The organism is Brevibacillus fluminis (assembly GCF_003710825.1).
Lineage (GTDB): Bacteria > Bacillota > Bacilli > Brevibacillales > Brevibacillaceae > Brevibacillus_D > Brevibacillus_D fluminis.
The window spans coordinates 1-57671 of record NZ_RHHQ01000029.1 but is presented as its reverse complement, the minus strand read 5'-3'; the positions used below and the strand labels follow the sequence as shown (position 1 = coordinate 57671).

Sequence of the window (57671 nt, the reverse complement as noted above, 5' to 3'; positions counted from 1 at the left end):
CCGGATGCTCTTCCAGCCACGCCTTGGCAATCGGAACATATTGTTTGTCCATACCCAACCGGCTTTGGCGGAAATATTCAAAGGCGTAGAACGGCTCGATACCTGTAGACGTGCCGACCATGGTTCCTGTCGAACCAGTTGGCGCCTGCGTCAGCAAGGTTACGTTACGGATCCCTTTTTCATAAATGGAATGGCGCACTTCGTCGTCAAACTGCTTCATGAAGCCGCTCATCAGGAATTTGTCGCGGTCAAATTGCGGGAAGCTACCTTTTTCAGCAGCGATCTCCGCCGATGCCAAATACGCTTCACGTGCAATGAAATGATACAATTTATCTAGAAATTCCAGTGATTCCGGGCTTCCGTAGCGAATTTTGAGATCGATCATCAGCTCGGCCAAGCCCATGGAGCCCAAGCCAACACGACGCTCACCTTGCTGGTTTTTCTCATTTTCTTCAAAGTGATATGGTGTAGCATCGATTACGTTGTCAAGGAAGCGTACGGAATGTCGCACGGCCGTCGCCAGCTCATCCCACGCCACATCGCCGTCCTTGGAAAACTTGGACAGGTTGAGCGCCGACAGATTGCAGACGCCCCACGCCGGCAGCCCTTGCTCGCCGCACGGATTCGTGCAAATGATCGGGTTGAAATACCAGCTGTTGGACATGTCGTTGTAATGCTCAAGGAATACGACACCCGGCTCCGCCGATTTCCACGCAGATTCAATAATGGTCTGCCAAACTTCACGTGCACGCACGGTTTTGTACGTAATGACCGGGAGTCCGAGCTCTTCGCGCCATTTTTTCATGTTGCCGTCCCACAGCTCGTCATAGTTTTCGACGCTTGAATCCGGGAAAACAAGCTCCCACTCCAAATCTTCTTTGACTGCTTTCATGAAGCTATTGGAAATGCAAACAGAAAGATTGGCATTCGTGACAAGACCCATCGTCTGCTTGACGGTGATGAATTCCATCAGGTCAGGGTGCCAGTCGTTAATCATGAGCATCAGGGCGCCACGCCGGGAACCGCCCTGCTCGATCAGCCCAGTCGTATAGCTGAACAGACCTCCCCACGATACCGAACCAGAAGACGAGCCGTTAACGCCGCGCACTAAGGAACGACGTGGGCGCAAGCTGGACAGGTTGATCCCTACCCCGCCGCCGCGCGACATGATTTCGGTCATTTGGGAGAGCGTATCCATGATTCCGCCGCGTGAATCCTTTGGCGATGGAATCACGTAGCAGTTGAAAAGTGTCAGTTCATCGCTCGCGCCTGCACCCGCAGCGATGCGACCTCCTGGTACCAGCTTCCAATCATCCAGAAGCGTACGGAATTTATCCGTCCATTCCGCTTGCTTTTCCGGTGTCTTTTCCACCGAGGCGATTGCTTGTGCGAGCCTGTCCCACATCGCTGAAGGAGTTGTCTCGATTGGGCGCGTCGTGCGTTCAATCGGTGCTTCCACGGTTTCGCCGCTTCGCAGCAAAATGCTTGCCTTGTTTCCTTCAAGCGCGATGACCTCACCGACTTCCTTTTGCGGAAAACGCGCGTCATCCTTGGTCAATGCGAGCACCGTATCCCCGACTTTTGTGTTTTTATAATCAAGATCCTTCATTGCATAGCGATCCAAGAAGATTTTCTCACTCAATCCTTCTAAACGTGCAGGCTCAACCGATACCGACATGCTTCTCCCTCCAACTATTGCAAGATTCTTATTTGCTTATAACTCTCTTATTTGCTATCGTTAATTCGATGATGCTAACGTTTACTACGATACCATATCTTGTTACCGTTATTCAATATCTAGTTTATATTTTGACTTTTTTGCGCATTCAATCACTACATATTGTGTTTTGTCGAAATTTATTGTTTACCCAAGGGATTGACAATCGAAAAACTCCATCACAAGTCCTCCACACCATTGATTTGTTGTGAGGACTTTTTTCGTTTTTTTCACTGACAGCTATTGTCAGCAGACTCGTGCTACTCTGGTAACAGAAGCGATTCTTACTCCGCAAATTCAAATCTGGGAGGTCATTCCTTTGAAACATGCTGCTATCGAAATGTACGACTTTCATATTTGGGCCAATCTCACAATGCTTAACTATTTACAGGAGCTGCCTGCGGGCATGTATGAGCAGGAGCTGACAAGCGTCTTTCCGACGATCTCGTCCGTGATGCCGCACATTTATGTCACCGATCGATGCTGGCTTGAGATTATGAATGGCACGAATATGAGTGAAGCGCTCGAACATTCGAACCAAATAAAAGAAGAAATCGCAAAGGCGGGCATCGCTGATTTGAAGGAGCTTTTCTCGCAATCTGCTGAAAAATACCGTGAATTTTTCGCAACACATGAAAATATGGATGCGGCAATCGTAGTTGACAATCCATATGCAGGGGTCCGCGAGAATAGTTACGCGCAAATCGTGCTGCAGGTCGTTAATCACGCGACATATCACCGCGGCAACATTACGGCGATGCTGCGCCAATTGGGCCATCCATCTACAATGACGGAGTATGCGTTGTATTGGTACACGAAATAATATGAGGCTTTTTCTCCCTCTTCCTGCCCGCAAAAAGGAGCTGGCTATCCCTTTTTCCGGAGTAACGCCATGTAAAAAAGACCTGAACTTCCACCTTGGGAAAGATTCAGGTCTTGTTAGAAAACCTGGCTACGCCATGCATTTTGGCGGAGCCGCGGTTGCACATGTACAAAAAAGAGCGTGCCATCCGGTTAATATCGGCCGTTGCTGCCCTTCTCTTCTATTTCTTAGCGACGCAAATTCCATTCGTCTGTACCGTACCGGGTGCGTGCCAGCTCGCGTGCCATTTCGGTTTCCTCACGGGTTAGTGGTTCCGTCACCAGCTGTACGCCAAGCCCTGTCGCAAAACCAATGTGGAATGCTTCAATCGCTTCTGCCAGCGAAATGTGTCGCCCGCTCACCTCGTTGATTGTCACTGCTTTTTGGCGGAAGCTTTCCATCATTCTTTCCCGTACGCGATCCGATGGGAAGTTAAGCAGCGAGAACAGCAGATCGACGTCCATATCGATCAAAATGGAGCCATGCTGCAAAATTACGCCCTTTTGCCTGGTTTGCGCGCTGCCTGCCACTTTTTTCCCTTCGACAACCAGCTCATACCAAGAAGGAGAGTCAAAACAGGCGGATGAACCCGGAGAGCTGTATTTTTCCTTTTCTTCTTCCGAGGCGAGCCACACCATTTCCGCTTTGAGTCCCAGCTGCTGAAAGCCGTGAAGAAGCCCCAGGCTGATGATTTTGTACGCTTCCGTGACACTTGACGGCATTTTGGGATGGTCCTCAGAAACGATGACGCTGTACGTCAGTTCGGCATCGTGCAAAACGGCTCGGCCACCTGTCGCTCTACGGACAAAACCGAGATTGTTGGCTTTCACCGCGTCAAAGTTGATCTCTTTCTCCGCTTTTTGAAAATAGCCGATCGACAAGGTTGCCGGGTCCCATGTATAAAACCGAACCGTTGGCGGCACTTTCCCTTCGCTGTGCGCGACCAGAATCGCCTCGTCCACTGCCATGTTCATCGCGGGCGACATCGGTTCTGTCAATACATATCGCCATTGTTCCATGCTATCGTTCCTCTCCTCTATCACACGTTTGCTTGTCCATTGTACGCCGCTTGGTGCCTCGATGCAATGATTCGGTATGTAAAAGAGAGCTGCCCTTAGCGGTGACAGCCCTCTATATTCTTATTCAGGTTGGTAACGCAGAACTGGCTTACGTGCAGCGGTCGCTTCATCCAGACGTTTGACCACAGTGGTGTGCGGTGCTTCTTGAACGACTTCCGGCGTTTCTTCGCATTCGCGCGCGATCTGCAGCATGACATCGATGAATTCATCGAGCGTCTCTTTGCTTTCGGTTTCCGTTGGCTCGATCATCAAGCACTCGTCGACGATCAATGGGAAGTAGATCGTTGGCGGATGGTAGCCGAAATCGAGCAGGCGCTTCGCGATGTCAAGCGTACGAACGCCGAGCTTCTTCTGACGGCTTCCTGACAGGACGAATTCGTGTTTGCACACGCGATCGTATGGCAGCTCATACGCTTCGGATAGGCGACGCATCATGTAGTTGGCATTCAGCACGGCATTTTGCGAAACCTGCAGCAGCCCTTCGCCGCCCATGCTACGGATGTAGCTGTATGCGCGCAGCAGGATGCCGAAGTTGCCGTTGTACCCTTTGACACGACCCATCGATTGCGGTCGGTCGGTTTCCATGTAGTACGTGCCGTCTTCGCGTTTCGCCGCGATTGGCGCTGGCAGGAACGGTTCCAAAATCTTTTTCACACCGACGGGACCTGCACCTGGTCCGCCACCGCCATGCGGGCCGGTAAATGTTTTGTGCAAATTCAAGTGAACGACGTCAAAGCCCATGTCGCCAGGGCGTGCGATCCCAAGAATCGCATTGGCGTTAGCACCATCGTAATAGAGCAGTCCGCCAGCTTCGTGCACGATGGTCGCCATTTCCACGATGTTTTCCTCGAACAGGCCCAGTGTGTTCGGGTTGGTCAGCATCAATGCCGCTGTGTCAGGACCAACAGCAGCGCGCAGCGCCTCGATGTCAACCAGACCGCGCTCATCTGACGGGATGGTTACGGTTTCCAGACCAGCGATGGTCGCGGATGCTGGGTTGGTTCCGTGTGCGGAGTTCGGCACGATTACTTTCGTGCGGTTTTCGCCTCGGCTTTCATGGTATGCGCGGATCATCATCAGACCGGTCCACTCACCTGCTGCACCTGCAGCTGGCTGCAGCGTGACAGCATCCATTCCGGTAATATCCGCGAGGTCATTTTGCAGATTGTAGAGCACTTCCAGCACACCTTGCACCGACTCGTCAGACTGGTACGGGTGGGTTTGGGCGAAGCCTGGAATGCGTGCGATATCTTCATTGATTTTCGGGTTGTATTTCATTGTGCAAGAGCCAAGCGGATAAAATCCGTTGTCGATCCCGTGATTGCGGCGGGACAGCTCAGTATAGTGGCGCACTACTTGCAGCTCCGATACTTCCGGCAGAGCCGCAGGCGTTTCGCGGATCAGGTGTGCAGGCAGCAAGCTAGCCACGTCCACCTCTGGCACATCCAGCGCAGGCAAGCTGTAACCGATGCGGCCCGGCTTGCTCATTTCGAAAATCAGTTCTTTTTGTTTGTCATTACGCACTGAGAATCGCCTCCAGTTCTTGCGCGAAAGCATCGATTTCTTGTTTGGTGCGCAGCTCTGTGACAGCGACCAGCATATGTCCAGCCAATTCCGGATAAGCCTTGCCGAGGTCATAGCCGCCGATAATTCCCGCATTGAGCAGCGCTTTGTTGACGTCTGCTACCGGCTTAGTCAGCTTGATGACGAATTCATTGAAGAATGGCGCGTTGAATACCGCTTCAACGCCCTTTGCGTTAACTAGCGTTTGTTTGGCATAATGCGATTTTTGCAGGTTCATCATCGCCATCTCTTGCACACCGACTTTACCGATTGCCGAAAGTGTGATCGATGCAGCCAACGCCAACAGCGCCTGGTTGGAGCAAATGTTGGAGGTCGCTTTTTCACGGCGAATATGTTGCTCGCGAGCTTGCAGTGTCAGCACGAAGCCGCGCTTGCCTTCTTCATCCTTGGTTTGACCAACGATACGGCCCGGCATTTTTCGCATCAGCTTGGAAGTTGTTGCGAAATATCCACAGTGTGGACCGCCGTAGGAAGACGGGATGCCAAATGGCTGCATATCCCCTACCACAATGTCTGCGCCCAATTTGCCTGGAGCTTCAAGTACGCCCAGTGCAACAGGATTGGAGGAGACGATCAAAAGTGCTCCTTTGCTGTGCACGATCTGTTCGATCGCTTTCAGATCCTCGACATTGCCGAAAAAGTTCGGATATTGCACGATAACAGCGCCTGTGCCTTCCGTGATCGCCGCTTCTAGTTGTACCAGATCAGTCAAGCCTTCAGCCGTATAGCCGGTTTCCTGCAGCTCTACGCTTTGGCCTTTCGCATAAGAAGCGAGCACCTCACGAGACTCCGGATGTACAGCTCCCGAAACCACTACGCGAGGTTTATTTGTGTGCCCTGCAGCCATCATCGCTGCTTCCGCGAGCGAGGTCGCGCCATCGTACATGGAGGAGTTAGCCACTTCCATGCCGGTCAATTCACATACCATCGTCTGGAATTCAAAAATTGCCTGCAGTTCGCCTTGGCTGATTTCCGGCTGGTACGGTGTATAAGCCGTAAAAAATTCGCCGCGCAAAAGCATGTGGTTCACGACGGTTGGAGCGTAGTGCTGGTAAACACCTGCACCGAGAAAGCTTGCATGCGTGGAGAAGTTTGCGTTTTTCTTTGCGAGTCCTTGGAAGTAGGCAACCAGTTCAGTTTCAGACAATGCTTCCGACACGTTCAGGCCGCGATTCAGGCGCACCTCTGCCGGGATATCGGAAAACAGCTCCTCATAGCTTTCGATGCCGAGTGTTTCCATCATATCGCGTTTATCTTGATCCGTTTGTGGTAGGTAACGGTGTTTCACTCAGGGCTTCCTCCTTATTTACTCCGTTTGTAGAAAGGTGAAGCGACAATTTGCGCTTTGAGGCGCTTGCCGCGGATTTCCACGTCAATTTCAGTGCCGATCGCCGCATGCTCTGCTTTGAGTAATGCAAGGCCAACGTTCTTTTTCAGTGTAGGTGATTGCGTACCGGTAGTGACTTCCCCGATTTGCGTATCACCAATGTACACAGGATAATGGGTGCGCGGGATGCCGCGGTCAATCATTTCGATCCCGACCAGCTTGCGCGGCGCGCCATTTGTTTTTTGTTCTTTCAGTACGTCATGACCGATGCTAGGAACTTCTTTGTCGACTTTGACGGCGAAACCGATTCCCGCTTCGATCGGTGTGATATCTTTCGACAGCTCTTGCCCATATAGAGGCAGCTTGGCTTCAAATCGCAAGGTGTCACGCGCGCCCAAACCGCACGGCAGCAGCCCGTCTTCTTTGCCAACCTCGAGCAGTTTATCCCACAGCTGCTCAGCATGCTCGCTCGGCAAGTAAATTTCAAAGCCATCTTCGCCGGTGTAGCCGGTGCGCGATACGAGAGCGGTGACGCCGTCTACTTCGACTTCACGGGCGAATTTGAACACGCCGATTTGCGACAGATCATAGGAAGTCAATTTTTGCAAAATTTGTTCAGCAAGAGGTCCTTGGATCGCAAGCTGCGCCACTTGTGGGGAAATGTTAACGATCTCCACGTTTTCAGTGAGGTTCTCCTGCATCCAGGCGAAGTCTTTGTCGATGTTGCCCGCATTGATCACCAGCAAGTAATGGTCATCCGCGTATTTATACACTAACAGGTCGTCGACCGTACCGCCGTCCGGATAGCACATGGCGCCGTATTGCGCCTGACCTACCGCAAGCTTGGAGACGTCGTTTGTCGTCAAGCGTTGCAAATAATAAAGCGCTCCGCTTCCTTTTACATCGACCTCGCCCATGTGTGATACATCGAACAAGCCTGCTTTCGTGCGCACCGCTTCATGCTCGGCGCCGATGCTAGAAAATTGCACAGGCAAATCCCACCCGCCAAAATCGATGGTTTTGGCTCCATACTTCGCGTACACCGGGTACAGCGGGGTGCGTTTCAAATCCGACATCCACATCTCCTCCTATGATCATCCATCTTGTTTCGAAAATAGTCAGCCTTCACAGCATCGTGCACCCGACTATTTTTCGCCTTCGCGCCGATTCGTACCACCATTTTTGCCAAAAGAAAAGACAGGGAAAGAAGACCAGGGAACAACAGAATAAACCTGCTGAATTCCCTACTCTTCCTTCTCTGTCCTTTTTACCTGAGAGTTACCTCACATGGCGGTGAGTTTCCCCTTTGGTGGCTGTAAAAGCTCTCTCCAGAGATGCGTCCGGTAGAGGTACTTTTGCCTGAGAGATTCACCGTTTCCGGCTTGCTCCTTCGGCGCCGCACTGAAGCGGTCTCTCCCTGCTACCATCATTCGCCTTTCCATATTGAATTGATACATAACTTTCCCGGCAAATCCCATACTAGAAGTACGAATCACGCTAACAAGATTATCCTACCATTTATCGCCTGACTTGAAAATAGATTTTTCAAAACAAGCGAACAAAACCTTAACATTCTTCTCGTTATTGATTATAACGTTTGTGTTTTGTTCATTTCAATAGAAATTTTCGAGTTAATCTCGGCTGGAGGTAATGACATGCCGAATATTCCCGTATCATTTGACCTATCCTGGACTGAGCCGTTTCACCAATTGCTTCGTGAGGATGGCCCTTGGAACAAATGGGAGCTGTTTCAGCTTGCGCTTGAAGCTGAGGAAGCGCTCGCCGTCGAGAGCTTTGATCAGCTGCAGTGTCTGAAGTATCTCCCGAGCCTTAAGCCGTTTCCCCATCAGCTGGCGGCAGCGGACCGAGTGCTCAACGAAATGCATGGCAGAGCGATCCTGGCCGATGAGGTGGGCCTCGGCAAAACGATCGAAGCTGGTCTGATCATGAAAGAATACATGGTTCGCGGACTGGCCAAAAAAATCTTGATCCTGGTCCCTGCCTCACTGGTCATTCAATGGACGAAAGAGCTGAACCAAAAGTTCGGAATACCGGCTGTCGCGCAAAAAAAGGAATACATGTGGCGGCAGTACGATGTCGTTGTCGCCTCCATCGATACGGCCAAGCGTGCGCCACACCGCCAGCACGTGCTCTCGATCGACTACGACATGCTGATCATCGACGAGGCTCACAAGCTTAAAAACAAACGGACACGCAACTATCAGTTCGTTAAGGAAATCAAGAAAAAATACAGCCTGCTCCTTACCGCTACTCCCGTGCAAAACGAGATGGATGAACTGTTCAACCTGGTCACGCTGCTCAAGCCAGGACACCTCGGCCATACCGGCTCGTTCGCGTCCAATTATGTCGAGGGCAAGCGGCAGGCTAAAAACAGTGAGAAGCTGCGCGGGGAAATGGAGAAAGTCATGATCCGCAACAAGCGCAGCGACGGCGGTATCCAGTTTACCCCACGTCGTGTGCAGTCGGTTCCCATCCAGCTGTCACAACAGGAAGCGGAGTTGTACCAAGGCGTAACCGATTTTGTACGCGAGCATTATCACCAAGGACTCGGCCGCTTCAACTCGCTCGCCTTGATCACCTTGCAACGCGAGGTCTGTTCCAGCCGTGAAGCGGCTTTCATGACGTTATACAATATGCACCAACGCTTGCCAGAAGAATCTCCCGAGCGGGCGCAAATTCTTGCGCTGGTCGAGATGATCAAACGGATCGAGACGCACTCCAAGGCAGCCAAAACGATCGAGCTGCTCAAGGAAATCAACGATAAAGTCATCATCTTCACGGAATACCGGGCGACGCAAAATTATTTACAAAAATATTTGAGTGAGCACGGTGTCACATCCGTCCCGTTCCGCGGCGGTTTCAAACGGTCGAAAAAAGACTGGATGACCGATCTGTTCCAAAACCGAGCACAAGTGCTGATCGCGACGGAAGCCGGCGGCGAGGGGATCAACCTGCAGTTTTGCAACCAGATCATCAACTACGACATGCCTTGGAACCCGATGCGTGTCGAACAGCGAATCGGCCGCGTGCATCGGTTGGGTCAGCAACGTGACGTCCACATCTACAATTTGTCGACGACAGGCACCATTGAGGAACATATCCTAAATCTGCTCTATGAAAAAATCGACTTGTTCGAAATGGTGATCGGCGAACTGGATGCGATCGTCACGCGAATGGCGCTGAATGACTCGCTGGAAAAAAATCTGATCGACATCATCATGGACTCTCGCTCTGAAAAAGAGATGGCACTAAAAATGGACAATATCGGACATGTGATCCGCACGTTGCGAGGCCAGGACGAGAACCAAGGCCAGCAAGCGGCAGATCTGGCTTTATCATAACCTTTGTAGGAGGCTGTGCGCTTCATGGAACAGACAACGGTTCGTCGCTATATCGAGCGTTACTTTCAGGCATTCGCCACACACGTGATGGAGTCGCATCCCGACTATCTCAGTGTGACGCTCCCCGTGGAGGTCGACAAAGATATCGGCAACAGGCCGTTTTATTGGACATGGGTGGAGAAAATGAATTTGCCTTATCAACCGCTCACGCTCACCTTCTTTTTCAATAACCAGGTTCCCCAAGGGTTACGCGGGGAACCACTTCATTTTGGTTCGGCCAGGTTGGCCCAAATCTTCCAGTCTGCGCAAAACCACGGCCGATTCGTTTGCATGTACGAGCAAACGCCGTTTTTGCAGAGCATGGCCTCCCCCCTTCGCGGCAAGCGTTCCGTCCCGCTCGTCCCATGGCTTGGGCTCAACGTGAAGATATCGTTCATCTGTGACAAAAAGAAGGATGTGCTCTGCTATTTCGGCGTTAATCTGCACCAACCGCGGCTCGTACAAGATTTTTACCCGTTCCTGAAGCGCCTTACCCTCTCCCCTAGCATTCCCGACTATCATTTTACGCTCGACCGACGTTTATCGCTGGATGATGCGGTAATACTGATGAAACAGGAGACAGAGCGGATCGTAGCCACGCACGATGCGAGCTGGGCGGAAAAAGCGCGCGAACGCTTGCAGGAAGAGATCGAGATTTTAGAGGCGTATTATGATTCGCTTTCTGAAAAAGAACGTGAGGACCAGTCGGAAGATGACGAGGAAACAAGCGCGGACGAGGCGCAGCTTGTAAGTGAGGAAGAGCAACTGCCTATGACAAGCGACGAGCGAGCAAATGACATTTTGACCAATCAAGATCGATCTCCATGCCCCCAAGACCCTGCCGTTCCGACCGGCCCTGTGCGTATCCTCGACTTTTTACGCATGAACGGCATTCAGGAGACGCCCAAAGAAGCTATCGTGCAGGAGGATTGGCAAGCAAGTTCACCAACGGAAGAAAAAGAACGGCGTATCGCCGAGCTGAAGTGGCAATATGAGCCACGAATCGAGCTGACTTTTATCAATGGCGGTATTTTTTATCTACAAAATCAGCCCCCGTTCCACCATTAGGCTGTAGAAAGATCACGAGAAAAAGTGGGAAAGCCACTGACAATTAGTAACAAATTGCGCTTACGCCAGAAGCTACAATAAGAATAAACGGTGAAGTCTTGCCAGGAGGTGCCTGATCGTTGATCAAGATTCGTCGAAACCGCATCTTTCCATGCATGCTGCTTGTCTGCATGCTCGTTTATGCCAACTTTCACTCGCCAATTCCTGCAAAAGCGGAACCATCCCATAACTGGAGCCAGCTGATGGACAAACAGGTTTCCGACTGGATTCATGAGCTTGGCGAAAAAGACCCTGCGTTCGCCGATTGGGGAAAGGCGCATACAACAATGGAGACGTTAGGAGCCGGAATGCGCCAATGGTTGGTCCACCTGAATAAAGGTAACCGTCCTGTCGGCTATCTTGTGGTCGGCGAAGTTCCTGAGAAGTCAGATGAGCCGCATTTTGCCTTGCTTGAATACGGGCTTGGCGAATATAGCCTTTTTGATCCGGCACAGGCGCCCGCTGACGAGGCGCTCGCGGTATACGACGGGTTGTCCTCCCATTGGGAATTCACAGGCGATGAAAAACAGCCACAGAGCGCCAACGCGATGACAGGGGAGCAATATCCTCCAGGCTTTGTCGATTCTGCAGCGATTTTTACCTCACTCCAAACGGACGATCTGATCAGTGATAAGCCGATCCTGTTGGAGAGCAAGTATTTTCAGCTGTCTTCCGATGAAATCGACCCTTTCTCCCGAATCGACTGGCTGACGCGTCAGGAGACGGAGCGCAATTATGATATGACAGCTTCACAGCTGCTTGAGAAAGATGAAAGCGAACGCATCGTGCTGACGACTTCACAATACGAAGGCAAGGTGCTCGCTCCTTATACAGTGGGTGCGGTTCATCTCTGGGGGAATAATGTCACGTATGTCGGGGTTTGGGACCAAGGGCTGCGCTTCCTCCCGGCTGCCTATGTCGAAAAAATCGGGCAATTCAACGAATCGGAATAAAAAAAAACAGCCGGGGATCTTCTCCCCGGCTATCTGTGTTGTGTCGGCCCTAACCGCTTGTTCACTTCATGAAACACTTCATTCGCGCTCAAACCTTCGGCACTGATCACCGGCGCGCCAGTGATCGTTTTGCTTTCATCTCCCAATACGTTTAAATCCTGGCCCGTAATCACAACAGCGTCAACCGTCTGCTGCCAGTTGCCCAACTGCACGACATCGTATCCGTTGTCTCGCAGCATTTTGCTAATATGGCTCAGCGATTGTTCCACAGCAACTTTCGGCATGCTCTACCTCCTGAATTACTGTCTTATCGGCCGCGCATAAAAATCATTTTGATCGCCATCGGGATTACGCCAAACCACCGGGAAGACCAGGTTTCACGCACAACTGCAGGTTTTCTGCGTTCTGCTTGCGGTGTTTCTACGTATTGGACAAACAGCTTGGTCAAATACTTGAGGTACTCTTGAAACGACATGGTACCGCCTCCTCGTCGAAGGACACTTATCTACACATGTCAGTCTCCCCAAGAAAGGCGATTCGTAACCATCTGGTCCGAAATCTCCGCGAGAATCGTTTCTACCGATTTGCCCGTGGTGTCGATTTGAATCGGTGCGAACTGATACAGACCCGCGCGCTCCTTCTTCAACGTGCGTACCCGTTCCGCGGGATCACCTGCCAGCAATGGACGATCCGGATCATTTTTCACGCGCTTGACGATCTCTTCCTCTGTCGCGTCCAAAGCGATGACCAGTCCGTTTTGGGCCATCAGCTCCCGGTTTGCCGGTCGCACAACGGCACCTCCGCCAGTTGTGATCACCAGCTTATCTTGCTGGAGCAACTCGGAGAGCACTTCGCTTTCTACATCACGAAAATACGCTTCTCCTTTATCGCGGAACAAGTCTGCGATCGTACATCCTTCCCGCTGTTCGATGGATGCATCCATATCGACCTGAGTCAACCCCAGCTTTTCCGCCAGCGCGCGTCCGACCGTCGTTTTTCCTGTTCCCATAAACCCGATTAAAATGATCGTCTGCATGGCGTTCCCCCTTATTCTTTACTTGAGCGGCACGGTTATTCGCACCGTTTTCGTCTTGGCATCAATGCTCACATCGTAGCCGAGCACATTGTCAAACAAGCTAACAGGCACCATCGTTTTGTTGGCGATTTCCTGTAGTGGCTTTTGCAGCGCGATGGCTCGTCCATTTATGACTACCTTCGGCGAGTTCTTCAGTAGTTCGACTTCCGTCCGGCCCGCGACAAGCGTAATTTTCCCTTTCGCTTCGTCGTAGCTGACGAGATAGCCGAATTTCTCTAAAATTTCCCGCATGGGCAAGTAGATCGTTCCGTTGCGCTCCCGAATTGGGCTTGTCGGGTAATAGCTGACCCCATTGAGCACGGTATGGTAGAAATACTCAATTCGCGGTGGTACAAATCCGGCACTGTTTACCTGCTGCACATTCGGAACGAAATAATGCACTTCACCGCCCAACACTTCCCCAAGCGCCCAATCGAGATGCTCTGGCCCGATGATAGATCCATGGTATGTTTGCTGTACTTTTTTCAAAAACGCAAGGAATGCATCGTCCCCGATCGTTTGCCGCAAATGGTGGTACAGCATGGCCCCTTTCGAATACCACGTCCAAAGGAATTCATCATTGGTTTCGAACTGATTGAGCCGTTTAGCGAGCTTGCCGTATGGATAACGCTGTTTTAGCTTGTCCATGTCGCTTGTATAGCCTCGCAAAACCTCATCGGCGGCAGCTTGTCCGTACCGTTTTTGTTTGTAGTAGTAGACGCTCGCCTCCACCATTCCTTCGTCCACCCAGCCGTAAGCAGCTTCCATCGTGGCGACGCTGTTATACCACCACATATGGGCGATTTCGTGCGGGAGCCAATGATCGACCATATTGTTCCAATACAAATCCTTTTTAAAAATGGCCATATTCGCGTATTCCATCGCGAACACCGTATGCTCTGCCGTCTCTGCGATAGCGACATGCGGATAAGGCAGCGGGCCGAACTTGTCGATGTAAACCGGATAGACGGATTGCGCAATCGCTTTGATTCGCTGGATGTCCGCCGGATCAACCGAGGCGATGTCGACGGTAAAGCCTGGCTCAAAGGAAATCGTCTCGATTTTGTAGTTTGGACTGCCGACCAGGCAGAAATTGATCAGCTGTTTGGCACTGTAATGAATCTCTTGGCGATTTTGCGGCAATTTTTTCGCAGTGCCTTGGCCCCATGAGGTTACCCAGCGGTATGTTTCTGGTGAATTAAAGTACACTTCGTAATCGGCGTAATGATAAATAAACGGATCGCCATAGCCGATGCGGGTCGGCGGCTCGTACCAACGGTTTTGCTGATCCATTGCGCCGAGCATCGGAAACCAGTTGGACAGCGTCCAGATCGAATCCTTTACGCCGAAACGAGACTCCCCCCGCGGCACAGGCGTCTGGAACGTGATGTTCAACACGGCGTGATCTTTTTTTGCAAATGGGTTGGCAAACGACACCGTTCCGCCTTTCCGCTCAAAAGACAGCGGCCGATTGTCTGCCGTGATCGACTTGATGACCATTGGATTCCAGGTGTAATCAAATAAGTAAAGCAAAACTTGCGACGTTTTCGGATTGTCAAACGCGAGCTGGATTTGCCCGTCGATCTTTGCCTGGTTTTCATCCAATGAAGCATGAATCGTGTAAACCGGATGAAGATTCTTGACATAAGAAGGGACAGGCGGCACAACCGAAAATGGGTCGGCGCCTGTCGGCATTGTTTGCGCTGCTTTGCTGCCGAGTGGTAACCATTGGCTGATCAAAGGCCATTTTACCACTACACCCACGGAAGAAAAAATAACCAGGATCGTCAGGCAAATCAGCAAGCTGGTTTTATGCATCGCTTTCATCTTCTATGTACGTCTCCTGACAATGGCAATAATCTTTCCATTGTAACAAATGCTTGGCATGGTGAATAGAGCGAATGATGTATTTCGGCACGTTACCGGATCGGCTCGATCACCACGTCATTTTCACGTGCCCATTGATGAAGGTCTCGCAAAAACGAAATCGTATTGACATTTTCGCGGTAGATACAGAGCGTATCGGCCGCCACTTCAATCGTTCCGCCATTGATGGTCTGTACCTTCTGCTCCAAGATCAGTTGGGTTGCCTGCTTGAAAATATCCTCTTGATTGAACAGGACGCTACCTTCCATCTCACGGGGCGCGAGTCGCCCATTCGGTAAATAGACCCGATCGGCAAACACCTCTTCAGCGACCTGCAAGCCGTGCTCCAATGCAACCTGCACGAGCGAGCTACCGGAAAATGCGTACAGGATCAAATCTTCATTGATGTCCATGATTGCCCGCACAACCGCTTCCGACAGATCCGGCCGCTCCGCAGCCTCCATATAAAACGCACCGTGCAGCTTCACATGGTTCAGTTCGCCCCCAAGCGCCCGGGCCATTCCTTCCACGGCTGCGACCTGGTACAAGACAAGCTCATATGCTTCCTTCATCGAGAGATTCATCGAGCGGCGGCCAAACGACTGCGGGTCCGGATAACCGGGATGCGCCCCCACGTTGATTTGATGATTCATGGCAATTTCTAGAATGCGACTGATGGTGTGCGGATTGCCTGCATGGAACCCACACGGAATATTGATGGAGGTCAAGTAATTCAAAATCTCCTCCTGCTCGGTCAAGCGATCAAAGCGCAATGCTTCTTCCATGTCGCAATTGATATCGATGCTTACCATACTCATCTCCTCTTTCTCATCTAAAATAAATTCGTAAGCGCCTTCACAATCCGTTTGGCTATTCGAAATCCTGGCTACGCCAAGCTTTTAGCGGAGCCGCGGTTATAAAAGAAACTACCCTTTCATGTGGGGTAGCCTGGATGGTTGTTAGGAAGGCTGCATGTGCACGCTTTCGCTCTTATCTCTGTTCTCATGAACCGGTTCGCCCAACATCATTTCCGTCAAAGCGATCAGCTGTGTTTTCTCCAGATGATAATCGAACTCCTTCGCTTTATCCGGCTTTGCGTTGTTATAGGTTGTTGGAATTTCATGCCGATGGGAACGCTCGATCCGTGTGACAAACGGCAATTTTTCCATCTGTCGGACCGTATTCTCAAAGACATCAGCCCCTACATACATCGAAACGTAATTCAGACGTTTGGAAACGTAATGGATCGAGCCGAATTTACGTAAATGTTTGGCTACCCTTGGATTCTTGATCCAGACGGCAAGGCCGAGACGCTTTTCGCGATTGCTTTCCATGCGTATCTTCTTCTCCAATCCGTTCATAATCGTTTTGCCACCATTGTATCAAAGGAGAGGGCAAATGTGACAGGTCCTTTGGCGCCATTTTCCAACTGATACGATCGTTATGTATCCCCCCATCCGCTTCCACCTGAACGGGCGGTGCGGATGGCGAGCTATTTGGCATGGCTTCACGTGGCTCTATGTCGTGCAAAGCGGCGTTGCCGCTACTTCTTTTTCTTGGTACCGCATCCGCAGCTGCCGCCTGTACCGCAACCGCTCGCTTTCGCTTCGAGAAACGGATTGTTGCTTGGCACCTTGATCGTGTCGGATACGGCATCTGCAATCGTCCGGCCGACATGGTAAAGCAGTTCATCAAGGTCGTTTTCCGCCCGCTTGAACGCTTGCACGGTATCAAGCATCTCGACGGTACGCTTCAGCTCGCGCATTTCGCTCGATACCCGGGAAAAATCCGGATGGTATTTGCCAAAGCGCTGTACTTCTTCGTATTCCGTTTTCTTTTTGGTGAAGGCAGGCAGCAGCCGACGGTATTCGGGATCTTGATCCAATGCGGATTTGGCCTGCAGATAGGTTTCCACTTCCAACGATTGGTTAATCATAGCCGACAAGTCGGACGCTCCAAAAATCAATTGAGCCATATCAACGGATTCCATCGCTTCAATCATCCGATGCCCACACCCCTTTCAAAGTTCATTATTCACCTTGTATTGTATCATGAACCGCCCAATCTTGGTGGCATTTCCAAGAAAATTCACAGGTCGCTTACACTTTCATAGTTGTGGGAGGAGAATCCGCGCCCGCGTAATCGCATCGATCGGGTAACGATGCAGTTTTTTGCCCACCAGCATCGTCACCCACCAGTAGCCGTTTTCCACCTGGACGTTTTGGACAATCCCCTCCAGCTCGCCATCACGCGTCTCCATAAGAATCGTCAGCTCCAGCTCGCGCGCTCGCTGCAGTAAATCGCGCAGCGTGTTTGCATGATACGACTGGTAATGCTGCGTCCACAGCTTAGGAATTTGCGCGAGCTGCGGGATCGCTTCCGTATAATTGGGAAAGACGTTTTCGATGTGATACTCGTGCCAGCTGGGTCGAATATCGAACAGACCGGATTGCAGCTGGCTTTTCGCAACTATTTGGTCGTTCGGCTCGGCAGGAGCCAGCACGCCACCACTTGTCGGCTGGTATCCGTATTCCTTCAGCAAACGCAAGAGCTCGCCCGCATGCTTGGGCTGGATCAAAAATGCCGTATCAGAGATCGGCTCGGTTATGAACGGCGCAAGCGAAGGCAGCTCCATCAGCTCGGCCAGAATGCGCCGGTCGGCTGTGCGGACGCACACGACCGTTTCCAGACGAATTTGCTTTGCCCCTCTCGCCCATTGATCGAGCTGATTCTGCACCGAGGGGGGAATCGGATGAAAGCAGTGCTTCTGCATAAACTGCAAGATTTCGCCCTCTTGTTCCCCGTGCGCTAGCGCACTTTGGATCTTGCCCATGGACAGCGTTCCTTTGACCAACCCGCCTTCAAAAGACAGGTCGGCATACCGCGACAGCTCCCACAGCAAGGACAATGGAACAAGCGATGGGATCAATAAGTCTCCTGTTGGCTCCATGTACCAGCCTGCAGCAGCTGAATGCGATTCGATCGGATTCCACTTGACATAGAGGTCCCCTTCTGGATCGCTGCCCAGCTGGATGTACCCCATCCCAAGCAGCGGATGCAGCCAGCGATCACAAAGCTGCTGCATCGCATCGTCAGGAAGTTCATACCCGCTATGGCGAAGCCGCTCCAGCAATTCACGTACCCGATTCCAACCTGCTTTTTCTTCCTGTGACAATTCAAAATGAACAGCAGCGAGCCATGGCTCTGGCGGCAAATAAGTATCGACGACGGCCTGCAAAAGTCCGTCTACCTGTTCGGCGTAGGACAGTGCAAGCCAAGAATCAGTACGCTCTCGAACGATCGATAAGCGTGAGCCGTCTGTTTCAAGAAAGCCAAGGCGCATCCCCAAATCCAGGAGAAATGCCAGCTGAGGCGCGTATGGAGGATGGTTTTTTGAATCAGGTAGCAACGACTGGAGCCATCGGTCTGTATGAATATCCTGCAGGGAAAGCAGGCTTGTCAGCTTGGGAAGCAAACGCGCATGTATCGTGCCCTTTTTTGTCAGTTGCAGCTCTTCATTGTAAATATGAGCAAGCAGGGCAAACATATCCAGATGAATTCCACGGCCAGCTGATATATAATAAGAAAGTGATTTCGTCAAGATGTCATTAAGACTATTTTCTTCATCGGCTTGTACCACACGATGCAGCGACTCACGCACTTCGTGGGGCATGATATAGCCGATCTCGCTCCAAAGCTTGCGCACGGTAACGATCATGCCTAACCTGCGCAGCCTGGTCAACGCAGTGAGCCAAGCGGCGCTTCCTGCCTTTGTCAGCTGGTCCCAATCTCGCTTTTTCAAAAAGCCTTGTGGCGCTTTCTGCAAAAAAAGCATGGCGGCCTCTTTCTCCTTGAGGGATAGCCGTTCCCACAGGCTCGATAAAAAATATGGGTCAGCCAGCTGTTCCGCAGGATCGTTTGAAGCTTTCGCTTGGATTACCATTTGGTTTTGCTCGGCCAAGATCGACTGCTTGGTCGCTTCTGACAGCAAGGAAAAGCCTGCTTGCAGTCGCATAGATTACTCACCTCTTTTTCGCTTACACTTGCAACCCATGAACTATCATACTACCATCAGGAGGTTTGCGAAATGAATACACTTTTTGGCCTACTGCTTTCCGCTTCATTATTTGCGTTTGGAGGTATGTCTGCCATGCCTGAACAACAACCACAACCAGCAGCATTCACTCAGCATGCGATCACATATGAACCGCTCAAAATGCCTTATCCTGACGCAGCTAAAACCGCTTGGGAATCGATTCGCAAGCAAGGCGGTTACAAAATCGGCAGCGATGCGCAAAAAACGTATGTAGCCATCGGTCTTGGCCAACGTTCCACAGGCGGCTATCGCGTAGAAGTTTCCGGTGTTTCACAAGGAGCCAATGGCGAAATCGTCATTAAAGCGAAAGAAATTGGTCCAAAACCAGGCGCGATGACGACTCAGGCGCTGACGTATCCGTCGATCGTAATCTCGATGCCGAAAACGGCGAAGCCGGTTAAAGTCATCTTCGACTAAAAGGCAAAAGCAGAGGGAATCATCCTCTGCTTTTTTTCTGTCTTTTTTCATGGCGTGCACGTTTGGCTGGCCGTAGCTAACGATATTATTCTTTCACATCGACCTTGAACTCCTGTTTCACCCCGTAGGAATCGTGATTATTGTGCGCCAGCTCAACCGTGACCAAATGCTGACCAGGTTGCATATCCTTCCATACATAGCTTGAACCAAACAGCTTCATCACTTTTTTTCCATCGATATACAGATGAACGTGCCCTTCCCCGTCTTTGTTTTCTTTCCCCATATTTTCCAAGGAGAAGGTAAAATTGGTTACTTTCATTTCAAGATGCAGATCGTGCTTTTCAAGTCGGTGGTTGACTTCGAGCTTCGGCGTTACCTGAAAAGGTGCATGTGTTTCGGCGTCTGCCGTCTCTACATTTGTAGATGCCATCGGCTCACTAGTTGACTTGTACGCGTACACAAGACCGACTGCAGCCACTACCGTCAGCAAGCTGTACAAAATTCGTCTGAATACCATCATGTTGGGACCACTCCTTTTTTTGTACAGACAGGGGTGCCTTCTCCCTGTCTGATGCGTACGTGCCACTGCGTTCGCGTGTTTGGCGTATTTCTCACAATACTTTCCAATCCGCAGTATGTCCCAACCGACCGCATTTGATTCATTGACTAGGCTGTTTGCGCATTTTTTCCATGTCGTCATCGGGCTTGGACTTACGGGTACGGAATCGACTGTGCCACTCCCCCAATCGCTTGACGAAATTTGGGCTCATCTCCCGTTGGCAATCGCCCTCATAAGCGCATAGGCTGTAGCGTGACGGAAAGGAGGATCCGGATGGGCTTTTTGGACGGTTTATTTGAGGACAACGAAGAACTGCTCTGGATCATAATCGTGGTTGTGGTGCTGCTGTTCTTTTTTTCAGACCGGGATTAGCGTACGGGCAGGCGGCTTATGATCAAACGACCTTATCGTCAGTTAGGTCGTTTTTTGCTGCTTGGGGATAAATAGCATCATTCAGAGAATTGAGGGTGCACGAAAAGAACGGCCTGCCTCTTTGGCAAGCCGTTCTTTTCCATTTTTACGACTAGTGGCGCGGAGCCGATTCGGAGATTTCGTACAAAGCCTCGCTCGCTTCATCGTGGTGCACTTGACGGACAGCCATATCCGCGATCGCCACGATGCCTTCGAGCTTGCCATGTTCCACGACCGGCAAACGGCGGATCTGGTACTTCGCCATCAGCTTAGCGGCGTCATCGACAGTCATGCCCGGTTGTCCAAACACGATATCGCGCGTCATCACCTGTTCTACCTTTGCAGAACCTTCATGCTTTTCAGCCAGTCCGCGGATCACGATGTCGCGATCGGTAATCACCCCGATGCAATCGTTCTTCTCGTCCACGACCGGGATCACCCCGACGTTCCAATCGCGCATTTTGACCGCCACTTCATATACGTTATCCTGCAGCGTCACCGTCGCTACATCTCTCGTCATAATTTCGCGCAACGTACGATTTTCCAAGGTTGTCATACCCGACATTCCTCCTTTCATCATTACAACGCTAGTCTTTCCTGCCGCGTTTTTTTTCATGCAATTACAAGCGAATCGAGAGCCTCCAAATGCCGCTCACCGCTTTCTTCTTTTACGCAATTGCACTTCTTACCAAAACCTACTATCATAGGAGTGTGAATACTAGTTAGGAGGAATACTTTTCATGGTCATTAAGGATACTGGGCTGAACGGAAAAGAAGCGCTGTTGGCCGACATGGATACCTATATGCACGATACAGGCTTTGTCCGTTGGGCCTGGGATTATCTGCATGCTACATACGATTACAAACTGGTAGAAAAAGGTGTTACATACTATCTGCGCATCCAAGCTCATGCGATCGAAGGTCGCCTGGAAGATTCTCACGCGCTGCTCCGCCTCGAAGAGCCGTTCATCGGCAAGCACCTGTTCCCGCATGGCGTTGATTATGATGCGGTCATTCCAGACAACGTATTGAAAAATGCCAAAGGTGCCCTGAAAACATTGGGCGATAAGCTGGCTAACCACTAAGTGTACCAATAAAGAAAGCACTGAGCTGACAGAGAGGGACTAAACCTCTCTGTTTCGCGTCAGGGAGGTGTTTTGCGGCAATGAAATCGCGCGGCGTTCCCGACTTCTTCCTGTTGTTTCTCGCAATCCTGCTCGTCGGCTTCGGCATCCTCATGGTGCTAAGCGCCAGCTCGATTTTTGCGCACACCGGGATTTACACGAGCAAAGGCTGCGACTACTGCAAGGGCGATGAGCTGTATTTTGTGAAAAGGCAAGTGATGTTCCTCGGAGTTGGCATCATCGGGATGCTCTTCGCTATGAATATGCCGTTTGCGTTTTACAAACGAAACTTTCTCCTGATTTGTTTCGTTTGTCTCTTTCTTCTGGTGATTGTGTTGATTCCGGGGATTGGAAAGCTTGCCAACGGAGCACGGTCCTGGATTCCTTTGGGCGGCTTCAATATGCAGCCATCCGAATTCGCCAAAATCGGCATAACCATTTATTTGGCCGCGATCATCTCGAAAAAAGGAGATCGGTTCCTCTCCTTCAAGAGCGGACTCTTCCCTGCTCTGGTCGTTATCGGCATCTTTTTCTTATTGATCGCCATCGAACCAGACATGGGGGGAGCTGCCATTCTGCTGGGGACGGCAGGGGTTGTGCTAATTTGCGGCGGTGCCAACCTCGCCCACCTGTTCATGCTCACCGTACCTCCGTTCACGTTGTTCTTCATCGGCTATATCATGACCAAGGGGCATGCGCTCGACCGGCTTTTAAGCTACCGCGACCCATGGTCCGACCCGCTGTACAAAGGCTATCAGCTGACACAGTCGTTCATGGCAATCGCCCGAGGCGGCATGAACGGGACAGGCTATGGCAAAGGCATCCAAAAATATTTGTATTTGCCTGAAGCGCATACCGATTTCATTTTTTCCGTGATCGCTGAAGAGTTCGGCTTCATCGGAACATCGTTGTTTCTGCTCGTTTTTCTCGCATTCATTTTGCGTGGCGTACACATTTGTTTGCGTTCCAAAGATATGTTCGCCAGCCTTGCCGGAATTGGGGTCATCACGATGATCACCATCCAGGCGGTGATCAATATCGGCGGTGCTACAGGCGCCTTGCCGATTTCGGGCGTACCGCTCCCGTTCATCAGTTATGGCGGATCTTCCCTATTAGTCTGTATGATCGGCACCGGTATCCTGCTCAATGTCTCGCGAGAAGTAAACCGGCAAAAAAATCTCGACAATCATGGGTAACGCAAAAAGACCGATTCCCAAGCCTTCTCCAGCTTGAGAATCGGTCTTTTTTCATTGATCATCGGTCAGGTGCCCATCTCGATGCTTTCCACCCGTACATTTACCTCGCGCACTTCCAAGCCTGTGAAATTCTCAACCAGTTCTTTCACCTTTTGCTGCAGCTTGCCGCATACCGCGTGAATGATCGTCCCATACTGTACAGCTACACGCAGCTCAATCCGGGTGCTCTCCTCATCGATCAGCACAATCACACCTTTGGCCGCGTTCTTGCCGCTGATACGTTTCGACATTTCGTCGTAGAGACCGCTCGCTTTTGTCACGATTCCGGGTATGTCCTGAGCTGCCAATCCGGCGATAACTGCTACAACGTGATCCGCAATCTTCACTTCTCCCCGTCTCCAACCCTCCATGTACAGCCCACCTTTCCTCACATGCGGACGTAAGTATTTCTACTTCTTATTATAGCTGGGCACTGCTTGGGTTTGGAAGAATATTTCAGGCATAATTTTTGAAAAAGTTGGTGCCTGGCAGCGCACGTCAATCAGGCTTGGTCCGTCGCCCGCTAGCGCCTCATCAAGCACCGGTCCCAATTGATGCAATGTCGTAGCTTGGTAGGCACGCAAACCGAACGCCTCCGCCAATTTGACAAAATTCGGGTTAGGCACGTCTGTGCCAAACGGACGGTAGCCGCTCGCAATCATTTTCCGTTCTTCCAAGCCGAGTGTGCGGTTGTTGATGACGATGACGGTGATTGCGAGCTTTTGTTCTGCAAGAGTCGCGAGCTCGCCTGACGACATCAAGAGGCAGCCGTCTCCGATGATAGCGATCACCTGCCGTGCCGGTTGTGTCAGCTTGGCTGCGATCGCGGCAGGCAGCCCGTAACCCATCGTACGCCATTTGCCGGAGAAAACCGGAAGCTGGGAGCTTGCTGGAAACACACGGTTAAACCAGATCGAGTGTTCCCCCGTATCCACCGTGACGATCGCATCCGACTTGACCCGCTTGGCTAGCTCGGAGATGAGAATCTCGCTGCGCAAGAGTCCATTCTCATCTGGTCGCGCCCATTCATCCATTTCCTGGAGATAATGGGCGTGCAGGGTTTGCATCTGTTGCTTCCACGCGGCGCGGTCCGGATGCAACTGTGGCTGCTCCAACCGCGGCTGCCAAAGAGCTAGCGTTTCCTCCACGCGACTTACAACAGGGCTCAAATTCGCATAAGCGTGAAACGAACCAAGACGCTCATCGACCTGAATGATCGGCAGCTGACTAGGCAAGTACTCGCGTGGATACCATGCAGCACCAAAGACGACTAACAAATCCGCTTGCGCCATCGCTTCCAGTGTCGCCGTGCTCCCCCCGTCGCCGAGACCGCCAAGCATTTGCGGATGCGCAGCATCGATCGCCCCTTTTGCCCCTAGCGTGAGAATGATCCCAGCATCCATCGTCTCTGCTAGCTGCTGCACCCCTTGTGATGCCTTGCGTGCTCCAGTCCCTAGCAAAAAAAGTGGCTTCTTCGCCTGTAGCAAACGTTCAGCCGCCGCCATCACACTCGCCCGGTCAGCCTGCACATCTGGAGCTACTGGTTGCTGGGGCAGGATTGCAGCGGTCGTTTCGAGCTCCCATAAATCTTGACAGACCGAAAGATGGGCCACATTTTGCTGCTCAGTCGCAGTCAAAAAGGCGCGGTGCATTGCCTCTCCGATTGCCTCAGGATGTGTAAGGAGCTCAGAACGAGCAGACACTACGGATAGAAGGTGTTGCTGGTCAATGAATTGCTTGTGAAAGCCGCCAAGCTTGTACGTTTCGACCTGTCCCGTCAGCGCAATCACCGGAACACAATCCATATGGGCATCTGCCATGCCGTTCAAAAGCTGCGCTGCACCCGGCCCGGAAGTTGCGATACATACTGTCGGTTGACCCGTCAGCTTGGCCTCTGTCGATGCCATCAATGCGGCTGCCGTTTCGTGCCTGCACGGAATGTAAAGAATTTCGGCTTGGCGGCCCAATTCATTCAGAAAGGGCAAGATGGCGTCACCCGCAACGCCGTAAATCCGTTTCACACCCCATTGAACCATCTGCTTGATGACGTATTGACTGACTGTTTGTTGCATGGCTCTCAACCTCCCGAACGTCTATCTTGAACATTCACTAGTCTTGACCAAGCATCCATCATTTTACACTTCGCCTGGCTATTGGATGTGAACGCTTTTTGGACAAACTACTCCCAAATGAGAGGCATCATTCAAGGAGGCACACCATGAAAGTGAAACGACCGCTATTGATCTTAGGCTCGCTAGTTTTAGCCTCAACCATCGTGGGCACAACGCCGATGACCATCAATGCTTTCAGTAAAACGACGATTGAGGTCGGTGCAAGCGGCACAGATGTCAGAGAAATGCAAGCGCGCTTGAAATTTCTCGGCTTTTACACCGGAGCGATCGACGGCCAATTCGGCTGGCGCTCTTATTGGGCACTCCGCAACTTCCAATATGAATTCGGGATGAAAATCGACGGAATCCTCGGCCCGAAAACGAAGCTGAAGCTGTACAATGCAACTAAAGACTGGCGCCCAACTAGACCGGAGGAGTCACTTGGCGCTCCTTCAGCATCAGCTCCTACGGCTCCATCGGCTCCTTCAGCCCCTTCCGCTTCGGCTCCGTCGCCCACCCCATCGACAAACAAAAAAGCGTCAACCATCTCGGACAACGATCTCAAGCTGATGGCGAATGCCGTGTTCGGTGAATCGCGCGGCGAACCGTACGTTGGACAGGTGGCAGTTGCTGCCGTCATCCTTAATCGGACGCGCAACCCCGCTTTTCCAAATACGCCAGCTGCGGTTATCTTCGAGCCGCGCGCTTTCACCGCAGTTGCCGATGGCCAAATTTACCTGACGCCGAATGAGACGGCCAAAAAAGCGGTGAAGGACGCATTAAACGGCTGGGACCCAACAGGCGGCGCCATTTATTACTTCAATCCGGAAACAGCGACCTCCGCTTGGATTTGGAGCCGCCCACAGATCAAAAAGATCGGCAAGCACATTTTTTGCCGCTGATTTGAAAACCTGGCAGCGCCAAACTTTGGCTAAAGCCACGGTCTGTACAAAAAAACAGGCGCGCCATCGCATGTGGCGCGCCTTTCTTTCCGAACGTTATTTGGTTTGCATATGCTGGGCCATCTTTACGAACCGCTCTTCACTCTCCGTCGTTCCGCAGACGCCGCACTGGACCAAAAACTGATCACCTCGGTATGGCTGGTGAAACGTGTCGAGCTCTTCTTGCGACAGCATGTTCACAACCTCGCCCGTCTGTGGATGCAGCCGCACATATTGGGGTTGCTGTTGAATGATCGTGAAGCGCATGCGATTTGACTTGCAGGTCGGACACATATAGGGTTGAGTCATTGTTTTCCTCCCCTTTTCGTATTTGCGACTCTTCCCTATTGTGCCTACCTGCGGATGACGTATTCCTTCGAGTCACTATCACGTTTTTACGTGACAATCTGGTAAGGATTGGGTAGACTAATTCATGTTATCGCTCTATTTTTTTTTCGTTTGGAGGCCATTATGAAGCAAAAGTTGTTCTTCACGCTAGTCGGCGCAAGCTTTGCGCTAGCGGCTTATGCGCACTATGGAACAGACCTGGATCTATTCAAATTCATCACTGCATCGCTTGCTGTTGTTTTTCTCGCCGCCTGGCTTGGAAAAGCGACCGAAAGCGTGGCGCATTACGCAGGCGACCGGATCGGCGGATTTTTGAATGCGACGTTTGGCAATGCCGCCGAGCTGATCATCGCTTTTTTCCTGGTCAAATCCGGCTACTTTGACATGGTAAAAGCATCGATCACCGGATCGATCATCGGCAACATGCTGCTCGTGCTTGGTTTGAGTGTATTTTTGGGCGGGCTCATTTATAAGGAGCAAAAGTTCAACAGCCTGCTGGCCGGCCATAATGCATCGCTGATGATCTTGGCAGTGATCGCCCTGTTCGTCCCTGCTGTCTTCATGCAGCAGCTTCCTGTGGCCAAAATCAATACATTGAGTATCGTCATTGCGGTGATATTGATCGTCGCATACGTACTCTGGCTCATCTTCTCGATGGTGACCCACAAAGATTTCTTGTCCGACATCGAGCCACATGACGGCGAGCCGTCCTGGTCAAAAGGCGTTTCGATCATCATGCTCTTGGTCGCAACTTTCTTTGTCGCCCTCGTTTCCGAATGGCTGGTGCACAGCGTGGAGGTGGTGACCAAAGCGTTCGGCTGGTCTGAAATCTTCGTCGGTGCATTTGTCATCGCCATTATCGGGAATGCCGCGGAGCATAGCGCGGCGATATTGCTAGCCATGAAAAACCGGATCGGCGCAGCCGTCGAGATCGCCATCGGTTCTAGCTTGCAAATCGCCTTGTTCGTCGCACCAACATTGGTATTGATCTCCTGGTTCCTTGGCCAACCGATGAACATTGTATTCTCGCCATTCGAATTGGCGGCGATTGGCGCGAGCGCATTCATCGCGATCAGCATTTCGCGGGACGGGGCTACCAACTGGTTTGAAGGTGTATTGCTGCTTGCCGTCTACATCATCTTGGGAACCGCGTTCTTTTTTGTCTAATCCAAGCGATTAGAAAACCTGGCTGCGCCAAGCTCTTGGCTTAAGCCGCGGTTGCACTGTTACTGGATAAGAATTTAATAAATTCTTATCTGTATAAAAAAAAGCGAGGGCTTCGTACCCTCGCTTATTTTTTCGAATTAAACATCTCGTGTAAATCAGCCAGACGCTTCTCCAGCTCATCCATAATGCTTCTGCCAAGTTCTTCTTCAATCAGACCGAGCCTGACTGCAAATTCCACTTCACGGGAAAGTCCAAACATCTGCGTGTCCAAAACTTCTTCATAAAGCGGACATTGTGGCATGGTCAGGTTTTCCATCTGTACGTCGATTAATTTATATATCTTATCAGCATCCGCACGCAGCAGAGCCATCGCCTTATCAGCCATATCTGGAATCCTAACCTCTTCCAAAACGTATCCCTCCGTTTGCCTCCAACCTTACCATACATAGTACGCCATTCCAAAGCATTTGAAAAGGGGAGAATGCAGTTTCTCCGTGACGGTTTGCGCAAATGGTAGATGTCCATGTACAATTGGAAGGCGAAAACAATCATAGTTGCTTCATTTTTTCCCAAGGAGGATATGCATCATGGCTGATATCATTACGGTGACAGGCGCTGTCTCCCATCGCATTACGATCGACCCCAGCGTCTGGATTTTTGATGACCGCAAAATTGATTTGGCGCATTTTACCGGAGACTTGGATGAAGTCCAAGACGATGTTCCGGCTTATTTGAAAGGGACAGGCGCCCAATGGGACAAGGAATTGAAAGAAGGTTCGCTCCCCCCTTCTGAATCGCGCAGCATGATTAAGGAACGGAAAGCATTGATCGGCGATTACGCAATGCGCCTAAGCTGGTTCCTCGACAATGCCCAGCCGGATCCTACCGCAGTCTCGCTCAAGCTGCATCGCGAGGAAGGCGAGCCGATCACCTTGCCACTTTCACAAGCGCGCCGCGCTATCCTGCAGTTTTCCAAAGATGGCAAGCCGATTCGCGAAAACGGACCTGTTCTTCTCTACTTGCCTGATATGTGGAAGCAGAAGGAATCGCCGATCGATCGGATCGTTTCGTTCGAATTGATCTAATACATAAGCACTTTTCGCTGCTGTAATTAGAAAACCTGGCTACGCCAAACTTTTTGGCGTAGCCGCGGTTGCACTTATACTGGATAAGAATTTTATAAATTCTTATCTGTAAAACAAAGGCCATCCAGTTGACTTGGATGGCTGTTTTGATAATTGATCATTAAGCGGTTACCAGAGCATCGACTAGGCTTCTTCGCACCAGTTCTTCATAGATCAAGTTGATAAAGTCTGATTCCAACTGGAGAGAGACAGCACGCCGATAGACTTCGAGTAACATTTGATCGCTTAAATATCTCACGTTTGTCACCTCCTCTTTCTATTTGGAATTCTATCATTATTTGGAAGAGGGAACAATTGCCGCTAAATCCACAGTCCCTGTGGAAATCATGTGAGTATCTTGTTGATTCTTTGTGTACAAGACAAAAATATCCATTTTTGCTTATGTGGATTTACCCGCTGCTTTTATCCACAGCTCGTCGAAATTTGTCGAGAAAAAAATGCCTGCAAGCATGTGCGCTTACAGGCATTTTTCACAAAATCTCTATTCGGTTCCTTATGTGTGAACGGAAATTCGTACAATCTCAGTAACAACCACGAGCGCAAAGACGAAAAACCCGATGGAGCTAGTAAAAAACAACATCCGTTTCAATTTTGCTTTGTCTTCCATTTTTTCTACCTCGCCTTCTTTTTTCACGCTCTTTTTCACGTAAAATCGTTTCTCTACTAAATTGTACGAAAGAACCCGCCCAAAGGTTTCATTTTTTACAGTTATTTTTTGGCAATTGTGTGACTAAAACTCTGCCTGCAGCTTTACCCCAACTTTTTGTTCGAGCTGATAGAGCAGCCAGGCGACGACGATGCCGACCAAGAGACAGATCGACCACGCGAGCCATGGCAGCTGCTGGTGAACGCCAAGGTCATAGACCCATCCGCCGATGAATGTCCCAAGCGACCCTCCGAATGCCAGTGAATACCCGTTGAAGCCGTAGTACGCGCCAATCTGTTCCTTCGGTGCGAACAGCGGAACCATCTCGATCAAGTATGGCATCGAAATCATCGTGCCAAATGCGAAAATCACCGAATCGAGCATGATCGCCCACAAGCTGTCGGCAAAGGTGAAGAAAAACATTCCGATGCCCATTAGAAGTGCCCCCAAGCCGATCAACGTAAACCGCTGCTGAAAATGGGCCAGCCACTGGATGATTTTCATCTGGAACAGAATTGTCGCGACCGAGACCGTTGACAGCACGATCCCGACAAACGTTTTGCTTCCCAGCGTATCCTCTACGAATTGCGGTATTGTCAAAAATATTTGCATGTACAAATAGTAATACCCGATTAAAATAAGCGTATAGAGCATGAATGGTTTGTCCTTAATCACATGGATGACGCTTTGCATTAGCGACTGCCTTGTGTTTCGCATCGTTGCCGCTGGCAGACATAGAAGCCCGACGATGGATAATAGATAGTAAAGCGCACCCGCAAAAATCGAGAGCCAAAAGAAATCGAAGGACGACAAGGCTGTGCCGACGATTTGTGAGCCAACCACGCCTACGTTACCGAGCACGTTACGGAAAGCAAATACGTCCTTGCGAATCGACTCCGGTGTCAAAATCGCATACGCTGCGGAACCTGCTGGCTCGAACAGCGAGCCGCCTAAACCAGACAGCACGGCTGCCAGGAAAAAATGCCATGTCTCGGTACAGTATGCAAACGCGCAAAACCCCGTGGCTCTAATAAAAAGCCCGAGGACCATCGTTCCTTTGTAGCCGAATTTGTCTGAAACCAAACCACCCAAAAACGAAAAGCCCTGCTGCGAAAACTGCCGCACCGACAGTACCAAGCCGGCCATTGCCAGCGTCCACCCGATGCTGCCCGTCATGTAAAGCGTCAAATACGGGATCAGTGCATAAAAACCAATATTCATGATAAATGACATCAAGAGCAGTAATTTTACCGAGCCCGGCGTTTCGCGCCATATCTCTTTCCTCAAGCCAAACGGCCTCCTTTTTATTGACCACTCAAGGGATATGAACAGCTTACAGAATGCGGTATGATTTGAGAAACGATCATTTTTGTTTAGAGTAATCAAAAATACACATAAGAGGGCGTTGTCTATGGATTTTGAACAATTGCGCGCTTTCCATACGGTTGCGCAGACGAAAAACTTTACCAAAGCGGCAGAGATTCTTCATTTGGTGCAATCGACCGTAACCATGCGCATCAAGCAGCTGGAAGAGAGAATCGGAAAGCCACTGTTCATTCGTGATAAACGAAATGTGGAGATTACCCAAGCGGGGCTCTCTCTGCTTCCCTATGCCGAACGAATCTTGAAGCTGGCGCAGGAAGGGATCAGCGAAGTCGCTTCCTTGCAGCCATATGAAGATAGGCTGACCATCGGCAGCTTGATGTCCGTCTGGAGCTATACGCTCGAACCCGTTTTGAAAGAATACCATTACCGCTACCCAAACATCGCCGTCAAAACGAAGACAGGTCATTCCAGCGACGTCATCCAATATTTGCTCGATAATATCATCCAGATCGGGATCGTCTATATCCCGCCTTCTCTACCCAACTTTGAGGTCATTCCCTGTTTCGAGGATGAAATCGTGCTTGTCGGCCCACCCGACCACCCGATCACGCGGGAAGGCACCGTGACGGTGAAAGACATCGCGTCGCTCCCGCTACTCTACGTCAACTGGGGCTCGCCTTTCCATGAATGGATTCACAACAATCTGCCGCGCAGCTTCGTGCCCAAGCTACAGGTTGACCAGGCTGGGCTTGCGCTCGATTTGATCAAGGAAGGCCTCGGGATCAGCCTGATGACCCGCTCCTGTGTCAAACAGGAGCTGATGGATGGCACCTTGAAGGAGATCGTGATTCAGGGTAGCAAGCCGCCGAAACGCTCCGCCTATATCGTCCTTCCCCACGAGAAAAAAAATAGGCCCAGCGTAGAAAAATGGCTGAGCCTCATGCGTGAATTCAATTATATGACCTAGGTACGTAAATGCGGGGCGGACTTCTGAATGCACGGTAGCGAGAAACCGCCCCCTCGTACCAATGCCAGGTGACAAGCAGCCAAGCGAGTCCGAGTAAAAGACCTGTCAGGACATCGCTTGCGTAATGCACGCCGAGGTAAATCCGGCTGAAACAGACCGATACCATAATGATGCTGGTCACAATGCCGGACAGGAATGCTGGCAGTGCAGTGACACGGCTGATCAACATGATCGCGAGCATGTAAAAGCACGTTCCTACCATCGCGTGTCCGCTTGGAAATGATGCCGATTCCGGCAGTTCGATCAACCCGAAGCCCGGTGGTCTCGGTCGATCAAATACTGCCTTAAGCCCTTCGTTCGCGACCTCTACTCCAACAACCCCCACAATGAGAAAGATCGCTTCCAATCGATCGCCGCGAATCCAAAATAAAAGCGCCACCACAAGCGCGATTGGCGCCAGGACTACGCCGTTACCCAAATACGTGAGTGCCTTCAACACCGTTGTGAGCCCGTCCATGTGGATGGTGCCTGCCCAGGAAAAGACGGCTCCGTCGATTTCTTGCGTGCTCCCCACCTCTACCAGAAGCGTGATCAGCGCTCCCACCAAGAACAATCCAGCGGCCCAAAAAAGAAGCCGCCTCCTATCCCCATATGTATGCATCTCTTACCGTTCTCCCCCACTTAGCAGCAGTTGTAACGATTCGGCGAATTTCCGATCGTCGTCACCTGTCCGCGCCGCCGGCCCTTTTGTCCGACCGCCACCGCGGCGAAACCGTGCTTTCTCATTTCGTTCCTCCAGCATGAAGCCGATTTTATCCGGATAAAATATGGTGCCATGTGGTGATACCGCAAGACCTTGCTTGCCCAAAATCATTGCTGCGAGCCCAATATCCTGTGTCACCACGACGTCGCCCAGACGCACCGCATTCGTCAGCTTCAAGTCGACAGCCTGCGGACCTGCATCAACCATAACATGATGAGGGTGGTCCATCTGATGGTTGTAGCTGGCATAGGTGATGCACTGCCAGCCGTACCGTTCACAAAGCATCCTCACGATGGCGAGCGCTTGCTTCGGGCAGGCATCCGCATCGACCAAAACCCGTTTTTGCTCAGCCATTTTGCATTCCTCCTGTTTGCGTATGCGATCTACACTCCCACTCTCGTGTTTTTTTTGATAAGATATGATTCAAGTAAGAGGAGAGTGAACAACCTTGCGCTACGAATTTGTCCTGGATGAACGACTTGGTATCCCTTTGCCTTCGCTTAATCTCGATTGGGAGATGTATACAGCGGAAGAGCGCTCCGACATCCTCCTTCAGTGGGAAGAAATCCGCGCGAAAATTCCAGACCGGATCATTCAACTGGAAACCGTGATCAATCGAAAGCAAACGCAGCTGTCAGAAGAAGAAAATTTCGCCGTCTCCTGTAATCTGAACAGCGAAATCCATGAATTGGCCAGCGTCATCAACGACCTGAACATTTGGTTCCGCGTTCAGCAGGAATACGCGAGCGGCCACGCCCACCTGTAACATCAGACGTGGGCTTGTTCCTTGGGAGCGGCCACGCCATATGGTTTGCGCATCAGCCGCTCCCACATTGGAATAAAGCGTTGGATTAGCGGCCCGATCGATAATGCTGTGACCAGTGTGCCGATCGAGACTGGCCCCCCAAGCATAAACCCCAAAATCGTCACGGTGATTTCAATCCCGAGCCTCACCTTCTGGATGCTCCAGCCCATCCGATCATTCAGCGCTAGCATAAAGCTGTCGCGCGGTCCCGCCCCCAGCCTCGGGGAAAGATACATTCCTGTTCCACATGTGTAAATCAAAAGCCCCGCACCAAAGCAGATAGCACGCTGGATCAGCGTTTCCCCCTTCGGCACCCACTCGAGCCACATGAACATATCGATGAACAGCCCGAAAAAAAACATGTTCAGGAACATGCCGATCGTCGGCTTGATTTTCCCGATGGCATAGGACGAAAAAATGATCACCAGGCCCACGATTTGTGACCACATGCCAATCGTCAATCCAAAGGTTTTTTGCAAGCCGATATGAAAGGTATCCCAGGGCGCCACCCCCATATTGGCCTCAATCATCATTGCGATGCCGAACCCCATGACCAAAAGTCCCAACATAAACATCGTGTAGCGGATCGTCAAAGGATGCACCGCTCTTTCTTTCCTCATACTTCTCGATCTCCCATCGTTTCGTCGCTTCAGGCTTTCTCTCCATTATACAAAAAGCAGCGCATTCGCCAAGGATGATAGAAAAAAACCCTGAACAAAATTTGTCAGGGTTTCACCAGCCAATCCGGCTTGATTTCGTAAAACAGCTTATCTTTCCGAAAGTATGCCATCACGTCCCGCTGCCCAAAGTAGCGTGCGAGGTCGCCAAGCGCATCGCCTTTCAGCGTCACTTGCCGCTGTTTTCCTTGCTCGTCACGGTATTCGATGATGAGCGCGACCTCCTCAGCCATGCAGTAGGTGGTCAATTCTTCCGGTGTAGCAAATGCAAGTCGTTTCATGCGGTTCCCCCGTTTGGATCATCTCGATCTAGTATACCACGGGGACGTTTTACTTCATATTGCCAAAAATCGTGGGCCAGCTCCGTATTGGGAAATGTTTGCCGCGCTTCTTCCAGCACCTGTAGAGCCGTCCACTCGCCTTCGGGATCGTCATAGCGTGGGCTGATATGGGTTAAAATCAGCTGTTTCGCTTTTGCCGCTTTGGCGATCTCTGCCGCTTGTCGTGCCGTGGAATGACCGCTTCGTACCGCCAGCTCCAGATGCACATGCGCATAGGTCGATTCATGAATCAACACATCGGCGTCGTGGGCCAGCTGCTGCAGCGCTTCACATGGCATCGTATCGCCGCTCACCACAACCTTTCGCCCCGCTTGCATCGGTCCTACAAGCGTGTTTCCCTCAATCGTTCGCCCATCTTCCAGCACAACCGTCTCACCGCGTTTCAAGGCACCGAACAAGGGCCCCGGCGGGATTCCCAGCTCTTTTGCCTTTTCGACCTGAAGAGCGCCGCTGATCGGTTTCTCCTCGATCGCATAAGCGAATGCCGGCACACGGTGCTGCACAGGCGCGCAGGTCACCGTCACTTCATCCGTGTCCAGAATCATACCTGGCTCAATTGTATGAAAAAAAAGCGGATAGCCGATGTGCATGGGACTCACCGCTTGCACCGCCTGCACGTAGTCAAACAAGCCGGGCGGCCCGTATACGTCGATTCTCGTCTCTACGCGAGCCGACAACGAGCGGCTTGCAAGTAAACCAAGCAGTCCAAATATATGATCGCCGTGCAAATGCGTAATGAATATCTTTTCCAGCTGGCTGATTTTGAGCGGGCTTTTCAGTAGCTGATGCTGTGTTCCTTCTCCACAATCGAACAGCCACCACTTCCCCGTTTTGCGAAAGCTGAGGGCGATCGCGCTGACATTGCGCTTTGTCGATGGCACGCCAGAACCGGTGCCCAAAAAGGATAGTATCATGATCGAATCTTCACCTCCCTTTCATTATGGCTGATTTTTCCCGTAACCACAATTCGTGAGCGGTTTCCCACCTTCATAAAAACCCCTGGACTGGTACATTCTAACAACAGAACCGAATGCGACAATCTCTTGGGAGTGTAGGTATGATTCATAAGCGAATTTCACCGATGCTGCTGTATTGCACGATGATGCTCTCCATCGGCATTTCCAACCATGTATTACTCATTCCCATTCTTCTACATGTCGCCAAGCGCGATGCATGGGTTGGCGGCCTACTCGCATCTATTCCGCTGCTCCTTTGGGGCATGCTTTTGCTGATGATGCTAAAAAAACTGCGTGGCCGAAACCTGATGGAATGGATCGAGATTCGTTACGGAAAATTTCTGTGGCTGATCATCTCCGGGCTGATGGCTTGCGAATTTTCGCTCATGGCCTTGATTAGTTTTCGCGATCTGGTTACCTGGTCGCAAGTCACCTATCTACCTCGAACCCCTCGGATTATTGTGGCGCTGACGTTCATCGGCATCTGCTTTTTAGCGGCACAAAAAGGGATTCGCGCAATCGCACTTTCCGCAGGCCTGCTGCTACCGGCCGTCATCGTATTCGGCGATTTCGTCGCGGCTGCCAATTTCCAGGTGAAGGATTATTCGCTCTTACTGCCCGTGTTCACACATGGCTATGGGCCAACGATTGCAGCGATGTTGTACACGATGAGCAGCTTGTTTGAAATCATGTTCATTCTGTTTATCCAGCACCACGTGTCCAAACCGATCAAGCCGCTCGCGCTGTTTCTTTTGTCGTTTATTCTGGTTGTGCTCACCATCGGCCCCTTAACAGGCGCGATCGCGATCTTCGGACCGTTCGAGGCAGCCATGATGCGGTATCCTGCGTTTGAACAATGGCGTATGGTGACACTGGGAAAATTCATCTCGCATCTTGATTTTTTTTCAATCTATCAATGGATTTCCGGTGCCTTTATTCGGACCTCGCTCATGCTGTATCTTACCCTCGACATCATCGGGCTAGCGAGCAAGCGGGCGAAAACCTACACGTTGATCGTGATTTGTGCACTTTTCCTGGGATTCATCATGATTCCGGAAAGCGACAGTAATTTTTTGAAACGGCTGGAGTACTTTTACTTTCCGATCTCATTTGGCTTGATCCTTTTCGTAGGACTGCTATTATTCGCGCTGGTGATGCTGGCAAAAGGAACGGAGGATCACAAGTCATGAAGAAGGTCTCACTTCACGATCTCGATGAGCAAGCATTTCGCTCTATGTTTGCCAATGCCGCCGATGTCAACATTTCCTCCTTCCTATTCGAGACCGATACCGCACCCCAAAAGGTTGTGCTGTTGTATTGCGAAGGAATGGCGCAATCGGAAAAAATCGATGAATTCGTGCTTCCCCGCTTGCATGACATGATGGCAACGCTTGAGCGGGTTGACAGTGCCTCAATCACCAAGCATCGCACGCTGCAGCTCGTCGAAATACAGGACGGCCCAGACATGCTCGAAACCGTCACCTTGGATCTCTATTCCGGCGAACTGCTGCTGTTATTCGAGGGGCCACAGCTCCTTTTTGCGCTCGACATCGCCAATCCGCCAAACCGGTCCCCTGAGGAGTCGAATTCAGAGGTCTCGCTGAAAGGCCCGCGGGATGCCTTGACGGAAAGCATCGTAACCAATGTCGCTCTCATCCGCAAACGGCTGAAAACCCAATCGATGAGCTACGAAAAATTCATCATCGGCACGCGTTCCCACACGAATGTTGCGCTGCTGTACATTCACGACATCATACGGATGGAAATTGTTGAAGAAGCAAGACAGCGTCTCTTGGCACTCGATGTCGACGGCTTGCTCGCTAGTGGCCAACTGGAGGAAGGCTTGTCCGATCATCCGTCATCGCTGTTACCGCTGTTCGAATACATCGGCCGACCCGATTATGTCGTCGACGCCTTGCTACGCGGCCGTTTTGCCATCATCGTGGAAGGCTCGCCGATGGCAATCATCGCGCCTGCAAACCTGACCTTGCTGCTTAAATCGCCCGAGGATGCGCATTTTCCCTTTTATTACGTCTTTTTTGAGCGTCTGATGCGGTTTGCCGGCTTAATCGTTTCGATTTTTTTGCCTGGTTTCTGGATCGCTGTGTCCGCTTTCAATTTGGATCAGATCCCCTTCCCTTTGCTCGCAACCATTGCGTCCGTGCGGCTAGGGCTCCCGTTTTCCGGTCCGATGGATTTTTTCCTGATGCTCGGCCTGTTTGAATTGTTCCGCGAAGCCGGGATGCGGCTGCCGAAGGCAGTTGGGCAGACGGTAACGGTCGTCGGCGGTCTGATTGTGGGCGATGCCGCCATTCGCTCCGGGATTACGAGCCCGGTGACCGTCGTGATCACGTCCATTTCAACCATATCCATGTTCACGCTGGTCAACCAATCGCTCACTGGCTCCATTTCTGTCTTGCGGATTATCATTCTCATCTTATCGGCCCTTTTTGGCATGTATGGCTTTATGCTGGCGCTGATGGGGCTGGCACTTTATTTATCATCGCTTGAATCGTTCGGTGTGCCCTATCTCGCTCCGCTGTCGCCGATCAAATTCTGGGAGATCATGACTTCCTCGTTCGGGAAGCCATGGACGAAACGCAACCGCCGCCCTTCCTTTTTGCATACGCAAGACCCTACCCGCAGAGGTGATGGTTCGCGATGAAGCGCTGGCTGCGCATGACTTTTCTTTTAATCTCGCTTGCGCCCGTTCTCAGCGGCTGCTGGGATATGAAGTCGATCCAGTTTTCGAACTATATTACTGCTCTCGGCTTCGATTTTCGAGACGGACATTACGTCGTCTATGGACAAGTGTTGGACTTCTCTAATATCGCCAAGCAGGAAGGCGGGAAGATGAGCGCGGTTGCCCCAGTCTGGTCGGGACATGAAGAAGGGGAAACCATCAACACCGCCTTGACTAATCTGTATAAAACCTCGCAGCAGCGCATTTATTGGGGGCATATCAATGCCATCGTGTTCACAGAGGCTGCGCTTGTCAAAGGCATGGGTGATTTTTTCGACGGGCTGACTCGGTTCGGGGAAACCCGGCTAACCCAGTGGGTCTTTGGTACGAAAGAACCGCTCGATAAGCTATTTTCAGTGACTCCATTTTTCAATTTGTCGCCGCTGGCCTCGATACTCCATCAGCCGGAAGACATCTACCGACAGGATTCCTACATTCGCCCGATTCGGCTGTATAAGGTGCTTGCTCAGCAAAAGGAACCTGGGTACACAATTCTTTTGCCCTCCCTGCACATCAATACGAACACATGGAAACGTGAGGGAGAGCCGGATCCCAAATTGGAGCTTGATGGGATCTTCGCCCTGCATCAAGACAAGCTTGGCAAGTGGATCGCCAAATCGCAAGTATCCGGCCTGCGCTGGCTCCAAAAAGGACCTACGTCCTCCCATCTTACGCTGAAAAAGAACGGCAGACCCATCGCAGTCATCACTGTTGAGCATGTCAAGGGGCACATCAAGCCAGCGAACAAACCTGGTGCCCCGCGATTCAACATTACCATCAAAGGCAAAGCAAGGATTTCCGAAGTCATTCAGGAGCTTGGCGTCGCTGCTTTCCAGGAAGAAGCCGCAAAAGACATCCGAGCGGCAATCGAACAAACCGTTCTACTGGGAAAGAAGGACGGCGTAGATCTGTTAAGCTTGGAGCATACGCTCTATCACGACGCCTTTGCACAATGGAGCAAGCTAACTGCCAACGGGAAGAAGCGCTTGTCTGATTATGCGTTGGATACAATCGAGGTGAATGTGAAGATCATCGACTCAGGCATGCTGCGCGACAAGGAAGAGCCGAAGCGGGAGTACTGATTACAGGTAGAAAATACGGAAAACGAAAAAGCCGCCCATCATGTGGCAGCTTTTCGTTCCGTTTGCTGGAGCTGTTTATAAAACATGTCGTAATAGATGCCTTTTTGTGCCATCAGCTGCTCATGGCTTCCCTGCTCCACGATTTCGCCGCCATCGATCACCATGATCGTATCCGCCTCGCGAATCGTGTTCAGGCGGTGTGCGATGATGAAGCTCGTGCGGCCTTGCATCATTCGTAGCAGCGCCTCCTGTATATGAACCTCTGTCCGCGTATCGATGCTGCTCGTCGCCTCGTCGAGAATCAGAATGGACGGCTGGGCCAACATAACGCGCGCGCTGGCTAGAAGCTGCCGCTGTCCTTGGCTCAAATTGCCCCCGTTCTCGGACAGCATGGTGTCATACTTGCGCGGAAGCCGTTTGATAAACGCATCGGCATTCGCCAGTACCGCTGCTGCCTCCACTTCTTCATCAGTGGCATCCTGCCTGCCGTACTTGATATTTTCTTTGATTGTGCCGGAAAACAGGTATGTGTCCTGAAGCACGATCCCAAAGCCTTTACGTAAGCTGTCGCGCGAATAACGGCGAATATCCTCGCCATCGATCGTTATGCGCCCCTCAGTTACATCGTAAAACCGAGTCAACAGATTGATGATGGTCGTTTTGCCAGCGCCGGTCGGACCGACAAATGCCGTGCTTGTGCCTTCCCGGGCAACAAAGCTGATGTTTTTCAATATCGGGGCTTCTGGTCGGTAACCGAACGAAACGCGGTCAAAAACGACTTCTCCTTTCGGCTCGCTCATCTCTTTTGCGTCCGGGGCATCTTCCGTCTCCTCGCTCTCATCGATAACTTCAAAAACCCGCTCTGCGCCAGCTACCCCTGATTGGAGTACATTGTAAATATTCGCAATGTCATTGAGCGGTCGGACGAACTGACGGGAATAACTGATAAAGCTCGCGATTACGCCAACGGTAATCATGCCGTTCGCTGCCATCGCTCCGCCTGCAAGCGCGATGGCAGCAAACCCGATGTTGTTGATGACGCCCATGATCGGCATGAGAAAACCGGACCAAATCTGCGCCTTGACTCCAACGCGATACAGTTTTTCGTTCACTTCCTCGAACTCGTGGATCGCTTTCTGTTCATGATTGAATGCCTTAACCATTTCCATACCGGAAATCGTTTCCTCGACATGGCCATTCAGTTGGCCAAGTTGCACCTGCTGTTCCTTGAACAAAATGCTGGTCCGCTTTGTGATCGTACGTGCCAGCAGCATGACCAACGGCACGGTGATCAAGCTCGCCAACGTCAAGAGAGGGCTTAGCCAGATCATCATCGCAAGCGAACCGCCGATCGCCACCACGCCAGACATCAGCTGGGCGGTCGCCTGAGAAAGCGTTTGGCTGACATTGTCGATATCGTTGGATAGCCGGCTCATAACTTCACCGTGCCTGTGGGTATCAAAGTAGGAGAGCGGCAGCTTTTGCAGCTTGGTGTACAGAGCGTACCGCAGCTTCGCTACGATCCGCTGCGACACGCCAGCCATCATCCAGCCTTGGCCAAACGTGAGAATGGCATCACCGACATAGACACAGGCAAGCCCGATCAGCAGCATGTGCAGCAGCCCAAACTGTACATGACCCGCTTTTCCCCCGATCGCGTCGACTGCCAGCCCGATCAGATACGGGCCAAATAACGTCAGGACAGAATCGATCAAGATGACGCCGAAAATGACGGAAAGCCAGCGCTTTTCCGTGCCAATGTAAAGCCATAGACGCTTGAGCGTACCTTTCAAATTTTTCGGCTTTTGCACCGGTCCCCCGCGACCTGCACGGGCAAAGCCGGGTCGACCCAAGCCGCTAGGCATCGGCGGCGGTGGAGGAGTATTTGTACTCTGATGGTTTGCTGCCAAACTACGATACCTCCCGTCCGATTTGCGACCGGTAAATTTCCTTATACACGGTACACGCCTTCAATAGCTCTTCATGGGTACCCATCCCGACAACCTGCCCCTGATCGAGCACGATGATTTTGTCCGCGTCTATCACCGAGGTGATGCGCTGGGCGATCATGATGCATGTAAGCCCTTTTGCATATGTCTTAAGCGCCGACTTGATCCGCACCTCCGTCGTCGCATCCAACGCGCTGGTGCAGTCGTCCAGTATCAATATGTCCGGCTTGCGAACCAATGCCCGCGCAATGGACAGCCGCTGCTTTTGACCACCGGAGAAGTTAACACCGCCTTGGCCAATCCGGGTTTGATACCCTTCCGACGAGGAGGCGATGAATGGATGGGCTTCCGCAATTTCGGCAGCCTGTCTGATTTCAGCCTCCGTGGCGTCTTCTTTCCCCCAGCGTATATTCTCCGTGACAGTTCCGGTGAACAAGATTGTCTTTTGCGGTACGACTGCGATTTTATCACGCAGGCTGCCCGTATCCATCTGCGCGACGTCAACGCCATCCACCAAAATCCGCCCCTCGCTGGCCTTGTAAAAACGCGGGATCAAACTGATCAGACTGCTTTTCCCCGAACCGGTCGAACCGATCAAGCCAATCGTTTGACCAGGTAGACATGTAAAGCTGACATTGCGCACAACCGGGGATTCAGGTGAATCCGCGTACGCAAAAGAAACGTTTTGGAAATCGATCCGACCACGCGTCCCATCCTCACTAGACGAGGCTTGCACGCTCCCTTCTGTCCGGTCACTCGCGTGCTGAGCAAAAACTTCGCCGATTCGGCCAGCGGAGGCCCGAGCGCGTACAAACATGGTGAACACCATCGAGATGACCATCAGCGAAAAGAGGATTTGGGTCATGTAGTTGATGAACGCTACGATATGCCCTACTTGCATTTGGCCGGAATCCAAGCGCAATGCACCCATCCACAGGATGGCGATAATGCCGAAATTCACGGTCAGCATGATCGCCGGGCTGAACACATTCATCACCCGCATGGAATTCACCGATCGCGAACGGAACTCTTCATTGTATCCTGCGAATTTTTGCACCTCATAGTCAAAACGGTTGAACGCCTTGACCACTCGTACGCCTGACAAGTATTCTCTCGTGACGCGATTGAGTTGGTCCAAGGCTGCTTGCACTTTCAAAAAGCGTGGAAAGCCCACCTTCATGTTGAACGCGATCAAGATTGCCACCACCGGTACAACAATAGCCAGTACGGTTGCCAGATGCGGATTGAGCCGTGTCGCCATGATCAGGCTGCCGATGCAGATGATCGGTGATTTAACGAAAATCCGCATCAGCCCGTTGGCGAAGTTTTGCACCTGTGTCACGTCATTGGTCAGTCGTGTCACCAATGAAGCTCGATCCAGCTTATCCATGCTCTCAAACGGCAGGCTGAGGATTTTACGGTATAAGTCGGCGCGGAGCTCATTGCCGAATCGCTGCGACACGATGCTTGAAATGAAGTTACGTCCGCTTGCCATCACCGCGCTGCCCGCTGTGATCAAAAGCATCAGGCTGCCCATTTTCAACACGTAATCGGTGCGCTGCTGGACGATGCCCACATCGATGATTTGTGACATGATGGTCGGCAGTAAAAGGTCTGCCAGCGCCTCCATGGTCACGAACAGAACCGCGAGCAGAAACCGCCCACCGTATTTACTTGCATATTTACGTAAATATCCCATCTATACGCTCTCCTTCTCCTTCAGCGAATGCGCCGTATCAGTCGTTCCTCTCTACGTCTTCATCATAATGCAAAAAATCCGTGTTTATCACATAAAGAAGTAAGCATCTGTCGTCTATGTCCTCCCAGTAGCGCCGAGCGATCGGATGATATCGGCGAGGGCAGCGATCCCCTGCTGCAATTCTTCCAGCGAAGCGTAGGCGTAGGATAAGCGGAGCGCACCGAATTCTTGACGATCGTACAAATGGCCGGGGTTGAGCAGGATACCGGCCGAAAGAGCCCGATCAAACAACGTTTTCATTGGGATCGCCTCATGCATCCGCAGCCATACATAAAACCCGCCTGTCGGGTAATCCCAGCTAGCAAGGTCACGGCAATTCCGCTCCAAAGCATTCAGCATACACGCTCGGCGCACGCGCAGCTGTTCACGGATTACAGCAAGCCGCTGGTCGTATGCCCCGCTTGCAATCCATTCGCCCGCCGCCCATTGGGAGAGAGAGCTCGCACCGTAGTCGATCTGCATTTTGATGTCCGCCAGCCGTTCAATGACGGGCTGAGGACCAACGAGCCAACCGATTCGCAAACCTGGGCTTACCGACTTGGACATGCTGCCGAGATAGAGCACATTGCCGTTTTTGTCGCCAGCCTTGATCGGACACGGTGGTCTTTCATCAAGCCACAGGTCGCGGTACACGTCATCCTCGATGATCGGCAGACTCTGCTCGTCGCAAACGCGCAAAAGCTCCTCCCTCCGCTTTGCAGGCATTACGTTCCCGGTCGGATTGTGAAAGGTCGGGATGGAATAAAGAATAGCGCCCTTGAACTGCTTTTGGTAGGCGGGCAAGAGCTCTGCCTGCAAGCCGTCCGGATCCATCGGCACGCCCTGCAGCTTCATACCTGCGGATTGGAACACATGGAGCGAATGCAAGTACGACGGGTTTTCCAGCAGGACCGTCGAGCCTTTTTTCAGCAAGCCGATGGCGATCAGCTGCAACGCCTGCAGCGCCCCCGACACGATCAGCACGCTATCTGGCGAGGTCGCGATTCCCTCTTTTTTAAGACGCTGGACAATCTGTTCGCGCAAAAACGAATCGCCTTTTGCCTCCTGATAGCCAAGTGGGATCGGTCGTGCCGCTTGTCGCGCAAACAGCTGCTGCATTTGTTCGCTTGCGGGCAGAAGGCTGGGGGAAAGCTCCCCGGTTCCGAGCCGGATGATTCCCGAACGGAATTCGGCGTGGTTGATCTCCTGTATGGTGGGCAAATTGGGCGGATGAATGCCAAGCTCCACATTCGCATTCCAATTGGTTGGCGAGACGGAGGCTAGCAAACTCCACGTCGTGTTGATCACACGCGTCCCGCCTCCCGTATTGCCCGCAAGCAAGCCTGCCGCCGTCAGTTCATCCAATGCCGCCACGACAGTGCTCCGGTTCACATCAAACGCTTGCGCCAGCGCACGCTGCGACGGCAGCTTGGTACCGATCGTCCATTCCCCGTTGACGATCTTTTCTTTGATGAATTGCTCGATCTGTTTTTGGATTGGGACAGGCGAAAAGCGGTTTGGCTTCCAGTCGACCGTAATCATCAGCGATACTCCCCTCTATGGTTGGTTTCTTCTGACCGTTGTACATAGCTGAATCGCATGCGTACGGTTTTAGAAAGCTTTTCTTTCGTGCGTATACTCCTTTCAATTATAGCAAACTTGGTTGGGTGAGAAACCATCCATTTGGACGGAGACAAACGGCCCGTTTTTTTTTACACTTAAGACCGTACTGAACGAACAGGAGGTTTGATTTACCGTGTGGACGATTATTTTTCACGGCATCGTTTTATCTTTCGGCCTTATTTTGCCGCTGGGTGTACAAAACGTTTTCATCTTTCAGCAAGGAGCCTATCAGCGCTCGTACTGGCGCGCGTTACCAGTCATTTTGACAGCTTCGCTGTGCGATACGCTTTTGATTACACTGGCAATCACCGGTGTGTCGGTGTTGGTTCTCGCCAGTACCTGGGTAAAGACCATCTTGCTCTTGGCCGGTTTTGTGTTTCTGGTTTATATGGGCTGGATCACGTGGAACAGCAAGCCCCGCATGATCCAGGAGGAAAAGGAAGTCTACTCATGGAAAAAGCAGATCGCCTTCGCCGCTTCTGTCTCGCTGCTCAATCCGCATGCGATCCTCGACACCATCGGAGTCATCGGCACCAGCTCGCTGCAGTATGCGGGACAGGAACGCTGGGCCTTCGCCATTTCCTGCATCGCCGTGTCATGGATCTGGTTTTTTTCACTAGCATTGGCAGGTCGCTTGGTCGGCCGGATCGATTCGTCGGGTAAACTGATGGTCGTGCTCAACAAATGCTCGGCAGTGATCATTTGGGCCGTTTCGCTGATGATGCTGTGGACGCTTTTTGCGTCATAATAGAATTAAAAGGCCGGCTTCTCTCTTTTGGGAGAAGTCGGCTTTTTTGTTACTACTATTGCTTGTAGGCGTTTTGCAAAATCGTCATATAATCATCCGACGTAACCGTTCTGACATTGCTTGGCGTCGAGCCGTTCAGCATGGAAAGCTCCACGATTCGCGGGAAGTCCGCTTCACACACGCCTGGCAGTTCGCGCAACGACGGGATTTGCAAGCCTTTTGTCCATTCCTCAATCCCGGTAATCAGCTTGTCCACTGCCGTCTGTTCATCATCTTGGTCTTGGGCAAAGCCCATGATGCGCGCAAGCCCTGCATGCATCGGCTTGTTTTCCTCGGCGTTGAAGCGCAGGACGTGCGGCAAAAAGACAGCATTAGCGACGCCATGTGGCGTATCGTACAAGCCTCCCAACGCTTCCGCGAGGCAATGGACAGCGGCCACATCTGCTGAGCCGAAGCACAATCCTGCAAGCAAGCTTCCTTCCATCATCGCATAGCGCTCTTCCGCATTGCTGCCATCCTGAAAAACTAGAGGAAGAGCGGGAACAATCGTCTGCATCGCACGGGCGCCAAGCGCTTGGGAGATCGGGTTGGTCACCTTACAGGTATAGCCTTCAATCGCATGGACCAAGGCATCAACGCCGGTTGCTGCCGTTACGGAAGCGGGAACACTGAACGTAAGCGCCGGATCGAGCACAGCCAAAACAGGGCGCAGCGCCGCGTGCTTCAGTGTCATTTTGCGATGGGTCGATTCTTCCGTAATCACCGCCGAGCGGGTGACCTCCGATCCGGTACCCGCTGTCGTCGGCACGCATATGATCGGGGCTACCTTTTCATAGACTCGCTGTCCATCCGCGTAATCAGCTGGGGTGCCGCCATTGGGTCCGCACAGTGCGATCGTTTTTCCCGTGTCCATCGCGCTGCCACCACCGATAGCCACCACGGCTTCTGCACCACTTTCGCGGAACAGTTCCGCGCCTGCTAAGCAATCCATATCGCGCGGATTTTGTTTGAGCGCATCAAAGACGGCAACACGGTAGCCCGCCTTTTCAAGCGCAGTCTGGATCGGTTCAACAAGTCCGGCGCGGATAACGCCGGGGTCGCTAACCAGCAAAAGGGACGTTCCGATTGATAGAGCTTCCAAAAGCGCTGGCAGCTCTTTCGTTTTCCCCAGTCCCATTTCAATTTGAGTCGCGCAATGATAACGATAGGAATTCATCCGAACCTCTCCCTTGTTTGTATGGCACGATCGCCCTTTTTTTATTTGCGCATAAAGCCTTTTCCTTCCAAAAATGATTTCATATGCATACGTGTTGGTTTTGCCAAGCGATCCCCCATGATTTCGGACCACGGGGTCGACTTCTCGCCGCCTGTCCGCTCGCGCAAGTACGCGACCATCGTTTCATCGTAGTGTTTCACCTGCTCAACGGTTTTGGCTGCGTCATAGGCATCGCGGTGCAGCACAGCTTCTTGCGGAAGGCGTGGTCGCTGGCCAGGCTGCTGGTCCGGATAGCCTACGCACATGCCAAACACCGGATAAACCAGCTCCGGCAATTCTAGTAGCTCAGACACCTGAGCAATTTGGTTACGGATGCCACCGATATACACGATGCCAAGTCCCATTGACTCCGCCGCCACAGCTGCATTTTGCGCTGCGAGGGCTGCGTCCATCGAGGCGACGAGGAAGTTTTCCGTTGAATCTTCATACGTATCGTTGCCTTCCGTATAGGCAGCGGTGCTCACTTTCAACCGATACAAATCGGCACACCAAACGAGAAAAACCGGACACTCCACGATGTACGCCTGATTGCCAGCCAAACGAGCCAATTGCTGTTTCTTCGCCGGATCGGTCACGGCGATGACGCTGTATGCCTGGACGTTGCTGGAGGTTGAAGCCATTTGCGCAGCCGCGATCATCGTTTGGAGTTGTTCTTCAGTCAGTTGCTGTGTGCTGTATTTGCGGATGGAACGGTGGTTCATCAGTAGTGAGATCGTTTCGTTCATCTGGTTCACTCCTATCGGGATGCTTGTCTTTTTTTTTATGATAGCAGAGTAGATGAAGAGGCTACAATTGTGAGGGTGTACGGAAGTATACTAGCTGTAAAGTCGTGTGATGTGTAGCAAATGAAACCACCTTAAAGTAGCCTCAAATTTGTCTGATTTTTTTGCTGATCGGGAGATTTCTGAAATATATTGGCGATAATACCTATTAGGAAAATAAGTAAATTCCAATAGGAGAGGAAAGAGATTTTACAATTGATGGAACGACATGTGCGATGAAAGTAGCCCGCACGGTGTAGGCTCGTTATAAAGCCGAGATTTAGAGAAAGCGGAAGACGAGAATAGCGTTTTAGTACCACCAACCGTTACGTTTTCAGGGACAGTTCCTCAAGGAGCGCCCATTCTACTCAGTTATACGGTTAATGAGGACTGGAGATCTAAAATCCAAAGTTTCCAATACATACCGATGGTGTAACATTTACTGATATTACTCCTGCCACATCAACGATATTGGTATTGTTACAATTTTCGTAATGCTACCCTTTCCAGCTGGTACTTACACGATCCGAATCAAGGCTACTTGTTACCAAAATATGGACAATACAGTAACGGTTGGACCACCAGTAATTTAAATAACTTTTTACCTCACCTATCTTGGTATGGTATTTTTTTCACCGTTACTAACGGCTTCTCTTGTACTTTCCAAAATTACCGTTGTGTTAACTTGAAATTGTTGTAAACTGGTAATTATCATTTGTTGCTAAAACGACTGAAATGTGAAGCGTGTTGGCAACCTGATGCCGAGATTAGCCTAGAAGCATTTGAAGATCTTTCAACTTACCTTGAAAGAAAAGGTACAAATTATAGAGACTGCAATTTATTACGTCTGGGCTACAATTGGTACATTTCTTGACTACTTTCAAAATACACATTTAGTAAATATCAAATTTCGACAGCAAGCTGTGTGCTATAATTTCCCAAAATAAAGCAAACGGAGATATCCTAATGAATCTTATTCTCAAGGAAGTAACTTCTGAAAACTGGGAAGAATGCATTGAGTTACAGCCCCGTGAAGATCAAAAACAATTTATCGCCTCAAATCTATATTCCTTGGCACAGTCAAAATTTTTACCGAATTTCGAAACACTTGCCGTGTACAAAGATGAAATAATGGTTGGATTTGTGATGTTTGGGATAGATCCTGACGATTCGCAATACTGGATTTATAGACTTATGATCGATTCCAGTCACCAAGGCAAAGGTTACGGAATTGAAACCATGAAACAGGTAATTGACAGAATCAAAGCAAAGCCTGATACCACACATATCATGGTAGCCTATCACCCTGACAACCAAGCAGCTGCCACTCTATATCAAACATTAGGATTCAAAGTTCTTGGTAAAGCTCCATGGGGTGAAATTATGGCACGCCTTTCGTAAGTTGCCTAAACATAATGAGCATTGTGTTAAACTGATTGATAGTAGATCTTTACTCGTTTCTTTGGTGAATCCCTAAACCCTTCGTACGAATCTTGCCTCATTGCAGCTCAAAAATATTACTTACCTAGATGAGGATTTTACTTAATTGAGATATCGTTAAATACGTTCGTATTCTTCTGCTACCCTTCCCTTCACCTTAATGACAGATCGTCAGTCTACATTTTCATACTGCCTATTATATATTTTTTCACCAACCACCAAAAGCCAAGCAAAAAAAACCGTAATTGGGACTATTCATATACTGTATGAAACTCGATCTTATTGAAAGAGTTATTTCAGGATCAACGAGCTTTGAACAATTTTTAGGTAATGCTTGCAGATTAGACATTTACTGCGATATTACAAATAGGATTAATTACCTTTTTGAGATCTCCTCCGCACCGGCTGCCCCCAACACCTTCCGTTTTTGGGGTTCCTTCATTCTGGTGCTGCTCCCGGTGTCGTGATGATAAGCAATAAAACGTGGAAAAACTGGTACAACGGCTGGATTGATTAATCTAATCGACAATACCCACTGAGCCAAGTGGATGAACCACATCGCAATGCCGATACCAGTCGTAAATGAGGAAATGTAATCATCGCTACTTCTTTGACCTCTGGATTTGCACATTCTGCAAACATCTGCCAAGTTTTGGGTATTATTAGGAGGTTAACTATGTTGAGGAAGAGTACAAATTCAGGTAGAAGGTCTGCAGTAATTACTGGAGCGTTATTAATCAGCGGGTTGGTTACAGGTATATTTAGTGTTGTTCCTGTTATAGATGGAGCAGACTACCTTGTCATGGCTTCTAAAAATGAAAATCAGGTCCTAACAGGAGCGTTTTTCCAGTTGTTAATGGTTGTTGCATATGTTGGTATTCCTATTTTGATGTATCCGATAGTAAGTAAGCATAATAAAGGTTTAGCTCTTGGATCTGTTGCTTTCGGCATCATTGCGGGTGTGTTCATTATTATTGGTGTAATCATTCTTCTGTTACTATTGACAGTAAGTAACGAATTTGCACAATTCGGAACTCTGAATGTATCGTATTTTCAGACCTTGGGTGGATTGTTACGGGAAGGACGTGATTTGGTGAACCATGTGGCAACGACACTGGCATTTGTTTTGGCTATGTTCTTGTTTAACCGCATATTTTACCAAACCAAATTAGTTCCACGTTGGTTGTCAGTTTCGGGTCTTATTGGGTCTACAATGTCCATATTGGCAAGCTTATTATTTATGTTAAGCTTCATTGGTCTAGATGCAATCTACTTGATGTTGAACATTCCAATAGCCTTTCAACAATTGGTTTTGGCTTTATGGCTAATCATGAAAGGATTCGACCCAACGGAACAGGATACTATATCCAATTAAGTTGGATGCTCGAAAGAAGAAGGTGTAACTGAAATGAATAAATCAGAAAGTTTTTGGGATAAAACAACTAAACATGTTGCCCGTAGTTTAATGATCTTCAGTCAATCTAGAAATTTTTTCAACGGAAAACAAACCTGCTAAAAGCCCCTTTTTTGGTGCCAACAGCAAAATAACAGTCTAGGGAGTGGAAACATGGTCACTTGTTATTTGAAATATGTAATCGATCCATACCAAGTTGATGTTTTTGAAGAGTATGCAAAAATGTGGATTCCTCTCGTCAATAAGTTTGGCGGACATCATCACGGTTATTTTCTACCTCATGAAGGGGCCAATAACATCGCCTATGCCCTTTTCAGCTTCCCAAGTTTGGCTGAATACGAAGGCTATCGCAAGAAAATCCTTGTCGATGAAGATTGCAAGAAAGCGTTTACCCTCGCAGAAAAAACGAAGTGCATTATCAGCTACGAAAGAAGTTTCCTACGCCCAGTACTTGAATAAAACCTTACTATCTAGCCCATCTTATGAAGTCAACATTTAGGGGGTGTCTCAAATGAAGTTATTTCCTCAGACATAGAAAAGTTGAATGCGAGGAGTTATATGTCATTTGAGATTATAGAACGCCCCCCTGCACTTGACGAGTTTCATCAGATGTGCGTTTCGGTTGGTTCGAGTAGCGCCAATTTAGTTCGTTGCAAGCTCCTCCAATTTCGGAGGAGTTTATTTTTTCCAATTTATCAGTATAAGCAGCAGGTTAACTGCCCCTGTACGCGCAGCTGCTTTCAGTAACGATTGAGACAAAACCGATCGCGCATTGGAAGTAATCTTGATTGAAATGGTCATACTACCATCAGACTTCCAATTGGAGGGTAAATGATGGGACCCGATTTTCATTTTCTTGAAACAATCATAAAAACACTCTCCGGATTCGTCGTTATCTTAGTTCTAACAAGAATTCTCGGGAAGAAACAGCTTAGCAATGTGACTTTCTTTACCTACGTAACGGGTATTACCATTGGATCCATTACCGGCACTATGGTGATCGAACAAAATGTCAATTTTTACGAAGGTCTTCTTTCTCTTTCTTTGTGGGTGCTACTAACCATTTTCGTAGAATATGTAAGCCTGAAATCGACTAAAGCAAGAGTTTTATTGGATGGCCAGCCGACAATTGTAATAAAAAAAGGTGAAATCCTGGAAGAAGCGATGGCTCAAAGTAGGCTTAACATGGATGATTTGAGCATGATGCTGCGGAAAGAGAACGTTTTTTCGATTAAAGATGTTGCCTATGCGATACTCGAACCGAATGGCCAACTAAGTATCATGAAAACGAAAGGTGCTGAGTCTGTATCAAGAGATGACTTACAGATCAAAAAACCAGCCGTGAACGTTTTTCCATCGGAACTCATTGTAGATAGCCAAATTGTTGAGAAGAATCTCAAGGAATTTAACCTGAGTAAGGAATGGCTTTACCAGGAGCTAGCCAAACATGGTGTTCATTCATTAGAGGAAGTCTTTTATGCTGAACTACAAGAAGACGGATCGGTGATTGTCGATAAAAAAGGAAATTCTCGTGAGTATCATCATTAAGTTGTTACCTATCGGAAGCACGCACGGAACATTCAATGTTTTCGGGACAAGTTGATCTGTCGATAGAAAAAGGGATAGCTTTTGTGCTATCCCTTGCTTCATGAAAGCTTTGGAGGAATCGATTCCTCCCCTTTTATACGGCTCTCTTATTTTTTTGCCGAAGGTTTGACTCCATCCGGAATCGGCGATACGTAAGGCGCATGGCCCAATCGCTCTTGCAGCTCGGCTTTCGCTTGCTCGATGCGGTCCGGGTTTTTCAGCATGTCCACCGCTGTCGCGGCGAGCACTTTTCCTGCGTGTAGCATGCCTTTATGTCCGATGGAGGTGCCGCCAATGGCGACCCACTGCCAGGAGTGGAGCGTCGAGCCGTTGACAAAGCAGGCAGTGGTGCACTGTGCAGTCGGCGTAATGCGGCTGACATCGCCGACATCGGTGGACCCATTCAGCGGAACCGTACCGCCGTCATAGGCTGTAAGCCAGTTGACCAGATCGCGGTCCGGCACACCTTGCATGGTGGAGGAGCTTTCCCATTCCTGCTTGGAGAGTGTCGCGCGCACTTCTTTCGCCAATGCCAGCTCTTGTTCGTCAAATTCTGGAACGCCGAGCTCCTGGAAATTCCGATACATCACCTGTTCGATGACCTGGTTTTGAACCAGATCGGAGCAAGCCTTGTCAAACACGATTTCGACCTCTGTCCCGGTCATCAGCGCCGCTCCTTTCGCGATGTTGCAGACACGTTCATAAATTTCCTGAACCTGGCTGACCTTCGGCGCCCGGACCAGATAAAGCACCTCCGCATTGGCTTGCACAACATTGGGGGAGAATCCACCGGCATTGGTGACGGCATAATGAACGCGCGCTTCTTGGATGATATGCTCGCGCAAATAGTTGACGCCGATGTTCATCAGCTCGACAGCATCGAGCGCACTGCGACCCAAATGCGGGCTTGCTGCAGCATGCGCGCTTTTACCTTTAAATTTGAAATAAACCTGATAATTGGCGAGCGAATGCATCGCCATGATGCTGTTATAGCCCATCGGATGCCAGCAAAGCGCAAAATCGACATCATCAAACAGGCCCGCCTTCGCCATGAAGGTTTTCCCGGAGCCACCTTCCTCCCCCGGGCATCCATAATAACGAACCGTTCCCTTGATGTTGTTTTCTTCCATATATGCTTTCACCGCGACCGCCGCGGCAAGGGAGCCGGTGCCGAGCAAATTATGACCACAGCCATGTCCATTTGCCCCTGGTACCTCTGGCTCCTGCACGGAGGATGCGCGCTTCTGGCTCATTCCGGACAGCGCATCGAACTCGCCAAGGATGGCGACAACCGGCTTGCCGCTTCCAAAGCTGCCGATGAATGCCGTCTCGATGCCGCCGACACCGCGCGAAACGGCGAAGCCTTCCTCCTCCAATGTCTTGCAGAGCAGCTCAGCACTGCGAAATTCTTCAAATCGCGTTTCTGCAAACTCCCAAATCTGATCGCTCACCTTGATAAAGGTCTCTCTTTTTTGTTCGATCAGCTCAGCAATGTTTTTCATGTAGTTCATGGTAACTCTCCTCTCCTAACTCGCATGTTCCATTCCAGTGGCAAAATCGCTCGATTTATTTGGCGATCCGACGAGCGATCCGGTCCAGCAGCTCGACCGCACGCGGCAATACCTCTTCCTGGATATCGAACTTGGGATGATGGTGAGGGGCGGGAATATCCGTCCCAATAATCATGTACGTTGCTTTGCCGCCACGCTGCTGCACACGCTTAATCATGAAGCTGCAATCCTCACTGCCGATCGAATTGGCAGCAGTCTCCTTGAAGCTGGTAAAGCCTTCTACTTGCTTTGCTTCTCCGATCGCAAGATGGGCAAGCTCGGAATCATTCGTGATTGGAATCGCACTGCCAATGACTTCAATTGAATGTTCGAGCTCGTGCATGGCTGCGCTGTGTGCGATGATCGTACGCACTCGCTGCTCCAGATCTTGATTGATCTCTTCTGATTCTGAACGCGTCTCGACAATCAGCTTGGCCGACTCTGCGATGATATTGGCAGCTGTTCCTCCTTCAAGAACGCCGACGTTGACGCGAGTATCGGCGGTGCTGAAGCGCGGAATCGCATGGATGTTGAGCAGTGCGGTCGCTGCCCCCAGCAAGGCATTGCGCCCTTTCTCCGGGGTCGCCCCGGCATGGGAAGACACGCCGTAAAAGTGTGCCTCCATTTTGGTTGTCGCCAAAAAACCGGTCGAGCCGCCGTGTACCTCGCCAAGCGGCACGTTCGTACCGAGATGGAAGCCATACAGTGTATCGACATCGTCGAGCAACCCTTTTTGCACAATCGCATAGGCACCGCGTACGCCCTCTTCGGCAGGCTGGAAAATCAGCTTGATCGTTCCAGCAAAATTGCGATCTGCCAGCTTCTCAGCCAAGCCGAGCCCGATAGCGGTATGACCGTCATGCGCGCAGGCATGCATATTGCCTTCAAATGTGGAACGGAATCCTTGCGCGTGCGGGAGGTGGTCGTCATCGGTAGACTCCGGTACCGGCAAGGCGTCCATATCGAAGCGGAACGCTACGGTCGGTCCCGCCTCCTTCCCTTTCAGTACCCCGATAACGGCCGTGTAGCCGCCGCGCATCTGTTCGACGATCTGCAAATTCGCGCCATGTGCAAGCGCCCGCTGATAGGCTTCCTCCAGTTTTTGTTCGGAAGGCACCCCTCTGCGGGAAGCGCCATCCAGCGCATCTTTTCCATAAATCACGTCATATCCGAGCGACTTCAGTATTTCAACCACCCGGGAGGCGGTACGAAATTCCGTGAACCCTACCTCCGGGTGACGATGCAAATCACGTCTGATGGCAATGATGTCTACCATGTAAAACCCTCTCCTTTTTTTCACCAAGCTCTCCTGTTGGTTAGGAGAGCTTTGGATAAACGCCAGGTCCGATTGGCAATCCGAGGAAGTACCAGACGACCAACAGCAATGTCCAACAAACGAAAATCGCGATTGGATACGGCAAAATTAATGAATAGTACGTCCCCAGCTTGGCGTCCTTTTTGTATTCCTGCAAAAAGTTCAGGAACAGCGGAATGAACGGCGAGACGATGGCAAACGGCAGAACGGATGAATCCGCGATCCGGAAGGCCACCTGGGCAAATGCCGGATGATAGCCCAGCGCCATGAACATCGGGACAAACACAGGTGCCAACAGCGACCAGATCGCCGATCCGCTGGCGATAAACATACAGAGGAACGCGGACAAAAACATCAGACCGATGAAAACCGGCGCTCCGGTCAAATTCGTTTTTTCCAGCACATCCGTAATCGACAGGGCAAGAAAGCTACCCATGTTGCTCCAGTTAAAAAAGGCGACGAACTGCGACAGCGGGAACACCATGACGATGAAGCCAGCCATCCCTTTCATCGGTCCGGTCAACAGCTCCGGAATGTCGTTTTGTTTTTTGATCACGCCGATTTTGATCCCGTATGTGATGGAAACCGTCAAGAAAAACAGCAGGATGATCGGCACGATACCGGAAATGAATGGCGAAGGAACGATCGTTCCCAGTTTCGGATCGCGCAGCAGCCCGTTCGCCGGAACGACCAGTGCGGCGATGATTGCGATGAAGAGCAATGCAGCGATACCAGCTGCCTTCAGCGCTTTGTTTTGCTGCTCGGTCAGTTTCTCCAACTGGTGCTTATCAGACGCATGGTATACACCGAGCTTTGGCTCAATGAACTTGTCCGTGATGAACCCGATCAGAGCAGTCAGAAGCAATACCGAGACTGCCATGAAAAACCAGTTGTCCAGCACACTGACTGTGATAGCCGGATTGACTCCCTTGGAAATTTCCGAACTGATACCCGAAAGCAACACATCAGTTGTGACAATCAAAATGTTCGCCGAAAAGCCGGATCCGACGCCCGCGATCGCCGCAAGCAGCCCTGCGATCGGATTGCGCCCGACCGCCAGAAAAATCAGCGCTCCGAGCGGCGGCATGATGACGAAGGTCGCATCAGAAGCGATATGGCTGAAAAACGCGATAAATGCGACAAGGTAGCTCGCATAACGCGCGGAGACGCGCAACGACATTTTTCGGATGACGGTCTCCAGAAGCCCGACCTTTTCGGCCAGCCCTACCCCAAGCATCAGCGTCAAAATGGACCCGAGCGGCAAAAATCCGGAGAAGTTTTTGATGATGTTGGGGAAAATCCATTGAAGCCCTTCTTTGCTAAGCAAGTTTTTCACGTGAACCGTTTCGTTTTTAATCGGATCGACAGCCGTCACGTTGAAAATCGATAAGAAAGCTGTCAGAAGCATCAAAATGACGATCAAATACACGAACAGCATGAATGGATTGGGCAGCTTGTTCCCTACTCGCTCGACCCATTTCAAAAGTCCTGTTGCTTGTGAGCCTGTATCTTGCACCTTTGCGTTTACATGTCCGACGCTCATCGCAATCCCCCTAACCCCAAATCAGATTCCTTTGTTTTTACGTTTCTTGTTTTTAAACCGGGTTTTGTTCTTTGTAAACGATTACAAGAAAAGAAAAAATGCACGCGCTGCTTTCGTGAGTATCCCCTGTTGTCAGCATTCCCTCCCAACACAATTATACGAATATAAAGAGAAATTTTCGTTAAATAAATTATATGGTCTTAGTAAAAGAATTTCAACATATTTATAATTTTTTGTTTTCCGACAGATGAAAAACATGGATGGGACAGGCGTTATTTCAACTAGTCAAAGAAAAAAACACCCGTTTCGGTCGGGTGTTTACGGTCGTAAGCTATAAATTTTTTTGGGTCTGCCTCGCGAGGATTGGAGTTCTTCTCCTTTGGTATAGGCCAGTCCAATTTCACTCAGGCTACCCATGATGCGTTGAACGTTTCGTACGGTCATCGCAAGCTGAGAGGCAACATCAGACGAGGTAAAGGTGTGCCAGCCCATGCGCTGAACCAGCGCCTCGATTTTATTGTACGTTTTGATGCTGACATTCGCTTTGTTCAGCTTGGCTAAAAGGTCAGGGTCAACGGAGCGCGCCATATACGCGAGCTCCTCTTTTTCCCCGACTGACTCGATGATGGCGCCGTCTTCCTGCACGATCACGATGTTCATCTCTTCCTTGCCTTTTGCATGCTGTATCGCTTTGCGTGCATGGCTTTCCGCTGAATAGGCCGTATCGCCAAACCCGATTCCCACTGCGACGGGAACTTCTGCTTCGAGGGAAAGCTCGTGCACAGTGCTGCGCAGCATAGCGATTTCCCGCTCGATGGCACCGCGCGAGCTGAAAATTTTGTATCGTCCGTTCCCGCTTTCCATGAGCGATCCGTCCACTTTTTCGCATAAGCGCAAAAGCGATTGCCTGATTTTTAATTCCAGATGCTGCAGATGATAGCGCGCATGGGAGCGCTCCGCGATCTCATCAAAGCCTTCGATCTCGATGATTTCCACACCGATTTGTGTGTCTTTGAAATATGAGCTTTTTGCCTGTTCGATCACCATTTTCATCGTTTGCCTGATTTCCATCTTGGTCATGAGCACCCGGTACACCGGCATGCCTTCGCTTCGCAAAAGGCGTTCCACGGAGTGCAGTGTCGTAAAAGCACCTTGTGTCTTGCCTGCGTGCCACAGCTGCAAATGCGACTCGGCAATCGCCTCAGGGTCGTACTGGTCATCATAGGTGATCAGATGAGTCTCTTCCGCAGGTATCCCCAGCTCATTCATGGATTCCTGCAAATCGATAAGTTCTGTATAGACCATGTCCACTGATACGTTATGGACCACTTGCTTATGATCAAAGGACATTTGTAAAAAACACCGATACAAATTCGCGCCCGTAAACGGGCAATAGATACAGTTCGCCTGCGAATTGAGCACTTTTTGCGCAATCATATAAGGGACCGGCCCGGAAAAAAACCATCCGTCCATGAATGGCTGATGCTCCTGCACGATTTGGTTTACTTCCTTGGCATCTTCATAAATAAACGAAACAAATTCGATCTCATGCTCGAACTCGTTGGCAACATCCAGGATGCGCCCGACGGAAGGAGCCGGGCCGACAACACCGATTCTGTACATAGCTGAGGTACTCCTAATTGGGTCTTGTTGGATTGATTATAGCAAAAATGAGGGGAGGGGGGAATTATGTGGCGGCCGTCAGGCCGGATTTGGGAAAAAAGCTCGCTGCTCCGCTCTGAACATGCCTGCATCGGAGTGGGAAAGTCCGGCCCCGCGAAAAAAAGGGAAACGTCTTTAGCGCCTCACATCATCTTTGAGATACACCCGCCGCGCAGCGTGTGGCTTTGAGGCGCAGTTTCCCTTTTTTTCGCGGGGCCGGACTTTCCCACTCCG

Annotated in this window: 55 protein-coding genes and 2 riboswitches (1 of these 57 running past the window's edge); of the genes, 20 read left to right on the top strand and 35 right to left on the bottom strand. The window is 50.7% G+C overall.

Going from position 1 to position 57671, the window contains the following annotated elements:
• Window positions 1-1678: the 5' portion of an adenosylcobalamin-dependent ribonucleoside-diphosphate reductase gene (locus tag EDM56_RS29800; RefSeq protein ID WP_122921556.1), read on the bottom strand. The gene continues 869 nt to the left of window position 1, outside the view; the window shows 1678 of its 2547 coding nt (coding positions 1-1678); it begins with the start codon at window positions 1676-1678; its stop codon lies beyond the left edge, outside the window.
• 358 nt (window positions 1679-2036) lie between these two features.
• Between EDM56_RS29800 and EDM56_RS29795 the strand changes: the two genes are divergently transcribed.
• Window positions 2037-2540, top strand: a complete 504-nt coding sequence (locus tag EDM56_RS29795; protein ID WP_246009590.1) for a DinB family protein — start codon at window positions 2037-2039, stop codon at window positions 2538-2540.
• 227 nt (window positions 2541-2767) lie between these two features.
• On the opposite strand, the gene EDM56_RS29790 is transcribed toward EDM56_RS29795, so the two are convergent.
• From EDM56_RS29790 to gcvT, 4 genes are all read right to left on the bottom strand, one after another.
• Complete coding sequence (locus EDM56_RS29790; RefSeq protein ID WP_122921555.1) at window positions 2768-3598, bottom strand: lipoate--protein ligase family protein; 831 nt, start codon at window positions 3596-3598, stop codon at window positions 2768-2770.
• A gap of 120 nt (window positions 3599-3718) precedes the next feature.
• On the bottom strand, window positions 3719-5182 hold the full coding sequence (gene gcvPB, locus EDM56_RS29785) for an aminomethyl-transferring glycine dehydrogenase subunit GcvPB (RefSeq protein ID WP_122921554.1): 1464 nt from the start codon (window positions 5180-5182) through the stop codon (window positions 3719-3721).
• Window positions 5175-6530: an aminomethyl-transferring glycine dehydrogenase subunit GcvPA gene (gcvPA, locus tag EDM56_RS29780; RefSeq protein WP_122921553.1), complete on the bottom strand. Its 1356-nt coding sequence runs from the start codon at window positions 6528-6530 to the stop codon at window positions 5175-5177. Before gcvPA ends, gcvPB begins: the two co-directional genes overlap by 8 nt.
• Before the next feature lie 14 nt (window positions 6531-6544).
• A complete protein-coding gene (gcvT, locus tag EDM56_RS29775) occupies window positions 6545-7645 on the bottom strand; it encodes a glycine cleavage system aminomethyltransferase GcvT (RefSeq protein WP_122921552.1) in 1101 nt (366 codons plus the stop codon).
• A gap of 172 nt (window positions 7646-7817) precedes the next feature.
• Window positions 7818-7906, bottom strand: a riboswitch (glycine riboswitch).
• Window positions 7907-7999: riboswitch (glycine riboswitch) on the bottom strand.
• Between the two features lie 225 nt (window positions 8000-8224).
• Here gcvT and EDM56_RS29770 point away from each other — a divergent pair.
• The 3 genes from EDM56_RS29770 (at window position 8225) to EDM56_RS29760 (ending at window position 12030) form a co-directional block, all read left to right on the top strand.
• Window positions 8225-9931: a DEAD/DEAH box helicase gene (locus tag EDM56_RS29770; RefSeq protein WP_122921551.1), complete on the top strand. Its 1707-nt coding sequence runs from the start codon at window positions 8225-8227 to the stop codon at window positions 9929-9931.
• A gap of 24 nt (window positions 9932-9955) precedes the next feature.
• A complete protein-coding gene (locus EDM56_RS29765) occupies window positions 9956-11038 on the top strand; it encodes a YqhG family protein (RefSeq protein WP_122921550.1) in 1083 nt (360 codons plus the stop codon).
• A 119-nt stretch (window positions 11039-11157) separates the two neighbouring features.
• Window positions 11158-12030, top strand: a complete 873-nt coding sequence (locus EDM56_RS29760) for a hypothetical protein (protein WP_122921549.1) — start codon at window positions 11158-11160, stop codon at window positions 12028-12030.
• 29 nt (window positions 12031-12059) lie between these two features.
• Here EDM56_RS29760 and EDM56_RS29755 read toward each other — a convergent pair whose 3' ends face one another.
• The 8 genes from EDM56_RS29755 to EDM56_RS29720 form a co-directional block, all read right to left on the bottom strand.
• Window positions 12060-12314 carry a YkuS family protein gene (locus EDM56_RS29755; protein ID WP_122921548.1) on the bottom strand — a complete coding sequence of 85 codons (255 nt, stop codon included), beginning with the start codon at window positions 12312-12314 and terminating at the stop codon, window positions 12060-12062.
• A gap of 23 nt (window positions 12315-12337) precedes the next feature.
• Complete coding sequence (locus EDM56_RS29750) at window positions 12338-12505, bottom strand: YqzE family protein (RefSeq protein WP_122921547.1); 168 nt, start codon at window positions 12503-12505, stop codon at window positions 12338-12340.
• Window positions 12506-12544: 39 nt separating this feature from the next.
• Window positions 12545-13066 (bottom strand): shikimate kinase, encoded by a 522-nt coding sequence (locus EDM56_RS29745; RefSeq protein WP_122921546.1) that lies wholly within the window; start codon window positions 13064-13066, stop codon window positions 12545-12547.
• Between the two features lie 18 nt (window positions 13067-13084).
• Window positions 13085-14932, bottom strand: coding sequence for a stalk domain-containing protein (locus tag EDM56_RS29740; RefSeq protein ID WP_122921545.1), 1848 nt, complete (start codon window positions 14930-14932; stop codon window positions 13085-13087).
• Window positions 14933-15024: 92 nt separating this feature from the next.
• Window positions 15025-15783, bottom strand: coding sequence for a 5-oxoprolinase subunit PxpA (locus tag EDM56_RS29735; RefSeq protein ID WP_122921544.1), 759 nt, complete (start codon window positions 15781-15783; stop codon window positions 15025-15027).
• Between the two features lie 147 nt (window positions 15784-15930).
• Complete coding sequence (locus EDM56_RS29730) at window positions 15931-16332, bottom strand: YlbG family protein (RefSeq protein WP_246009589.1); 402 nt, start codon at window positions 16330-16332, stop codon at window positions 15931-15933.
• Between the two features lie 182 nt (window positions 16333-16514).
• Window positions 16515-16970 carry a YlbF/YmcA family competence regulator gene (locus EDM56_RS29725; protein WP_122921562.1) on the bottom strand — a complete coding sequence of 152 codons (456 nt, stop codon included), beginning with the start codon at window positions 16968-16970 and terminating at the stop codon, window positions 16515-16517.
• A gap of 108 nt (window positions 16971-17078) precedes the next feature.
• A complete protein-coding gene (locus EDM56_RS29720; protein ID WP_122921543.1) occupies window positions 17079-18986 on the bottom strand; it encodes a hypothetical protein in 1908 nt (635 codons plus the stop codon).
• Window positions 18987-19058: 72 nt separating this feature from the next.
• Between EDM56_RS29720 and EDM56_RS29715 the strand changes: the two genes are divergently transcribed.
• Window positions 19059-19484, top strand: coding sequence for a protease complex subunit PrcB family protein (locus tag EDM56_RS29715; protein ID WP_122921542.1), 426 nt, complete (start codon window positions 19059-19061; stop codon window positions 19482-19484).
• An 85-nt stretch (window positions 19485-19569) separates the two neighbouring features.
• Here EDM56_RS29715 and EDM56_RS29710 read toward each other — a convergent pair whose 3' ends face one another.
• Together EDM56_RS29710 and EDM56_RS29705 are read right to left on the bottom strand one after the other, a co-directional pair.
• Window positions 19570-20004, bottom strand: a complete 435-nt coding sequence (locus EDM56_RS29710) for a hypothetical protein (RefSeq protein ID WP_246009588.1) — start codon at window positions 20002-20004, stop codon at window positions 19570-19572.
• A gap of 562 nt (window positions 20005-20566) precedes the next feature.
• A complete protein-coding gene (locus EDM56_RS29705) occupies window positions 20567-21010 on the bottom strand; it encodes a CBS domain-containing protein (protein WP_122921541.1) in 444 nt (147 codons plus the stop codon).
• 184 nt (window positions 21011-21194) lie between these two features.
• Here EDM56_RS29705 and EDM56_RS29700 point away from each other — a divergent pair, with 184 nt between their 5' ends.
• Together EDM56_RS29700 and ftsW are read left to right on the top strand one after the other, a co-directional pair.
• A complete protein-coding gene (locus EDM56_RS29700; protein WP_122921540.1) occupies window positions 21195-21539 on the top strand; it encodes a YugN family protein in 345 nt (114 codons plus the stop codon).
• A gap of 80 nt (window positions 21540-21619) precedes the next feature.
• Window positions 21620-22774, top strand: a complete 1155-nt coding sequence (gene ftsW, locus EDM56_RS29695) for a putative lipid II flippase FtsW (protein WP_122921539.1) — start codon at window positions 21620-21622, stop codon at window positions 22772-22774.
• 65 nt (window positions 22775-22839) lie between these two features.
• Here the strand turns inward: ftsW and EDM56_RS29690 are convergent, their stop codons facing one another.
• Window positions 22840-23184, bottom strand: a complete 345-nt coding sequence (locus EDM56_RS29690; RefSeq protein ID WP_122921538.1) for an Asp23/Gls24 family envelope stress response protein — start codon at window positions 23182-23184, stop codon at window positions 22840-22842.
• A gap of 39 nt (window positions 23185-23223) precedes the next feature.
• A complete protein-coding gene (locus EDM56_RS29685; protein ID WP_122921537.1) occupies window positions 23224-24885 on the bottom strand; it encodes a thiamine pyrophosphate-binding protein in 1662 nt (553 codons plus the stop codon).
• 146 nt (window positions 24886-25031) lie between these two features.
• Between EDM56_RS29685 and sleB the strand changes: the two genes are divergently transcribed.
• Window positions 25032-25826, top strand: a complete 795-nt coding sequence (sleB, locus tag EDM56_RS29680) for a spore cortex-lytic enzyme (protein WP_122921536.1) — start codon at window positions 25032-25034, stop codon at window positions 25824-25826.
• A 96-nt stretch (window positions 25827-25922) separates the two neighbouring features.
• On the opposite strand, the gene EDM56_RS29675 is transcribed toward sleB, so the two are convergent.
• Window positions 25923-26174: a hypothetical protein gene (locus tag EDM56_RS29675; RefSeq protein WP_122921535.1), complete on the bottom strand. Its 252-nt coding sequence runs from the start codon at window positions 26172-26174 to the stop codon at window positions 25923-25925.
• 162 nt (window positions 26175-26336) lie between these two features.
• On the opposite strand from EDM56_RS29675, the gene cax reads away from it, so the two are divergent.
• Entirely contained in the window at window positions 26337-27380 is a 1044-nt protein-coding gene (cax, locus tag EDM56_RS29670) for a calcium/proton exchanger (protein WP_122921534.1), read from the top strand.
• Window positions 27381-27504: 124 nt separating this feature from the next.
• Here cax and EDM56_RS29665 read toward each other — a convergent pair whose 3' ends face one another.
• Window positions 27505-27765, bottom strand: a complete 261-nt coding sequence (locus EDM56_RS29665; RefSeq protein ID WP_425456374.1) for an Fpa/YlaN family protein — start codon at window positions 27763-27765, stop codon at window positions 27505-27507.
• A 202-nt stretch (window positions 27766-27967) separates the two neighbouring features.
• Here EDM56_RS29665 and EDM56_RS29660 point away from each other — a divergent pair, with 202 nt between their 5' ends.
• Window positions 27968-28465 carry a molybdopterin-binding protein gene (locus tag EDM56_RS29660; protein WP_122921532.1) on the top strand — a complete coding sequence of 166 codons (498 nt, stop codon included), beginning with the start codon at window positions 27968-27970 and terminating at the stop codon, window positions 28463-28465.
• Between the two features lie 160 nt (window positions 28466-28625).
• Here EDM56_RS29660 and sda read toward each other — a convergent pair whose 3' ends face one another.
• Window positions 28626-28763 carry a sporulation histidine kinase inhibitor Sda gene (gene sda / locus EDM56_RS29655; protein ID WP_122921531.1) on the bottom strand — a complete coding sequence of 46 codons (138 nt, stop codon included), beginning with the start codon at window positions 28761-28763 and terminating at the stop codon, window positions 28626-28628.
• 492 nt (window positions 28764-29255) lie between these two features.
• A complete protein-coding gene (locus EDM56_RS29650) occupies window positions 29256-30458 on the bottom strand; it encodes an MDR family MFS transporter (RefSeq protein ID WP_246009587.1) in 1203 nt (400 codons plus the stop codon).
• Between the two features lie 124 nt (window positions 30459-30582).
• On the opposite strand from EDM56_RS29650, the gene EDM56_RS29645 reads away from it, so the two are divergent.
• Complete coding sequence (locus EDM56_RS29645) at window positions 30583-31464, top strand: LysR family transcriptional regulator (RefSeq protein WP_122921530.1); 882 nt, start codon at window positions 30583-30585, stop codon at window positions 31462-31464.
• On the opposite strand, the gene EDM56_RS29640 is transcribed toward EDM56_RS29645, so the two are convergent.
• Both EDM56_RS29640 and EDM56_RS29635 read right to left on the bottom strand, forming a co-directional pair.
• A complete protein-coding gene (locus EDM56_RS29640; protein WP_122921529.1) occupies window positions 31448-32125 on the bottom strand; it encodes a phosphatase PAP2 family protein in 678 nt (225 codons plus the stop codon). The genes EDM56_RS29645 and EDM56_RS29640 overlap by 17 nt on opposite strands.
• Window positions 32126-32128: 3 nt before the next feature.
• Window positions 32129-32581, bottom strand: coding sequence for a YaiI/YqxD family protein (locus tag EDM56_RS29635; RefSeq protein ID WP_122921528.1), 453 nt, complete (start codon window positions 32579-32581; stop codon window positions 32129-32131).
• 94 nt (window positions 32582-32675) lie between these two features.
• On the opposite strand from EDM56_RS29635, the gene EDM56_RS29630 reads away from it, so the two are divergent.
• On the top strand, window positions 32676-32993 hold the full coding sequence (locus EDM56_RS29630) for a hypothetical protein (protein WP_122921527.1): 318 nt from the start codon (window positions 32676-32678) through the stop codon (window positions 32991-32993).
• A 2-nt stretch (window positions 32994-32995) separates the two neighbouring features.
• Here EDM56_RS29630 and EDM56_RS29625 read toward each other — a convergent pair whose 3' ends face one another.
• From EDM56_RS29625 to rnz, 3 genes are all read right to left on the bottom strand, one after another.
• On the bottom strand, window positions 32996-33652 hold the full coding sequence (locus EDM56_RS29625; protein WP_122921526.1) for a YczE/YyaS/YitT family protein: 657 nt from the start codon (window positions 33650-33652) through the stop codon (window positions 32996-32998).
• Between the two features lie 104 nt (window positions 33653-33756).
• Complete coding sequence (locus EDM56_RS29620) at window positions 33757-33990, bottom strand: hypothetical protein (protein WP_122921525.1); 234 nt, start codon at window positions 33988-33990, stop codon at window positions 33757-33759.
• On the bottom strand, window positions 33987-34964 hold the full coding sequence (rnz, locus tag EDM56_RS29615; RefSeq protein ID WP_122921524.1) for a ribonuclease Z: 978 nt from the start codon (window positions 34962-34964) through the stop codon (window positions 33987-33989). The genes EDM56_RS29620 and rnz overlap by 4 nt, the downstream gene beginning before the upstream one ends.
• A gap of 143 nt (window positions 34965-35107) precedes the next feature.
• Here rnz and EDM56_RS29610 point away from each other — a divergent pair, with 143 nt between their 5' ends.
• The 3 genes from EDM56_RS29610 to EDM56_RS29600 are packed head-to-tail and all read left to right on the top strand — an operon-like array spanning window position 35108 to window position 38831.
• Window positions 35108-36196: a GerAB/ArcD/ProY family transporter gene (locus EDM56_RS29610; protein WP_183192649.1), complete on the top strand. Its 1089-nt coding sequence runs from the start codon at window positions 35108-35110 to the stop codon at window positions 36194-36196.
• On the top strand, window positions 36193-37671 hold the full coding sequence (locus tag EDM56_RS29605) for a spore germination protein (protein WP_122921522.1): 1479 nt from the start codon (window positions 36193-36195) through the stop codon (window positions 37669-37671). The genes EDM56_RS29610 and EDM56_RS29605 overlap by 4 nt, the downstream gene beginning before the upstream one ends.
• Window positions 37668-38831, top strand: a complete 1164-nt coding sequence (locus EDM56_RS29600; RefSeq protein ID WP_122921521.1) for a Ger(x)C family spore germination protein — start codon at window positions 37668-37670, stop codon at window positions 38829-38831. The genes EDM56_RS29605 and EDM56_RS29600 overlap by 4 nt, the downstream gene beginning before the upstream one ends.
• A 38-nt stretch (window positions 38832-38869) precedes the next feature.
• Here EDM56_RS29600 and EDM56_RS29595 read toward each other — a convergent pair whose 3' ends face one another.
• From EDM56_RS29595 to EDM56_RS29585, 3 genes are all read right to left on the bottom strand, one after another.
• Complete coding sequence (locus EDM56_RS29595) at window positions 38870-40696, bottom strand: ABC transporter ATP-binding protein (protein ID WP_122921559.1); 1827 nt, start codon at window positions 40694-40696, stop codon at window positions 38870-38872.
• 46 nt (window positions 40697-40742) lie between these two features.
• Window positions 40743-42479 (bottom strand): ABC transporter ATP-binding protein, encoded by a 1737-nt coding sequence (locus EDM56_RS29590; protein ID WP_122921520.1) that lies wholly within the window; start codon window positions 42477-42479, stop codon window positions 40743-40745.
• Between the two features lie 114 nt (window positions 42480-42593).
• Window positions 42594-44060 (bottom strand): aminotransferase-like domain-containing protein, encoded by a 1467-nt coding sequence (locus EDM56_RS29585; protein ID WP_122921519.1) that lies wholly within the window; start codon window positions 44058-44060, stop codon window positions 42594-42596.
• A 214-nt stretch (window positions 44061-44274) separates the two neighbouring features.
• Between EDM56_RS29585 and EDM56_RS29580 the strand changes: the two genes are divergently transcribed.
• On the top strand, window positions 44275-44889 hold the full coding sequence (locus tag EDM56_RS29580; protein ID WP_122921518.1) for a LysE/ArgO family amino acid transporter: 615 nt from the start codon (window positions 44275-44277) through the stop codon (window positions 44887-44889).
• 55 nt (window positions 44890-44944) lie between these two features.
• Here the strand turns inward: EDM56_RS29580 and EDM56_RS29575 are convergent, their stop codons facing one another.
• Together EDM56_RS29575 and nfsA are read right to left on the bottom strand one after the other, a co-directional pair.
• Window positions 44945-46105, bottom strand: a complete 1161-nt coding sequence (locus tag EDM56_RS29575) for an iron-containing alcohol dehydrogenase family protein (RefSeq protein ID WP_122921517.1) — start codon at window positions 46103-46105, stop codon at window positions 44945-44947.
• Between the two features lie 41 nt (window positions 46106-46146).
• Window positions 46147-46890 carry an oxygen-insensitive NADPH nitroreductase gene (nfsA, locus tag EDM56_RS29570; RefSeq protein ID WP_122921516.1) on the bottom strand — a complete coding sequence of 248 codons (744 nt, stop codon included), beginning with the start codon at window positions 46888-46890 and terminating at the stop codon, window positions 46147-46149.
• A gap of 1002 nt (window positions 46891-47892) precedes the next feature.
• Between nfsA and EDM56_RS29565 the strand changes: the two genes are divergently transcribed.
• The 4 genes from EDM56_RS29565 to EDM56_RS29550 all read left to right on the top strand — a co-directional run bounded on the left by EDM56_RS29565 (window position 47893) and on the right by EDM56_RS29550 (window position 51328).
• Window positions 47893-48327 (top strand): GNAT family N-acetyltransferase, encoded by a 435-nt coding sequence (locus EDM56_RS29565; protein ID WP_122921515.1) that lies wholly within the window; start codon window positions 47893-47895, stop codon window positions 48325-48327.
• Window positions 48328-49042: 715 nt separating this feature from the next.
• A complete protein-coding gene (locus tag EDM56_RS29560) occupies window positions 49043-49741 on the top strand; it encodes a DUF4386 domain-containing protein (protein ID WP_122921514.1) in 699 nt (232 codons plus the stop codon).
• A gap of 192 nt (window positions 49742-49933) precedes the next feature.
• On the top strand, window positions 49934-50239 hold the full coding sequence (locus EDM56_RS29555) for an NIPSNAP family protein (protein WP_122921513.1): 306 nt from the start codon (window positions 49934-49936) through the stop codon (window positions 50237-50239).
• 372 nt (window positions 50240-50611) lie between these two features.
• Complete coding sequence (locus tag EDM56_RS29550; RefSeq protein WP_122921512.1) at window positions 50612-51328, top strand: DUF421 domain-containing protein; 717 nt, start codon at window positions 50612-50614, stop codon at window positions 51326-51328.
• Window positions 51329-51474: 146 nt separating this feature from the next.
• Here the strand turns inward: EDM56_RS29550 and EDM56_RS29545 are convergent, their stop codons facing one another.
• The 4 genes from EDM56_RS29545 to EDM56_RS29530 form a co-directional block, all read right to left on the bottom strand.
• Window positions 51475-52878, bottom strand: coding sequence for a M20 family metallopeptidase (locus EDM56_RS29545; RefSeq protein WP_122921511.1), 1404 nt, complete (start codon window positions 52876-52878; stop codon window positions 51475-51477).
• Between the two features lie 55 nt (window positions 52879-52933).
• Window positions 52934-54193 (bottom strand): amidohydrolase, encoded by a 1260-nt coding sequence (locus EDM56_RS29540; protein WP_122921510.1) that lies wholly within the window; start codon window positions 54191-54193, stop codon window positions 52934-52936.
• A 40-nt stretch (window positions 54194-54233) separates the two neighbouring features.
• Window positions 54234-55775 (bottom strand): AbgT family transporter, encoded by a 1542-nt coding sequence (locus EDM56_RS29535; RefSeq protein WP_122921509.1) that lies wholly within the window; start codon window positions 55773-55775, stop codon window positions 54234-54236.
• 318 nt (window positions 55776-56093) lie between these two features.
• On the bottom strand, window positions 56094-57398 hold the full coding sequence (locus EDM56_RS29530; RefSeq protein ID WP_122921508.1) for a hypothetical protein: 1305 nt from the start codon (window positions 57396-57398) through the stop codon (window positions 56094-56096).
• Window positions 57399-57671 lie beyond the last annotated feature (273 nt).

Coding starts and splice junctions, on each gene's coding strand:
- EDM56_RS29575 (WP_122921517.1), bottom strand. CDS start 46,105: ATGAATTCCTATCGTTATCATTGCGCGACTCAAATTGAAATGGGACTG.
- EDM56_RS29540 (WP_122921510.1), bottom strand. CDS start 54,193: ATGGTAGACATCATTGCCATCAGACGTGATTTGCATCGTCACCCGGAG.
- ftsW (WP_122921539.1), top strand. CDS start 21,620: ATGAAATCGCGCGGCGTTCCCGACTTCTTCCTGTTGTTTCTCGCAATC.
- EDM56_RS29685 (WP_122921537.1), bottom strand. CDS start 24,885: ATGCAACAAACAGTCAGTCAATACGTCATCAAGCAGATGGTTCAATGG.
- cax (WP_122921534.1), top strand. CDS start 26,337: ATGAAGCAAAAGTTGTTCTTCACGCTAGTCGGCGCAAGCTTTGCGCTA.
- rnz (WP_122921524.1), bottom strand. CDS start 34,964: ATGATACTATCCTTTTTGGGCACCGGTTCTGGCGTGCCATCGACAAAG.
- EDM56_RS29660 (WP_122921532.1), top strand. CDS start 27,968: ATGGCTGATATCATTACGGTGACAGGCGCTGTCTCCCATCGCATTACG.
- EDM56_RS29635 (WP_122921528.1), bottom strand. CDS start 32,581: ATGGCTGAGCAAAAACGGGTTTTGGTCGATGCGGATGCCTGCCCGAAG.
- EDM56_RS29605 (WP_122921522.1), top strand. CDS start 36,193: ATGAAGAAGGTCTCACTTCACGATCTCGATGAGCAAGCATTTCGCTCT.
- EDM56_RS29710 (WP_246009588.1), bottom strand. CDS start 20,004: ATGATGGTATTCAGACGAATTTTGTACAGCTTGCTGACGGTAGTGGCT.
- EDM56_RS29715 (WP_122921542.1), top strand. CDS start 19,059: ATGAATACACTTTTTGGCCTACTGCTTTCCGCTTCATTATTTGCGTTT.
- EDM56_RS29625 (WP_122921526.1), bottom strand. CDS start 33,652: ATGAGGAAAGAAAGAGCGGTGCATCCTTTGACGATCCGCTACACGATG.
- EDM56_RS29600 (WP_122921521.1), top strand. CDS start 37,668: ATGAAGCGCTGGCTGCGCATGACTTTTCTTTTAATCTCGCTTGCGCCC.
- sleB (WP_122921536.1), top strand. CDS start 25,032: ATGAAAGTGAAACGACCGCTATTGATCTTAGGCTCGCTAGTTTTAGCC.
- EDM56_RS29745 (WP_122921546.1), bottom strand. CDS start 13,066: ATGCAGACGATCATTTTAATCGGGTTTATGGGAACAGGAAAAACGACG.
- EDM56_RS29595 (WP_122921559.1), bottom strand. CDS start 40,696: ATGCCTAGCGGCTTGGGTCGACCCGGCTTTGCCCGTGCAGGTCGCGGG.
- EDM56_RS29590 (WP_122921520.1), bottom strand. CDS start 42,479: ATGGGATATTTACGTAAATATGCAAGTAAATACGGTGGGCGGTTTCTG.
- EDM56_RS29585 (WP_122921519.1), bottom strand. CDS start 44,060: ATGATTACGGTCGACTGGAAGCCAAACCGCTTTTCGCCTGTCCCAATC.
- EDM56_RS29720 (WP_122921543.1), bottom strand. CDS start 18,986: ATGCGACTGCAAGCAGGCTTTTCCTTGCTGTCAGAAGCGACCAAGCAG.
- EDM56_RS29640 (WP_122921529.1), bottom strand. CDS start 32,125: ATGCATACATATGGGGATAGGAGGCGGCTTCTTTTTTGGGCCGCTGGA.
- gcvT (WP_122921552.1), bottom strand. CDS start 7,645: ATGTCGGATTTGAAACGCACCCCGCTGTACCCGGTGTACGCGAAGTAT.
- EDM56_RS29620 (WP_122921525.1), bottom strand. CDS start 33,990: ATGAAACGACTTGCATTTGCTACACCGGAAGAATTGACCACCTACTGC.
- EDM56_RS29700 (WP_122921540.1), top strand. CDS start 21,195: ATGGTCATTAAGGATACTGGGCTGAACGGAAAAGAAGCGCTGTTGGCC.
- EDM56_RS29565 (WP_122921515.1), top strand. CDS start 47,893: ATGAATCTTATTCTCAAGGAAGTAACTTCTGAAAACTGGGAAGAATGC.
- EDM56_RS29535 (WP_122921509.1), bottom strand. CDS start 55,775: ATGAGCGTCGGACATGTAAACGCAAAGGTGCAAGATACAGGCTCACAA.
- EDM56_RS29735 (WP_122921544.1), bottom strand. CDS start 15,783: ATGGTAAGCATCGATATCAATTGCGACATGGAAGAAGCATTGCGCTTT.
- EDM56_RS29730 (WP_246009589.1), bottom strand. CDS start 16,332: ATGAACGGATTGGAGAAGAAGATACGCATGGAAAGCAATCGCGAAAAG.
- EDM56_RS29750 (WP_122921547.1), bottom strand. CDS start 12,505: ATGTCGTTTCAAGAGTACCTCAAGTATTTGACCAAGCTGTTTGTCCAA.
- EDM56_RS29705 (WP_122921541.1), bottom strand. CDS start 21,010: ATGACAACCTTGGAAAATCGTACGTTGCGCGAAATTATGACGAGAGAT.
- EDM56_RS29755 (WP_122921548.1), bottom strand. CDS start 12,314: ATGCCGAAAGTTGCTGTGGAACAATCGCTGAGCCATATTAGCAAAATG.
- EDM56_RS29690 (WP_122921538.1), bottom strand. CDS start 23,184: ATGGAGGGTTGGAGACGGGGAGAAGTGAAGATTGCGGATCACGTTGTA.
- EDM56_RS29790 (WP_122921555.1), bottom strand. CDS start 3,598: ATGGAACAATGGCGATATGTATTGACAGAACCGATGTCGCCCGCGATG.
- EDM56_RS29560 (WP_122921514.1), top strand. CDS start 49,043: ATGTTGAGGAAGAGTACAAATTCAGGTAGAAGGTCTGCAGTAATTACT.
- EDM56_RS29675 (WP_122921535.1), bottom strand. CDS start 26,174: ATGACTCAACCCTATATGTGTCCGACCTGCAAGTCAAATCGCATGCGC.
- EDM56_RS29665 (WP_425456374.1), bottom strand. CDS start 27,765: ATGGCTGATAAGGCGATGGCTCTGCTGCGTGCGGATGCTGATAAGATA.
- EDM56_RS29610 (WP_183192649.1), top strand. CDS start 35,108: ATGATTCATAAGCGAATTTCACCGATGCTGCTGTATTGCACGATGATG.
- EDM56_RS29555 (WP_122921513.1), top strand. CDS start 49,934: ATGGTCACTTGTTATTTGAAATATGTAATCGATCCATACCAAGTTGAT.
- nfsA (WP_122921516.1), bottom strand. CDS start 46,890: ATGAACGAAACGATCTCACTACTGATGAACCACCGTTCCATCCGCAAA.
- EDM56_RS29550 (WP_122921512.1), top strand. CDS start 50,612: ATGATGGGACCCGATTTTCATTTTCTTGAAACAATCATAAAAACACTC.
- EDM56_RS29765 (WP_122921550.1), top strand. CDS start 9,956: ATGGAACAGACAACGGTTCGTCGCTATATCGAGCGTTACTTTCAGGCA.
- EDM56_RS29770 (WP_122921551.1), top strand. CDS start 8,225: ATGCCGAATATTCCCGTATCATTTGACCTATCCTGGACTGAGCCGTTT.
- EDM56_RS29740 (WP_122921545.1), bottom strand. CDS start 14,932: ATGAAAGCGATGCATAAAACCAGCTTGCTGATTTGCCTGACGATCCTG.
- EDM56_RS29645 (WP_122921530.1), top strand. CDS start 30,583: ATGGATTTTGAACAATTGCGCGCTTTCCATACGGTTGCGCAGACGAAA.
- EDM56_RS29530 (WP_122921508.1), bottom strand. CDS start 57,398: ATGTACAGAATCGGTGTTGTCGGCCCGGCTCCTTCCGTCGGGCGCATC.
- EDM56_RS29545 (WP_122921511.1), bottom strand. CDS start 52,878: ATGAACTACATGAAAAACATTGCTGAGCTGATCGAACAAAAAAGAGAG.